Annotated in this window: 55 protein-coding genes (1 of these 55 cut by a window edge); 30 read left to right on the forward strand and 25 right to left on the reverse strand. The window is 67.8% G+C overall.

Going from position 1 to position 57238, the window contains the following annotated elements:
- The 4 genes from A5780_RS42270 to kstR form a co-directional block, all read right to left on the reverse strand.
- The coding region (locus tag A5780_RS42270) for an ATP-binding cassette domain-containing protein (protein WP_231983150.1) at positions 1 to 617 on the reverse strand (617 nt) is incomplete at its 3' end.
- 11 nt (positions 618 to 628) lie between these two features.
- On the reverse strand, positions 629 to 1558 hold the full coding sequence (locus A5780_RS30235) for a metal ABC transporter solute-binding protein, Zn/Mn family (protein WP_082976813.1): 930 nt from the start codon (positions 1556 to 1558) through the stop codon (positions 629 to 631).
- 136 nt (positions 1559 to 1694) lie between these two features.
- Positions 1695 to 4268 (reverse strand): trehalose-phosphatase, encoded by a 2574-nt coding sequence (gene otsB / locus A5780_RS30240; RefSeq protein ID WP_063010092.1) that lies wholly within the window; start codon positions 4266 to 4268, stop codon positions 1695 to 1697.
- A gap of 166 nt (positions 4269 to 4434) precedes the next feature.
- Positions 4435 to 5091 (reverse strand): cholesterol catabolism transcriptional regulator KstR, encoded by a 657-nt coding sequence (gene kstR, locus A5780_RS30245; RefSeq protein WP_030517308.1) that lies wholly within the window; start codon positions 5089 to 5091, stop codon positions 4435 to 4437.
- Positions 5092 to 5241: 150 nt separating this feature from the next.
- On the opposite strand from kstR, the gene A5780_RS30250 reads away from it, so the two are divergent.
- Genes A5780_RS30250 through A5780_RS30275 form a run of 6 tightly spaced genes read left to right on the forward strand, consistent with a single transcriptional unit; the run spans position 5242 to position 12274 of the window.
- The gene (locus A5780_RS30250) at positions 5242 to 7425 is read left to right on the forward strand and encodes an acyl-CoA dehydrogenase (RefSeq protein ID WP_064910629.1); all 2184 of its coding nucleotides are present in this window, start codon (positions 5242 to 5244) and stop codon (positions 7423 to 7425) included.
- 54 nt (positions 7426 to 7479) lie between these two features.
- Complete coding sequence (locus A5780_RS30255; RefSeq protein WP_063010088.1) at positions 7480 to 8559, forward strand: acyl-CoA dehydrogenase family protein; 1080 nt, start codon at positions 7480 to 7482, stop codon at positions 8557 to 8559.
- Positions 8544 to 9713: an acyl-CoA dehydrogenase family protein gene (locus A5780_RS30260; protein ID WP_030517305.1), complete on the forward strand. Its 1170-nt coding sequence runs from the start codon at positions 8544 to 8546 to the stop codon at positions 9711 to 9713. Before A5780_RS30255 ends, A5780_RS30260 begins: the two co-directional genes overlap by 16 nt.
- A 22-nt stretch (positions 9714 to 9735) precedes the next feature.
- Positions 9736 to 10686 carry a bifunctional MaoC family dehydratase N-terminal/OB-fold nucleic acid binding domain-containing protein gene (locus A5780_RS30265; RefSeq protein WP_082976818.1) on the forward strand — a complete coding sequence of 317 codons (951 nt, stop codon included), beginning with the start codon at positions 9736 to 9738 and terminating at the stop codon, positions 10684 to 10686.
- On the forward strand, positions 10683 to 11102 hold the full coding sequence (locus A5780_RS30270) for a MaoC family dehydratase (protein WP_030517303.1): 420 nt from the start codon (positions 10683 to 10685) through the stop codon (positions 11100 to 11102). Before A5780_RS30265 ends, A5780_RS30270 begins: the two co-directional genes overlap by 4 nt.
- Positions 11099 to 12274, forward strand: coding sequence for a lipid-transfer protein (locus A5780_RS30275; protein ID WP_030517302.1), 1176 nt, complete (start codon positions 11099 to 11101; stop codon positions 12272 to 12274). Before A5780_RS30270 ends, A5780_RS30275 begins: the two co-directional genes overlap by 4 nt.
- Positions 12275 to 12401: 127 nt before the next feature.
- Here the strand turns inward: A5780_RS30275 and A5780_RS30280 are convergent, their stop codons facing one another.
- Positions 12402 to 13004, reverse strand: a complete 603-nt coding sequence (locus A5780_RS30280) for a TetR/AcrR family transcriptional regulator (RefSeq protein ID WP_064910633.1) — start codon at positions 13002 to 13004, stop codon at positions 12402 to 12404.
- Between the two features lie 87 nt (positions 13005 to 13091).
- Between A5780_RS30280 and zapE the strand changes: the two genes are divergently transcribed.
- The 6 genes from zapE (at position 13092) to A5780_RS30310 (ending at position 18479) form a co-directional block, all read left to right on the forward strand.
- Positions 13092 to 14198 (forward strand): cell division protein ZapE, encoded by a 1107-nt coding sequence (gene zapE, locus A5780_RS30285; RefSeq protein WP_231983151.1) that lies wholly within the window; start codon positions 13092 to 13094, stop codon positions 14196 to 14198.
- A 113-nt stretch (positions 14199 to 14311) separates the two neighbouring features.
- The gene (locus tag A5780_RS30290) at positions 14312 to 15250 is read left to right on the forward strand and encodes a DUF4129 domain-containing protein (protein ID WP_231509402.1); all 939 of its coding nucleotides are present in this window, start codon (positions 14312 to 14314) and stop codon (positions 15248 to 15250) included.
- Between the two features lie 5 nt (positions 15251 to 15255).
- Positions 15256 to 15750 carry a hypothetical protein gene (locus tag A5780_RS30295; RefSeq protein WP_064910661.1) on the forward strand — a complete coding sequence of 165 codons (495 nt, stop codon included), beginning with the start codon at positions 15256 to 15258 and terminating at the stop codon, positions 15748 to 15750.
- Between the two features lie 49 nt (positions 15751 to 15799).
- Positions 15800 to 16762, forward strand: a complete 963-nt coding sequence (locus A5780_RS30300; RefSeq protein ID WP_030517297.1) for a MoxR family ATPase — start codon at positions 15800 to 15802, stop codon at positions 16760 to 16762.
- Positions 16759 to 18033 carry a DUF58 domain-containing protein gene (locus tag A5780_RS30305; RefSeq protein WP_064910637.1) on the forward strand — a complete coding sequence of 425 codons (1275 nt, stop codon included), beginning with the start codon at positions 16759 to 16761 and terminating at the stop codon, positions 18031 to 18033. Before A5780_RS30300 ends, A5780_RS30305 begins: the two co-directional genes overlap by 4 nt.
- Positions 18030 to 18479, forward strand: coding sequence for a hypothetical protein (locus A5780_RS30310; RefSeq protein ID WP_030517295.1), 450 nt, complete (start codon positions 18030 to 18032; stop codon positions 18477 to 18479). Before A5780_RS30305 ends, A5780_RS30310 begins: the two co-directional genes overlap by 4 nt.
- A gap of 272 nt (positions 18480 to 18751) precedes the next feature.
- Here A5780_RS30310 and A5780_RS30315 read toward each other — a convergent pair whose 3' ends face one another.
- Positions 18752 to 19615: a MaoC family dehydratase gene (locus A5780_RS30315; RefSeq protein ID WP_030517294.1), complete on the reverse strand. Its 864-nt coding sequence runs from the start codon at positions 19613 to 19615 to the stop codon at positions 18752 to 18754.
- A gap of 124 nt (positions 19616 to 19739) precedes the next feature.
- Positions 19740 to 21443, reverse strand: coding sequence for a 3-oxosteroid 1-dehydrogenase (gene kstD, locus A5780_RS30320; protein WP_082856678.1), 1704 nt, complete (start codon positions 21441 to 21443; stop codon positions 19740 to 19742).
- Between the two features lie 152 nt (positions 21444 to 21595).
- On the opposite strand from kstD, the gene A5780_RS30325 reads away from it, so the two are divergent.
- From A5780_RS30325 to A5780_RS30350, 6 genes are all read left to right on the forward strand, one after another.
- Complete coding sequence (locus A5780_RS30325; protein WP_063010072.1) at positions 21596 to 22381, forward strand: 2-keto-4-pentenoate hydratase; 786 nt, start codon at positions 21596 to 21598, stop codon at positions 22379 to 22381.
- A 10-nt stretch (positions 22382 to 22391) separates the two neighbouring features.
- Positions 22392 to 23303: an acetaldehyde dehydrogenase (acetylating) gene (locus A5780_RS30330; protein ID WP_030517291.1), complete on the forward strand. Its 912-nt coding sequence runs from the start codon at positions 22392 to 22394 to the stop codon at positions 23301 to 23303.
- Positions 23304 to 23316: 13 nt separating this feature from the next.
- The gene (dmpG, locus tag A5780_RS30335) at positions 23317 to 24366 is read left to right on the forward strand and encodes a 4-hydroxy-2-oxovalerate aldolase (RefSeq protein ID WP_062994502.1); all 1050 of its coding nucleotides are present in this window, start codon (positions 23317 to 23319) and stop codon (positions 24364 to 24366) included.
- Between the two features lie 176 nt (positions 24367 to 24542).
- Positions 24543 to 25028 carry a hypothetical protein gene (locus tag A5780_RS30340; protein WP_063010070.1) on the forward strand — a complete coding sequence of 162 codons (486 nt, stop codon included), beginning with the start codon at positions 24543 to 24545 and terminating at the stop codon, positions 25026 to 25028.
- Positions 25029 to 25346: 318 nt separating this feature from the next.
- Positions 25347 to 25952, forward strand: a complete 606-nt coding sequence (locus A5780_RS30345) for a TetR/AcrR family transcriptional regulator (RefSeq protein WP_064910663.1) — start codon at positions 25347 to 25349, stop codon at positions 25950 to 25952.
- Positions 25953 to 26071: 119 nt separating this feature from the next.
- Positions 26072 to 26479: a cupin domain-containing protein gene (locus tag A5780_RS30350; protein ID WP_063006833.1), complete on the forward strand. Its 408-nt coding sequence runs from the start codon at positions 26072 to 26074 to the stop codon at positions 26477 to 26479.
- 142 nt (positions 26480 to 26621) lie between these two features.
- On the opposite strand, the gene A5780_RS30355 is transcribed toward A5780_RS30350, so the two are convergent.
- Together A5780_RS30355 and A5780_RS30360 are read right to left on the reverse strand one after the other, a co-directional pair.
- Positions 26622 to 26939: a hypothetical protein gene (locus A5780_RS30355; protein WP_030517286.1), complete on the reverse strand. Its 318-nt coding sequence runs from the start codon at positions 26937 to 26939 to the stop codon at positions 26622 to 26624.
- Positions 26939 to 28162, reverse strand: a complete 1224-nt coding sequence (locus tag A5780_RS30360; protein ID WP_064906844.1) for a Rieske 2Fe-2S domain-containing protein — start codon at positions 28160 to 28162, stop codon at positions 26939 to 26941. Before A5780_RS30360 ends, A5780_RS30355 begins: the two co-directional genes overlap by 1 nt.
- Before the next feature lie 225 nt (positions 28163 to 28387).
- Between A5780_RS30360 and hsaA the strand changes: the two genes are divergently transcribed.
- The 5 genes from hsaA (at position 28388) to A5780_RS30385 (ending at position 33151) form a co-directional block, all read left to right on the forward strand.
- Positions 28388 to 29557 (forward strand): 3-hydroxy-9,10-secoandrosta-1,3,5(10)-triene-9,17-dione monooxygenase oxygenase subunit, encoded by a 1170-nt coding sequence (gene hsaA, locus A5780_RS30365; RefSeq protein WP_030517284.1) that lies wholly within the window; start codon positions 28388 to 28390, stop codon positions 29555 to 29557.
- On the forward strand, positions 29557 to 30438 hold the full coding sequence (gene hsaD, locus A5780_RS30370) for a 4,5:9,10-diseco-3-hydroxy-5,9,17-trioxoandrosta-1(10),2-diene-4-oate hydrolase (RefSeq protein WP_030517283.1): 882 nt from the start codon (positions 29557 to 29559) through the stop codon (positions 30436 to 30438). Before hsaA ends, hsaD begins: the two co-directional genes overlap by 1 nt.
- A gap of 67 nt (positions 30439 to 30505) precedes the next feature.
- A complete protein-coding gene (hsaC, locus tag A5780_RS30375; RefSeq protein ID WP_030517282.1) occupies positions 30506 to 31405 on the forward strand; it encodes an iron-dependent extradiol dioxygenase HsaC in 900 nt (299 codons plus the stop codon).
- A 23-nt stretch (positions 31406 to 31428) separates the two neighbouring features.
- On the forward strand, positions 31429 to 32019 hold the full coding sequence (hsaB, locus tag A5780_RS30380; protein WP_030517281.1) for a 3-hydroxy-9,10-secoandrosta-1,3,5(10)-triene-9,17-dione monooxygenase reductase subunit: 591 nt from the start codon (positions 31429 to 31431) through the stop codon (positions 32017 to 32019).
- 223 nt (positions 32020 to 32242) lie between these two features.
- Positions 32243 to 33151: an AraC family transcriptional regulator gene (locus tag A5780_RS30385; RefSeq protein WP_064910639.1), complete on the forward strand. Its 909-nt coding sequence runs from the start codon at positions 32243 to 32245 to the stop codon at positions 33149 to 33151.
- A gap of 57 nt (positions 33152 to 33208) precedes the next feature.
- On the opposite strand, the gene A5780_RS30390 is transcribed toward A5780_RS30385, so the two are convergent.
- The 11 genes from A5780_RS30390 to A5780_RS30440 all read right to left on the reverse strand — a co-directional run bounded on the left by A5780_RS30390 (position 33209) and on the right by A5780_RS30440 (position 44350).
- On the reverse strand, positions 33209 to 33958 hold the full coding sequence (locus tag A5780_RS30390; RefSeq protein WP_064910641.1) for a DUF427 domain-containing protein: 750 nt from the start codon (positions 33956 to 33958) through the stop codon (positions 33209 to 33211).
- A complete protein-coding gene (locus A5780_RS30395; protein WP_082941044.1) occupies positions 33955 to 34824 on the reverse strand; it encodes a helix-turn-helix transcriptional regulator in 870 nt (289 codons plus the stop codon). Before A5780_RS30395 ends, A5780_RS30390 begins: the two co-directional genes overlap by 4 nt.
- Positions 34821 to 35342: a DUF6879 family protein gene (locus tag A5780_RS30400; protein WP_064910643.1), complete on the reverse strand. Its 522-nt coding sequence runs from the start codon at positions 35340 to 35342 to the stop codon at positions 34821 to 34823. The genes A5780_RS30395 and A5780_RS30400 overlap by 4 nt, the downstream gene beginning before the upstream one ends.
- Entirely contained in the window at positions 35320 to 35655 is a 336-nt protein-coding gene (locus A5780_RS30405; protein WP_064910665.1) for a hypothetical protein, read from the reverse strand. The genes A5780_RS30400 and A5780_RS30405 overlap by 23 nt, the downstream gene beginning before the upstream one ends.
- An 838-nt stretch (positions 35656 to 36493) precedes the next feature.
- Positions 36494 to 37747, reverse strand: coding sequence for an MFS transporter (locus tag A5780_RS30410; RefSeq protein ID WP_064910645.1), 1254 nt, complete (start codon positions 37745 to 37747; stop codon positions 36494 to 36496).
- Positions 37748 to 37755: 8 nt separating this feature from the next.
- Positions 37756 to 38256, reverse strand: coding sequence for a MarR family winged helix-turn-helix transcriptional regulator (locus A5780_RS30415; protein WP_231983152.1), 501 nt, complete (start codon positions 38254 to 38256; stop codon positions 37756 to 37758).
- Positions 38257 to 38553: 297 nt separating this feature from the next.
- On the reverse strand, positions 38554 to 39654 hold the full coding sequence (locus A5780_RS30420) for an acyl-CoA dehydrogenase family protein (RefSeq protein WP_064906840.1): 1101 nt from the start codon (positions 39652 to 39654) through the stop codon (positions 38554 to 38556).
- A 31-nt stretch (positions 39655 to 39685) separates the two neighbouring features.
- A complete protein-coding gene (locus A5780_RS30425) occupies positions 39686 to 40690 on the reverse strand; it encodes an acyl-CoA dehydrogenase family protein (protein ID WP_063010045.1) in 1005 nt (334 codons plus the stop codon).
- Between the two features lie 55 nt (positions 40691 to 40745).
- The gene (locus tag A5780_RS30430; protein ID WP_030518688.1) at positions 40746 to 41903 is read right to left on the reverse strand and encodes an acyl-CoA dehydrogenase family protein; all 1158 of its coding nucleotides are present in this window, start codon (positions 41901 to 41903) and stop codon (positions 40746 to 40748) included.
- Positions 41904 to 42806 carry an enoyl-CoA hydratase gene (locus A5780_RS30435; RefSeq protein WP_255359499.1) on the reverse strand — a complete coding sequence of 301 codons (903 nt, stop codon included), beginning with the start codon at positions 42804 to 42806 and terminating at the stop codon, positions 41904 to 41906.
- Positions 42803 to 44350, reverse strand: coding sequence for a FadD3 family acyl-CoA ligase (locus A5780_RS30440; RefSeq protein ID WP_063010043.1), 1548 nt, complete (start codon positions 44348 to 44350; stop codon positions 42803 to 42805). Before A5780_RS30440 ends, A5780_RS30435 begins: the two co-directional genes overlap by 4 nt.
- A gap of 141 nt (positions 44351 to 44491) precedes the next feature.
- On the opposite strand from A5780_RS30440, the gene A5780_RS30445 reads away from it, so the two are divergent.
- From A5780_RS30445 to A5780_RS30465, 5 genes are all read left to right on the forward strand, one after another.
- Positions 44492 to 45775 (forward strand): acyl-CoA dehydrogenase family protein, encoded by a 1284-nt coding sequence (locus tag A5780_RS30445; RefSeq protein ID WP_082856658.1) that lies wholly within the window; start codon positions 44492 to 44494, stop codon positions 45773 to 45775.
- Positions 45776 to 45850: 75 nt separating this feature from the next.
- The gene (locus A5780_RS30450) at positions 45851 to 46645 is read left to right on the forward strand and encodes an SDR family oxidoreductase (protein WP_064910647.1); all 795 of its coding nucleotides are present in this window, start codon (positions 45851 to 45853) and stop codon (positions 46643 to 46645) included.
- Between the two features lie 211 nt (positions 46646 to 46856).
- Positions 46857 to 47591 carry a hypothetical protein gene (locus A5780_RS30455; protein WP_063010041.1) on the forward strand — a complete coding sequence of 245 codons (735 nt, stop codon included), beginning with the start codon at positions 46857 to 46859 and terminating at the stop codon, positions 47589 to 47591.
- Between the two features lie 45 nt (positions 47592 to 47636).
- Positions 47637 to 48299 (forward strand): TetR/AcrR family transcriptional regulator, encoded by a 663-nt coding sequence (locus tag A5780_RS30460; protein WP_063010039.1) that lies wholly within the window; start codon positions 47637 to 47639, stop codon positions 48297 to 48299.
- Positions 48300 to 48308: 9 nt separating this feature from the next.
- Complete coding sequence (locus tag A5780_RS30465; protein ID WP_051757277.1) at positions 48309 to 49496, forward strand: acetyl-CoA C-acetyltransferase; 1188 nt, start codon at positions 48309 to 48311, stop codon at positions 49494 to 49496.
- 92 nt (positions 49497 to 49588) lie between these two features.
- Here the strand turns inward: A5780_RS30465 and A5780_RS30470 are convergent, their stop codons facing one another.
- Complete coding sequence (locus A5780_RS30470) at positions 49589 to 50905, reverse strand: lipase family protein (protein ID WP_369829561.1); 1317 nt, start codon at positions 50903 to 50905, stop codon at positions 49589 to 49591.
- A 545-nt stretch (positions 50906 to 51450) separates the two neighbouring features.
- Between A5780_RS30470 and A5780_RS30475 the strand changes: the two genes are divergently transcribed.
- Together A5780_RS30475 and A5780_RS30480 are read left to right on the forward strand one after the other, a co-directional pair.
- A complete protein-coding gene (locus A5780_RS30475) occupies positions 51451 to 52356 on the forward strand; it encodes a cyclase family protein (RefSeq protein WP_064910651.1) in 906 nt (301 codons plus the stop codon).
- Between the two features lie 46 nt (positions 52357 to 52402).
- Positions 52403 to 53923 (forward strand): AMP-binding protein, encoded by a 1521-nt coding sequence (locus A5780_RS30480; protein ID WP_064910653.1) that lies wholly within the window; start codon positions 52403 to 52405, stop codon positions 53921 to 53923.
- A 178-nt stretch (positions 53924 to 54101) separates the two neighbouring features.
- On the opposite strand, the gene A5780_RS30485 is transcribed toward A5780_RS30480, so the two are convergent.
- The 4 genes in view from A5780_RS30485 to A5780_RS30500 are tightly spaced (at most 31 nt apart) and all read right to left on the reverse strand, a layout consistent with a single transcriptional unit that may run on beyond the window.
- Positions 54102 to 55487 carry a phosphotransferase family protein gene (locus tag A5780_RS30485; RefSeq protein WP_231983153.1) on the reverse strand — a complete coding sequence of 462 codons (1386 nt, stop codon included), beginning with the start codon at positions 55485 to 55487 and terminating at the stop codon, positions 54102 to 54104.
- Positions 55478 to 56662 (reverse strand): acyl-CoA dehydrogenase family protein, encoded by a 1185-nt coding sequence (locus tag A5780_RS30490; protein WP_174554942.1) that lies wholly within the window; start codon positions 56660 to 56662, stop codon positions 55478 to 55480. Before A5780_RS30490 ends, A5780_RS30485 begins: the two co-directional genes overlap by 10 nt.
- Complete coding sequence (locus A5780_RS30495; protein WP_030518675.1) at positions 56662 to 57051, reverse strand: nuclear transport factor 2 family protein; 390 nt, start codon at positions 57049 to 57051, stop codon at positions 56662 to 56664. The genes A5780_RS30490 and A5780_RS30495 overlap by 1 nt, the downstream gene beginning before the upstream one ends.
- Before the next feature lie 31 nt (positions 57052 to 57082).
- On the reverse strand, positions 57083 to 57238 hold the 3' end of the coding sequence (locus A5780_RS30500; RefSeq protein WP_064901580.1) for a hydroxymethylglutaryl-CoA lyase. It continues 756 nt past the right edge of the window; 156 of the gene's 912 nt are visible here — the last part of the coding sequence; its start codon lies beyond the right edge, outside the window — the gene reads right to left on this strand; it ends in the stop codon at positions 57083 to 57085.

A 57238-nucleotide genomic window follows, 5' to 3' on the forward strand; every position in this document is an offset into this window, starting at 1 on the left:
AGCTCGCGCCGAGTGCGGGGACGGTCGAGGTGAGCGGGGCGCCCGCCCGGCCCCCAGCGATGCCCGTCCACGCCCAGCCCGACCAGATCGATCCCGCGCAGTTGCACACCGGCATCGATCGTCTTCTGTTGTGGCACATAGCCGATACGCGGATTGCCCAGCCGGGCGGGCGCCCCGCTCACCTCGACCGTCCCCGCACTCGGCGCGAGCTGCCCCAGCAGCATCCGCAGCAGCGAGGTCTTACCGGATCCGTTGGGTCCCAGCACCGCGACGAATTCGCCGGGCGCGACGTCGAGATCGAGGCCCTCCCAGAGCGTGCGCGGCCCGAACGCCAGGCTCGCACCCCGCAGCGATACCGCGGGTGCCGCCGTGGCCGCCGCTGATGTGGTCGCGGGAATCGTCGCCGCCTCGCCGGTCTCCTCGCAGAACGCGCACTCCGCGCCGTCGAAACGGGGCGTGCTCGCGACAGAGCCGGGCCGGGCCGCCGTATCCGGGGATTCGTCGGCGGTCGGCCGGGTCCGCTGGTCGCCGTCCCTATCGGTGTGGCCGTCGCCGGAGAGTGCGTCGGCTCCGCTGCCGGCGGATTCCGGCGCTTCGGTTCGGGTGCGTCCCGCCATCACTACCTCCCTCAGCCGAGCGCGGCGGCCAGTGCCGTCGCGTTGTCGGTCTGCCACTTCACGAAATCGGTGTTCGCCGGGAGGGTTTCGGTGACCTCGACGATCGGCACACCCGCGGATTTCGCGGTCGCGGCGACATCCTTCGTGGTCTTGTCCTCGGTCTGGATGTTGTAGACCAGCGCGCGAACCTGCTTGCCGGTCAACAGCTCTCGCACCGCCGCCAGATCCGCCGGCGCGGGATCGGTGCCCTGTTCGATTGCCTCCTCGAAGGCGTGCGGGGTGCGGTCGTCGGTGTCGGCGGCCAGCAGCAGATAGTGCGCGAGCGGTTCGGTCTGCAGTACCGGCGTCTTCGGGTGGGCGGCCGCGGCTTTCGCGGTGATCGCGGAGATGTTCGCCAGCTGGGCGCGGAATCCGGCGGCGCGATCGGTGAAGGCCTGCTTGTGCTCGGGATCGATGCGGCCGAGTTCGTCGGCGATCCGCCCGGCCACGGCGTCGACGGTCTTCATGTCGTACCAGACGTGCTCGTTCTCGTCGTTCGGCGTCGAGCGCAAGTCGAACGCGGCGATGCTGGGTTTGCCGCGCCCCGCGGCCGCCTTCTCGGCGAATTCGTCGTAGTGGCCGCCGTTGTAGAGCACCAGCGCGGCATCGCGGATCGCGGCGGCATCGGTCGGGCTGGTTTCGTAGGAGTGCGGGTCCACGGCCGGGCTGTCGATGATCGACTTCACCTCGACGTCGGGACCCCCGACCGCCGCCGCGACGCTGCCCCAGACATCGGTGGAGGCGACGATTTTCGGCTTCCCCGAATCCGAGGACGATCCCGAGCAGGCGGCCAGCGTGACCGCGGTGGTGATTCCCAGCGTGACGACAGCGATTCGAGCGGCGAAACTTCTGATCACGCGGGGTACTCCTGCACATGAGCTCTTAACGGAAACGATTTCCATTTAAATGTAACGTATGTGGCGGGCCCGGACCCCATCGATCGGACCGGCCGGGATGTGAACCGCACCACGAACAGGGCCCGCGACCGCTCGATCCGAGCGACCGCGGGCCCTGGAACGGGAATCCGGCGACCGGTGGCTACTGCACCATGGCCGCTACCGGCTGGCTCAGCAGCTGGGCGCAGCGCAGCAGACCCAGATGGCTGTAGGCCTGCGGGTGGTTGCCCAGGGAGCGTTCGGCGACCGGGTCGTACTCCTCGCTGAGCAGTCCGGTCGGGCCGGCGACATCCACCAGCTGGGCGAACAGCGCCTCGGCGTCCTCGCGCTTGCCGATCAGCAGGTAGGCCTCCACCAGCCAGGCGGCACACAGGTGGAAGCCGCCCTCACCGCCGGGCAGGCCGTCGTCGTGGTGATAGCGGTATACCGTCGAGCCGCTGCGCAATTCGGCCTCGGTGGCGACGACCGTGGCCGCGAAGCGCGGATCCGACGGTTCGATCAGTCCGCTGAGGCCGATGTGCAGGGTCGCGGCGTCCAGATCGGTGCCGTCGTAGGCGGCCGTGTAGGACTGCACCTGCTCGTTCCAGCCCTTGGCCTTGACCTCGTCGGCGATGGTCTCGCGCAGTTCGACCCACACCGGGTCGATGCCGCGGTCGAACCGCTCGGCCAGCTTCAAAGCCCGGTCGACCGTCAGCCAGCCCATCACCTTCGAATACACGTGGTGACGCGGGTTGCCACGGATCTCCCAGATGCCGTGGTCCGGTTCGCGCCAGCGGCGCTGGACAGCCTGGACCATGGCCTCGACGAGTTCCCAGTCGCGGTCGGGCAGTGCCTTGGCCGGGTCGAGAATGCCCTTGCCCTCCCGAGCCTCGGCCAGGGCCGCGATCAGATCCACGATCGGGCCGAACACATCCAGCTGGACCTGCATATTCGCCGCGTTGCCCACGCGTACCGGCCGCGAGCCCGCGTAACCGGGCAGCTGATCCAGCACGGCCTCCGGGGGCAGCGTCTCGCCGTAGAGCGTGTACAGCGGGTGCAGGCGTTCCGGTCCGGCCAGCGTCTCGAGCACGCGGTGCGTCCAGGCCAGGAAATCCTCGGCCTCCGCCAGCGAGCCCAGGGTGACCAGGGCGTGCGCGGTGAGCGAGGCGTCGCGCAGCCAGCAGTAGCGGTAGTCCCAGTTGCGGACGCCGCCGATGTCCTCGGGCAGCGAGGTGGTGGCCGCGGCCAGAATCGACCCCGACGGGGCGTGTACCAGCCCGCGCAGGGTCAGCGCCGAACGCTTCATCAGATCGGGCTTCAGCGGCGGCAGGTTCAGATCGGCGGCCCAGTCGCGCCAGTACCGCTCGGCCTCGTTGCGCCGATCCGCCTCGCTGACCATCGCTGGGGCGAGATCGGAGGTGCCGCAGCGCATTTCGAGCACGATCGGCCCCTGCGAAGGGTCGACCACCGCGCGGGCGACGTGGTGGATGCCCTCTTCGGAGATCTCCCACTGCACGCCGGGGGAGCGCAGCACGATCGGATCGTTGGTGCCGTGCACGCGCAGGCCGGCCGGTTCGCGGACCAGCGTCACCGGCACCTGCCCGAACTCCGGGCGGGGTGCGAAGGTGACCACCGCGCGCGCGTCACCGGTGATCACGCGGGTCAGATCGGTGCGTTCCAACGCGACGTCGTGCGGCAGGTAGTCGACGATTTTCAAACTGGACCAACGGGTTTCGACGGTCATGGTGCCGTCGACGTAGCGCTGGGACAGCGGCAGGCTCTGACGCTCGGGGGCGATGGTGAAATGTCCGGCAGCCGGGCCGCCCAGCAGATGGGCGAAGACCGCCGCCGAATCCGGCTCGGGATGGCAGAACCAGCTGACGGTCCCGTCGGGGGTGAGCAGCGCCTTGGAGCGCGGCGAGGCCAGCATGGTCAGCCGCTCGATGCGCGGCGCCGACGCACCCGCCAGCCAGGTACGGCGCTCCTCGAGCAGGAACGCCAAAGCCTTGGCGACCTCCTCGGTGCTGGGCACCCGGTACTCCGCGAGGCTCTCGCCGTCGCCCACCTTGATGCCGATGTCCGGACCCGACAGCCGCGCGAAGGCCTTCTCGTCGGTGACGTCGTCACCGAAGAAGACGGCGGCCGAGGCGCCCTCCTGATGGCGGATGATGTCGAGAGCCGCGCCCTTGTCGGTCTGGATGACGGCCAGTTCGATGACCGCCTTGCCCTCGGTGACCTGAATGCCGACCCAGCTCGCCGGACCCTGCCGGGCCTGCTGCAGCGCACGCCGGCCCACCTCGGGAGTGGCGTTGCGCACATGCAGCGCGATACTGGCCGGCTTGGCCTCGACGGTGACGCCGGGATTGTCGTCGGCGATGGCGGCCAGGGCGTGGCGCACCTCGGTCAGCAACTGCTTGGCGTCGTTGTCGATGGCGTGCACGAATCCGACATCGAATTCGGAGCCGTGGCTTCCGATCAACTGCACCTCGACGGGAAGCCGGGAAAGCGCCGCGAGATCTCGCAGCGCGCGGCCGGAGATGACGGCCGCGGTAGTGGTCGTCAGGCCGGCGAGCGCACGCAATGCGCTGACCGATTCCCGATGGGGATAGGCCTTTGCCGGATCGGAGACTATGGGCGCGATTGTCCCGTCGTAGTCCGAAGCGACCAATAGCCGCGGCACGCGGGCTACGGCCGACAAGGCACGGCGAAGTTCGTGTGGCAGATCCTGTGCGCTCACGCATCCAACCTAGTGATCGGAGGAGATTTTTCAGGGCGCGAGAAACTTTACTGGGTCAGGTTTGCCCGCGTGTTGGCGCAGTGATACGTGCTGTTTACACGAGCTCGCCAGGCAGGTTTCGAACGCCGGACCTACATTGTCCGGCAATCCGCTCCCTGCCGCGCGCTCAGGACTTTTCGCCCAGCAAGAGGTCGACGGTCAGGTCGAGGCGCTCGGCCACATCGGTCGCCGAGGCGCGCCGGGTGAGCCACGCCACCAGATTCGACAGCCACACGTCGCTGATGACGCGGGCGATGGCCAGATCGCGCTCGGTGGGCTCGCCCTCGTTCACGGCCCGCGCGAAGAAGCGGTCCATCACCTTGCCGACCCGGTCGACCTCGGCGGCCGCGGAGGCGTCGGCGAACATGAACGCTCGCGTCATGGCCTCGGTGAGCAGGGGATCGCGCTGCATGGCGCGGGTGACCTGGGTCAGCATCACGTGCATGCGTTCCTGCGGGGTCTGCCCGGCCAGCGGCTTGCGTTTGCTGTCGAACTGCTCGAATTCCCGGGCCAGTGCCGAGACCAGCAGATGCACCTTCGAGGGGAAGTACCGATACAGCGTGCCGACCGCGACGTCGGCGCGTTCGGCGACCGCGCGCATCTGCACCGCGTCGTAACCGCCCTTGGAGGCGAGCGCGAGGGTGGCGTCGAGGATCCGCTTGCGCCGTTCGCGCTGGGCCGCCGAGCTCAGCTCGTCCTCGCTGAGGGTGCTGACCGTCGCGCGATTGCGGGCTCCGTTCTGCGCACCCGAGTCGGCTGCCTGCTCTCGGGAGGGACTGGCCATTCGTGAAAGTCCTTTCCTGCACGCACGTCGGTTCCGGTGGCCGACGAGCGTAGTTCAGCGGCGGCGACGGACGCCCCTTGACTTACGCCCGACCGTCACATTAGAACATGTTCTAGGTGTGGGAGTCACGCCGGAAAGGCGGTATGGAGTGTGACCATCGCCACCACTGACGAGCATAAAGCCGTCCAGGAGTCGATGCGCGGATGGGCCGCAGCGGTGCACCCGATTGCAACAATGCGCAGTGGCGCGCCGGGGTACTGGCGTGAATTCTGGCCGGGCCTGGTGGGCCTCGGCATCTTCCGCGTCGCGGTCCCCGAGGAGGCCGGCGGCGCGGGCGGCTGCGTGAGCGATCTGGCCGTGCTGATCGAGCAGGCGGCGCATGATCTCGTGGGCGGACCGGTGACGGCTACCGCGCTGGCCGGCCTCGTTGCCGGCGACACCCTCGACGAGGATACGCCCTGCGGTATCGCCCTGGGCGAGCCTGTTGTGCTGTCGCACAACGCAACCGACGCGCTGGAAGTGACCGGCACCTGGGAGACCGTGCTCGGCGCCGACGAGCAGACCGCGCTGTTGCTGCCGGTACGCTCCGGCGACCGCGAGCTGTGGTGCCTGCTGCCGGCGGGCACGCCGGGCGTGACGGTCGAGGCGCTCGAGCCCCTGGACCCCAGCACTCCGCTGGCCCGTGTGGTCTGCGCAGGCGTCGCGGTGCCGGCCGGGCACATCTTCGAACCGCCCTACGCGGTGGGCGATCTCGTGGCCGCGCTGATCGCGGCCGAGGCCGCGGGAATCGCGGGCTGGTGCCTGGAGACGGCGGTCGACTACGCCAAGGTCCGGGAGCAGTTCGGCCGCAAGATCGGCGAATTCCAGGCGATCAAGCACATCTGCGCCTGGATGCTGTGCCGCACCGAACAGACCCGCGCCGTGGCGGCGGACGCGGCGGCAGCGGCCGATCCGGCGACCGCCGCGGGAGCTACCGATGCGGGGGGTGGCGAACTGCGACTGGCCGCCGCCGTCGCGATGGCGATCGCGCTGGACGCCGCCGTGGAGAACGCCAAGGACTGCATCCAGGTGCTGGGCGGTATCGGCTTCACCTGGGAGCACGACGCGCACCTGTACCTGCGGCGCGCGACCGCGCTGCGGGCGTTGCTGGGCGGTTCGGCACACTGGCGGGCCGAGGTGGCGAAGCTGACGCATGCCGGAGTGCGGCGCAACGTCTCTGTCGACCTCGGTGACGCCGAAGGCGGATCGGCATGGGAGGCAGCGGGTCTGGACACGGCCGAGGGGACCGTGCTGGCCGCCGACCTGGCCCGTATCGCCGCGCTGCCCGCCGGAGAGCAGCGCAGCGCACTGGCCGAGGCGGGACTCTTGGCCTGCCACTGGCCGGCTCCCTACGGTCGCGACGCCGACCCGATTCAGCGCAGTCTCATCGAGGATCAGATCCGTAAGGCCGGAATCGAGCTGCCGGATCTGGCGATCGCCAACTGGGCGATTCCGACCCTGCTGCAGTGGGGTACGCCCGAGCAGATCGAGCGCTACGCGCTGCCCACGCTGACCGGTGAGGTCATCTGGTGCCAGCTGTTCTCGGAGCCGGGCGCCGGCTCCGATCTCGCGGCGCTGCGCACCGTCGCCGAGCGGGTCGAGGGCGGCTGGAAGCTGCGCGGCCAGAAGGTGTGGACCTCGCTCGCCGACCGTGCCACGTGGGGAATCTGTCTGGCGCGCACCGATTCCGCCGCGCCGAAGCACAAGGGCATCAGCTACTTCCTGGTCGACATGAAGAGTGCGGGGCTCGAGATCCGGCCGCTGGTGGAGATCACCGGGGAGGCGCGCTTCAACGAGGTCTTCCTCGACGACGTGTTCGTCCCCGACGACTGCCTGGTGGGAGAGCTCGGCAACGGCTGGCGGATCGCCCGGTCCACGCTCTCGGCGGAGCGAGTGGCCATGGGCGGCAAGGGAATCGGCGACGAGCTCGAGGCCCTGATCGCCGCAGCTCCCACCGCGGGCCCGGGTGCCGAGGTGGTCGCCGATCGCCTGGGCGCGCTGGTCGCCGATTCGGTGGCCGGCACGTTGCTGGAGGCGCGTGCGGCCGCGAAATTGCTGTCCGGCGGTGACCCCGCGGCGGAGAGCAGCGTCCGCAAACTGGTCGGCGTCCGGCACCGGCAGGCAGTGGCCGAATTCGCGGTCGAACTGTCCGGCACGGCCGGTGCGCTGGATACCGACGTGGTGAAGGAATTCCTGCTCACTCGTTGTCTGTCGATCGCCGGCGGCACCGAACAGATCCTGCTGACCGTCGCCGGTGAGCGGATTCTCGGGCTGCCGCGCGAATCGAAGGGCTGATACCGCAGGGCAGTGGCCACCAGAGCAGCCCACATCCGACAGGGAGCAAAAGAATTGGACTTCACCAGAGACGAGAGTCAGGACGCGGTCGCCGAAGTCGTCGTGAGCCTGCTCGAACACGACAGCGCGCGTGATCTCGCGTTGTGGCCCGCGCTGGTCGACAGCGGGCTGCTGGCGCTGCCGCTGCCGGAACAGCACGGCGGCGACGGGATGGGACTGCTCGAGGTCTCGACCCTGCTGACCGAACTCGCGACCGACGCGGTGGCGGTGCCGGCGCTGTCGACCCTCGGGTTCGGCGTACTGCCGCTGGTCGGCCATGTCGGAGACGACTTGGCGGCCAAGGTCTTTCCCGCCGTCGCCAAGGGCGCGATCCTGACCGCGGCACTGCACGAACCGGGCGCCCCGTTCGTCGCCGAACCGCAGACGAAGGCGGTGGCCGACGGCGATTCGGTGCGGATCACCGGCCGCAAGATCGCGGTGCCGTACGCGGAACAGGCACAGTGGATTCTGGTGCCGACCGATCGCGGTATCGCGGTCGTCGACGGTGACGCGAACGGCATCACCCGTACCGAGAGCCCGAGTTCCACGGGCGCGCCGGAATTCTCGGTGGCCTTCGACGACACGGTGATTCCGGCGGCGCAACTGCTTGATATCCCACTGGAGGACCTGCACCGCATCGCCCTGGCCACCCTCGGGGCGGTCGCCGACGGTTTGCTCAAAGGCGTGCTGGCGCTGACCTCGGAACACCTGCGGACCCGGCAGCAGTTCGGCCGCCCGCTGGCCGAATTCCAGGCTGTTGCACAGGAAATCGCCGACGTCTACGTGGTCTCGCGCGCCTTGCAGGTGGCCGCGACATCCGCGAACTGGTCGCTGGCGCAAACCTTCGGCGGCGAGAACTACAGTGGTGACAAGCACCTGGAACGTGTCGATGACGACCTCGATGTGCTGGCGTTCTGCGTGGCCTCCGAGCTGCCGGCGGCCATGCAGCGGTGCCATCACCTGCACGGCGGCATCGGCGTCGATGTGACTCACCCGCTGCACCGCTACTACTCACAAGCCAAGGACATCGCCCGCTGGCTCGGCGGTGCGTCGTTCCGGCTGGACCGGTTGGGAGCCAGATGTACATCGATCTGACCGCTGAACAGCACAAGCTGCGCGACGAATTACGCGCCTACTTCGCCGATCTCGTCACTCCCGAGGAGGAGGCCGAGATGGCGGTGAACCGCCACGGCGACGCCTACCGCGCGGTGGTCAAGCGAATGGGCCGCGACGGGTGGCTGGGCGTGGGCTGGCCGAAGGAGTACGGCGGCCAGGGCTTCGGCCCGCTGGAACAGCAGATCTTCTACAACGAGGCGGTCCGCGCCGATGTGCCGGTGCCGCTGGTGACGCTGCTGACCGTCGGCCCGGCGCTGCAGTCGTTCGGTACCGACGAGCAGAAGCGCAAGTTCCTGCCCGGAATCCTCACCGGCGACATCCATTTCGCCATCGGATATTCCGAGCCGGACGCCGGCACCGACCTGGCCGCGCTGCGGACCTCGGCGGTGCGCGACGCCAACGGCGACTGGATCGTCAACGGGCAGAAGGTGTTCACCACCGGAGCGCACGAGGCGGATTTCATCTGGCTCGCGGTGCGCACGGGTTCGGTCGAGTCCCGGCACAAGGGCATCTCGATCCTGATCATGGACACCACCGATCCCGGCTACTCGTGGACGCCGATCATCACCGCCGACGGCGCGCATCACACCAACGCCACCTACTTCGACAACGTCCGCGTGCCGGCGGAAATGCTGGTCGGGGAGGAGAACGGCGGCTGGAAGCTCATCACCACCCAGCTCAATCACGAGCGGGTGAGCCTGGGACCGTCCGGCAAGATCGAGCAGCTCTACGAGCGCGTGCGTGACTGGTCGCGGCGCCAGGGTGTCCTGGAGGAGCCCGAGGTGCGGCGCGCGCTGGGCCGCCTGCACGCCATGGTGCGGGTCAACGAACTGCTGAACTGGCAGGTCGCCTCGAATATGGAGCGCCCCGATTCCGATCAGCGGGATGTGATCGCCGACGCCTCGGCGACCAAGGTGTACTCCACGGAGGCGCTGCAGGAGGCGGGCCGGCTGGCGGAGGAGATCGTGGGGCGCTTCGGCGATCCGGCCGATCCGGCCACCGCGGAACTGCTGACCTGGCTGGACAAACGCACCAAGCAGAACCTGGTCGTGACCTTCGGTGGCGGCGTCAACGAGGTCATGCGCGAATTGATCGCGCAGATGGGCCTGCGCCTGCCCCGCGTACCGAGATAGGAGTTTTCGCGTGTCGGAAACCATGACAGCGGAAGAGATCCGCGCCGCCGGCGAGAAGATCCAGCAGCTGGGCGAGTCCGCTCCGCGCCTCGGCCGCGACCCGGTGAACCAGCCGATGATCAACAACTGGGTCGAGGCGCTGGGCGACGCCAACCCGATCTACGTCGACGACGAGGCCGCCCGCGCCGCCGGACATCCCGGCATCGTCGCACCGCCGGCCATGGCCCAGGTGTGGACCATGCCCGGTCTGCACGGCTCACGGCCCGCCGACGACCCGATGAACGCGGTCAACGATCTGCTCGACGCCGCCGGTTACACGTCGGTGGTGGCGACCAACTGTGAGCAGACCTACCACCGCTACCTGCGCCCCGGCGAGCGTCCGGTGGCGCGGACCAGACTGCGAGAACTGGTGGGGCCCAAGCGGACCGGCCTCGGCGAGGGCTGGTTCGCGACCTATCTGCTGACCTGGTACGTCGACGACGAACCCGTCACCGAGATGTTGTTCCGGATGTTGAAGTTCGCACCCGGCACGGCCGAGTCCGCCGCCACCGAACCCGGCGAGGTGTCGGCGGAGGATCTGGCGAAGCGGGTCCGGCCCACCGTGTCCAAGGACACCGAATTCTTCTGGGCCGGAACCGAACTCGGTGAGCTGCGGATCCAGCAGCGCCCGGACGGATCGTTGCAGCATCCGCCGGTTCCGGCGCTGTGGAAGGACCACAACGAACAGTCCGACTACGTGGTGGCCTCCGGTCGCGGCACCGTCTTCAGTTTCGTGGTGCACCACGCGCCGAAGGTGCCCGGCCGTCAGGTGCCGTACGTCGTCGCTCTGGTCGAAGTCGAGGAGGGCGTGCGCATGCTCGGTGAGCTGCGCGGCATCGACCCCGCCGAGGTCGAGGTGGGCCTGCCCGTCGAAGTGGGCTTCCAGCAGCTCGACGACGACAACACCGTGCCCTACTGGAAGGCCGTGCGATGACATCCACGATTCAGCCGACCGCCGTGCAGGTCGGAACCACTCTGCCCGAGTTGGTGATTCACGCCGACCCGACGTTCGTGGTCTCCACCGCCCTGGCCACCCGCGACTTCCAGGACGTGCACCACGACCGCGACAAGGCCGTGGAGCGCGGGTCCAAGGACATCTTCGTCAACATCCTCACCGACACCGGTCTGGTGCAGCGTTTCGTCACCGATTGGGCGGGGCCGGGGGCGGTGGTGAAATCCATCGCCCTGCGCCTGGGTGTGCCGCTGTACGCGGGCGACACCCTGACGCTCAATGGAACCGTGGCGGCCGTGGACGGCGCGGACATCACCATCGACGTGGTCGGCAAGGACAGCCTCGGCGACCACATCACGGCGAAAGCCGTTATCTCCCTGCAGGAGGCACGCCAGTGACGGGTCTGAGCCGCCGCGCCGCCATCGTCGGCATCGGCGCCACCGATTTCTCCAAGGACTCCGGCCGCAGCGAGCTGCGCCTGGCGGCCGAGGCCGTCACCGCCGCGCTCGCCGACGCCGGCCTGACGCCCGCCGATGTGGACGGCCTGACGACCTTCACCATGGATACCAACACCCAGGCCGCGGTCGCGCGGGCCACCGGTATCCCGAGCCTGAAGTTCTTCAGCAACATCCCGTTCGGCGGCGGCGCGGCGGCGGCGACCGTGCAGCAGGCCGCCATGGCGGTCGCCACCGGAGTCGCGGATGTCGTGGTGGCCTACCGCGCGTTCAACGAGCGGTCCGGAAATCGCTTCGGGCAGTTCGCCACTCATCTGGCGACCGGCAATCCCAGCTCGTCGGGTGTGGACAACGCATTCTCCTACACCCACGGCCTGGGCACTCCGGCCGCGCAGGTCGCCATGGTGGCCCGGCGCTATATGCACGTATACGGCGCGAGCAGTGCGGATTTCGGCCGGGTGGCGGTCGCCGACCGCAAGCACGCGGCGGTGAATCCGGCGGCCCATTTCTACGGCAAGCCGATCACGCTCGACGACCACCAGGCCTCGCGCTGGATCGCCGAACCGTTGCATCTGCTGGATTGCTGCCAGGAGACCGACGGCGGGGTCGCCATCGTGGTCACCAGTGCCGAGCGCGCCCGGGACCTGCCGAACAAGCCCGCGCTGATCGCCGGTGCGGCCCAGGGGTCGGGTGCGGACCAGTACGTGATGACCAGCTACTACCGCGACGCCCTGACCGGCCTGCCGGAAATGGGCCTCGTAGGCGACCAGCTGTGGGCGCAGAGCGAACTGCGGCCGGAGGATATGCAGGCGGCCATTCTCTACGACCACTTCACTCCGTTCGTCCTGATGCAGCTCGAGGAGCTGGGCTTCTGCGGTCGCGGCGAGGCCAAGGATTTCGTGGCCGACGGGGCGATCGAAATCGGCGGCCGGCTGCCGCTCAACACCCACGGCGGCCAGCTGGGCGAGGCCTACATCCACGGGATGAACGGCATCGCCGAGGGAGTGCGCCAGATCCGCGGCAGCTCGGTGAACCAGGTCGAGGGCCTGGAGAACATCGTCGTCACCGCCGGCACCGGTGTGCCGACCTCCGGACTGGTACTGACCGCGGCCTGATCCGGGCGCCCGTGGGGCATGAACTTCCCGTGCAAACCTCGGCGAAAAGGTGGGAAATCCGCCGAAAGCGCCGAGGTTTGCACGAAAAGTTCAACCCCGATGCGGATCGACCGATGGCTCATCGCGGTTATCCGGACCCCACGCGCAAGTGGGCCCGCAGTGGGCGGGCCAGCTGTTCGACACTTCGCGCTGTCCCGGCCGCCAAACCTGTTCGCGCACCGGCGAATCGGTCGAAGACCAAGCCCTCGATGACGGCGATGTAATCGGACGCGGCCGTGTCGGGATCGGTGGCGCCCAGCGCGCGGAACAGCTCACGGGCGTGCCGATGGGAGAACAAGCTCGCGACCAGGCGGGGATGCAGGTCGGGGTCGCCGAGCAGGTCGGTGATCAGCATGTGGCGGGCGATCAGATGGTTACGGCGTTGCGCCAGTAGGTTGTCCAGCCACGCGGCGACCGCGGCGGCGATGTCGTCCGGGTCCGAGGCCGGTAGGTCGGCGGCGCGGAAATCGGTGCGCGATCGTTCGGTGATCGCGTCGACGATCGCCTCGATCAGTGCTCGCTTGGTGCGGAAGTAGTACGAGGTAGACCCGGGTGGCAAGCCGGCCTCGGTATCGAGCGCCCGATGAGTCAGCGCCCGCAGCCCCTGGCGGGCGATCAGGTCGATCGCCGTGCCGACGATGAGTCCGCGCCGGTCCGCCGCACCCACCTCACCCGCTGGACGTGTGGACATCGTCACCTTCTCTCGTTTCGCACCGGATCATCCTCTACAAGTGTAGAGGTGCTCTACGGGTGTAGAGCCCTCAGGAGGGTGGAGACCGTGGACGGATTGGTTCTCGATGACGATCAGCGCACAGCCGCGGCGGCACTGGCCACGGTGGCCCGGCGATGGGGCCGGCGCCGGTGGTCGTTCCCGCGGCCTGTCCCGCACGGGGTCTATCTGCACGGTCGTCCCGGCCGCGGCAAGACGATGCTCATGGACGAGTTCTTCGATCGGGTGGATTCGACACGTAAGTGCCGCTTCCACTTTCACCAGTTCTTCGCGCGGCTTCATATGGCGATCGCCGAATCCGGCGCGCTGCCGGCCGCGCTGGACGCAGTACTCGGCGACACCGAACTGATCTGTTTCGACGAATTCCACGTGCACGACGTCGGCGACGCCATGCTGATCACCCGGCTGCTCGAGGCCCTGTTCGCGCGCCGCATCGTGCTGGTGGCGACCTCGAACTATCCGCCCGAGGAGCTGCTGCCCAATCCGCTGACGCACGCGAAATTCGAACCTGCCATCGCCCTGCTGCGTGCGCATCTGGCCGTGCTCGCGGTCGACGGGCCGCAGGACTACCGTGCCCGCGGGGACCATCCCCGGACCGGATTCGCGAGCGGGCGCTATGTGCGCGGGCGCCGGCCCGGCGCCGACCGGCCGGCCGAGGTGCCGATCGCGCACCTCCGGCTCCGAGCACGAACTGCGGAGGCGGACCTGCTGGTGGTCGACTTCGACCAGATCTGCGCGAAGCCCTTGTCGGCCATCGACTTCCTGACCCTCACCCACACCTACCGGCGCTGGGTCCTGTGCGCGGTGCCGCCGCTGCGGCGGGTTCCGGTCGACGCGGTGACGCGGTTCGTCAACCTCGTCGACGTGCTCTACGACGCCGATCTGGCACTCACCCTCTACGCCGAGGTTCCGCTGCCGGAGTTGATCCGCGACGTCGCCGCCGCCCCGGATCTGGACCGCACCGCGAGCCGGCTGGGCCGGTTGCCCGGCGCTCGCCCGGCGAGCGTCGTCGAGTCGGCCGAGTCGCGGAGCGCGGTGACCGAGCACCCGTCGGCGTCCACCGAAGTGAAGTGCGTTCGTTTGGACGGACGTGCCGTCGAGGAGCCCGAATGCTGTGCGTGGTCACAGTTTCTTCGGCTGTCAACTGGCGGCTAGGGGCATAGACCGGATCGGTCACCGTCCGGTGTCACGATTTCCCTCCTCACGGACCGTTCGGCATGTAACGATGTGCCTGTTTGTGCAGTTCGGATGTTTTCTGGGAGAGGCCCGTGGCCGGGGTGAGAACGGCGATACCACGCGCGATCGGGCTGATCGCACTGATGGCGTGCGTCGTCTTGGCGCTGCGCGGATACCTGCCGGGTACCGGCGGTCCGCATGCACCGTCCCCGCCCTCGGCGGTGACGGTGGCACTCATGCCGGTGCTGTCGCTGGTGTCGGTGGTGATCCTGTTGGCCGGGGTGCTGACCAGCCAGCACCACCTGCCGCTGGCGATGGCCGAGGTCGACCGTGACCGTAAGCGGCAGCCGTTCCGGTTGAGCCGGTTCGGGATCGTGGTCCTCATCGGCACCGCGGTCGCGGCCGTGCTGACCGCGATCGTCTGGGCGGTGTATCTGCTCGCCGGTGGGCGCGAGGAAGCCGCCGCGCCGCGATCGAATCCGCCCGCCACCGCACAGCAGCCCGAAACCACCGCGCCGCCGACCACCCAGCCGTTCTCCGGCAGCCCGGAGCTGAGCGGCCACGCCCTGCTGTTCGTCGGCGCATGCGCCGCGGTGCTGGTGGCGGTCGCGATCCTCGGTCTCGGCGTGGTGGCCTTCGGCGCCCGGGATCGCCGGGGCGCGCCGGCGCTGCTGCCCCCACCCGTGGCCGCCGATGCGCCGGTCTCGCTGGCGCAGGTCGCCGAGATGGGCCTGGCCGCGATGATGGCCTCGGGCAAGGACGCGCGCGCCGCGATCATCGCCTGTTACGTCGCGATGGAAAGCGGTCTGGCGCAGGCTCGCGAGGTGGCGCCACTGATCTCCGATACCCCCTCGGAGGTGCTGGCTCGGGCCTTCGATCGCGGTGTCCTGCACGACGCCTCGGCCCGCGAACTCGTGACGCTGTTCGAGGAGGCCCGGTTCAGCCCGCATTCGATCCTGGAATGGCAGCGCATGCGCGCTGAACAACTGCTGCGCATCGTGCTGGCGGATCTGCAGGGGGCGCGGCTGTGACCCGGATGACGATCGTGGTCGGCGCGGTGCTGATGATCGCGCTGATCGAGCTGGTCGGCCTGAGCAACCAGCGCGAGATGTTGCCGATTCTGGTCGGGGTGCCGGTACTCGGGGCTCTGGCACTACTGCTGTGGTCGCTGGTCGCGCGTTCTCGGGCCCAGGCCGGCGCCGACCTCGACGACCACGACTTCGAGAACGGCCCGGCCGAAATGCTGAGCCGCTGGCACGCGCGGGCACAGATGCTCGCGACCCGTGCCGACGGCACCCGGGCCGATTGGGATCGCTATCTGCGCCCGCTGCTGGCCAAGGAGTTCGAACTGTCCAGCGGGCATCGGATCGCGAAGAACCGCAAGGCCACCGAGGCCGCCGGACGGCTGCAGTTCGGTCCGGAGCTGTGGCGCTGGGTGGATCCGGCCAATTCGTCGCCGCGCGATCAGACCTCGCGCGCGCCGGGCCGGGCCGCACTGGACGAGATTCTACGTCGCTTGCAGAGCATGTGAGCCGCTTGCAGAACATGTGAAATGGGTTGGAACTAGTGCGAGATCGGATATGACGACACCTTTGGATGTGACCATCAAACGCACCGATGCGGTGCTGCGGGAGATCGCCCGCGTCGTGGTCGGCAAGCGCGATGAGCTGCAGCTGATCATGGTCGCGGTGCTGTCGGGCGGCCACGTCCTGATCGAGGACCTACCGGGCTTGGGTAAGACGCTCATCGCCCGATCGTTCGCCACCGCATTGGGGTTGGACTTCACGCGCGTGCAGTTCACCCCGGATCTACTGCCCGCGGACCTGATCGGTTCGACCATCTACGACATGGCCTCGGGGCGGTTCAATTTCCGCCGCGGGCCCGTGTTCACCAACATGCTGCTCGCCGACGAGATCAACCGCACACCGCCCAAGACGCAGGCCGCACTGCTGGAGGCGATGGCCGAGGGGCAGGTGAGTATCGACGGCGAAACCTTCCCGCTGCCACAGCCGTTCATCGTGCTGGCCACCGACAACCCGATCGAGTACGAGGGCACCTATCCGCTGCCCGAGGCCCAGTTGGACCGATTCGCCATGCAGTTACGGCTGGGATATCTGTCGGAGAAGGACGAGACCCAGATGATCCGCCGCCGGCTCGAACGCGGCGCGGTCACCCCGCAGGTGGGTCAGGTGGTGGACGCGCAAGGTCTGGTGGAGATGCGCCAGGCGGTCGAATTCGTCACCGTCCACCCGGATGTGGTGACGTATGTGGTCGCCCTGGCCGCCGCCACCCGCGGTCATCCGCAGGTCGAGGTCGGTGCGAGCCCCCGCGCCGAACTGGATCTGGTGCAGATGGCGCGCGCCCGGGCGCTGCTGCTGGGACGCGACTACGTGATCCCGGAGGATGTGAAGGCGCTGGCGGTTCCGGCCATGGCGCACCGGATCACGCTGCGCCCGGAGATGTGGGTGCGCCGGATCCGCGGCGAGGACGTCATCTCCGAATTGCTCCGCCGTCTGCCCGTACCGCGCGCGACGGTGACATGAGACATCGCGATACCACCTCGGCGAGCGAGGTCGATCTGCGCTGGCGGCCCGCGCCGCTGGTGTACATGCTGGCGGTCGCCGCCGCGGTCGCGCTGGTGCCGGCGATCATGCTGGAGCGCTGGCAGCTGGCGGTCTTCGCGGCGCCGATGCTGGGTGTGCTGGCGACCGCGCCGATTCAGTTGTCGCGCACCAGGATTCAGGTCGACGGCGGGGGAGTGCTGCGTTGCTTCGAATCCGAGGAGGTCGAACTCGCGGTCGCCGCCTTCGTCGAACAGGGACATGCGCTGCTGCGCTGTCGCCCCGAGGAGGCGAACGGACTCGAGGTGCGCGTGGAGGAGTCGTCCGATTCCGGACCGGCTCCGGCGGGCCTGCGGTTGGCACTGTCCACGCAGCGCTGGGGCCGCTATCCGGTGACCGTGCGGCTGACGGCATTGAGTCCGGCCGGTCTGGCCCAGGCCGCGGCGAGTGTCGCGGCCGGCGAGGTCTACGTATATCCGATCGCGGACCCACAGCGAATGCGCCTGCCGCGCACCGAACTTCCGGAACGGATCGGTACCCATCTGACCCGCCGGCACGGTCCGGGCGTGGAATACGCCGATATTCGCGCCTACGCTCCCGGTGACGAATTGCGCATCGTCAACTGGCCGGTGAGTGCGCGTCGCGGCCGGTTGTACGTCACCCAACGGCTCACCAATCGCGCCGCGGATGTCGTTGTGCTGGTGGATACGTCGTTGCAGGCGCCGGGTCCGGCCTCGGATTCGATGGAGCTGACGGTGCGCGGCGCCGCACAGGTCGCGCAGACCGCGCTGCAGGCGGGCGACCGTACCGCCGTGGTGTGCCTGGGCCGCGCGCCGCGCTGGCTGCGGCCCGATATCGGACGCCGCCAGTTCTATCGCATCATCGACACGGTGCTCGGCGTGGGCGACGAGCACATTCCCAATGTCGGCACCCTGGCCCCGCATACGGCGGTACCGATCGGCGCGGTCGTGGTCGCGTTCTCGACCCTGCTCGACACCGAATTCGCGCTGGCCCTGATCGACCTGCGCAAACGCGGACATGCCGTGGTGGTGGTCGACGTGTTGCGCGGCACGCCGTTCAAGGACGGGCTGGATCCGACGCTGGCCCGGATGTGGCAGCTGGAACGCACCGCGATGTACCGCGACATGGGCACGGTCGGTGTGGATATCGTGCCCTGGCCCGAGGGGGCACGCCTCGACCAGGCGATGCGCCTGCTGCCCGAACATCGGCGAATGGTGCGGGTGAAGCGATGACGAGATTTCTGGCCGTGCTGTCGGGGCTGCTGCTGACCACCGCGGTGGGCATCGTGCTGCCGTGGGCCGCGATTCCGGTGTTCGTGACGGTGGTCGCGGGCTGGTGGTTCCGGTCGGTCGCGGTGGTGGCGGTGCTGATCGCGCTCGGTGCGCTGGCGTGGGCCGATACCGGGGCACTGGCCGCCGCCGGGACGGGTCTGGTCGCCACCACCTATCTGCTCAACACCGCCACGCTGCACGCCCCGGCGGGTGTGGTTCCCACCACACTGCCCTCGGTGATCGGCGCGCTCGGATTCGCCGCCGCGGCGGTGCTCGCAACGCTGATTCCGGGACGGCTGGCCTGGCTGCCGCTGGCCGCGCCCGTGCTGGTCATCGTTTTGTACGCCGCGATCGTGCAGGGCTTGACAGTGCGCGGGGACGCTCCGGATTCGGCGGAACCGACGTAGTCGAACGAGCGTGATATACCCCACAACCAGGGTGTTTGCCCTACTACGCGATGTCGTGGTTTCCTACTACACCTTGTAGTCTGATGGCATGTGGATTATCCCGATCATCGCTGTCATCTGTTCCGTCGCGATCGCCGGCCTGTTCGCCACCGGCTTCCCGGACTGACGCCGACAGGCACCACCCGGAACATCAGCGAACCGGGATGAGACGAAACCGCCCGACCGGCACTGCCGGTCGGGCGGTTTCTCGTTCGGCGGCCGGGCACCCGGGATCAGGCCGAGAAACTCAACCGCACATCACTCAGCACCGGGGCGTCCTCGCGTTCGACCACGGTGGCGCCGATGACGAGTTCGTCACCCTCGCGCCAGATCCGCGACCGGATCGTCTCGCCCGGATAGAGCACTCCCGCGAACCGCGCCCGGAAGCCGGTCACCCGGCTCGCGTCCGAGTCCAGCACGGTGTCGGTCGCGGTCTTGCACACCAGACCGTAGGTGCACAGGCCGTGCAGGATCGGATTGGGAAAGCCTGCGGCGCGGGCGAATTCGGGATCCGAATGCAGCGGGTTGCGGTCACCGCACATGCGGTACAGCAGCGCCTGCTGCGGCAGTGTCGGGGTGAGGACCTCGAAATCCGGGGTCCGATCGGGCAGTTCGGCCTTGGTGCTCGGGCCGCGCTCACCACCGAAACCGCCCTCGCCCTTGGCGAAGATCGAGGAACGCGCCGTCCACAGCGGCTGCCCGTCGGATCCGGTGATCACCGTCTCGTGTGCGATCACCGCCGCCGATCCCTTGTCCCACACCTCGGTGATCCGCCCGGTGCTGCTCGCCTTGCCCTCGGCCGGAATCGGCCGGTGCACAACGATTTCCTGGCTGCCGTGCACGACCTTGGCCAGATCGATCTCCACGCCGGGATAGCTCACCTTCGGCGGTTCGGTGACCCGCATCGTCGGTGCGACGGTCGCGAAGGTCGGCAGCACCTGCGGCTCCCGATCGTCGAGATATCGCAGTTCACCCGGATCGGTCCAGCGGGTACCGGCGCTCAGGCCCAGGTGGTACAGCTGCACATCCGACGGCGTCCAGGAGAACTCCTGGGCCGGAAGTTCCGCTCCCAGAGCGGTTTTCAAGTCAATCGGCATGATCTTTCCTTACTCCGCCACGTCGCGATCGCACCCGCGGCGACCGAGGGCGTCCCCGGTGCGCCCGGCTCCATTCGTCTCGGCCGGGCCGGGCGCACGGTAGGGGATGTCCCACTGAACGGTTCTACTTGCTCGCCGCGCCGGTGGGGGCCTTCTCCTCGCGCGCCTTCTCGACGATATCCATGACCGCCAGATAACCGAAGGTCAGCGCGGGTCCGATGGTCGCGCCGGGACCGGCGTAGGTGTGGCCCATGACCGGGGTCGAGGAGTTGCCGGCGGCGTAGAGGCCCTCGATCACGCTGCCGTCCGCCCGCAGCACGCGCGCCGCGGTGTCGGTGACCAGGCCGCCCTTGGTGCCCAGGTCGCCGGGCACGATCTTGGCGGCGTAGAACGGGCCCTGCACGAGGGCCGCCAGGCACGGGTTCGGCTTCACCGTCGGATCGCCGTAGTAGCGGTCGTAGTGGCTCTTGCCGCGCCCGAAGTCCTCGTCCACGCCCTTTTCCGCGAAGGCGTTGAAGCGGGCGACGGTGGCGGCGAGATTGTCCGCCGGCACGCCGAGACGCTGGGCCAGCTCCTCGAGGGTGTCGGCCTTGACGATGTTGTCGTTTTCCATCCAGCGGGACGGAAAGCGCTGGCCCGGCTGCAGCCCGGCGAAGATGTAGCGGTTGCGGTAGCGCTGGTCGAATACCAGCCAGGCCGGGATGTTCTCGCCCGGACCGTCACCCTGACCCCATTTGCCGCCGTACATGGTGTGCACGGCCTCGACGTAAGGAGCGGACTCATTACCGAATCGCTTACCGTCGGCGTTCACCATGATCGCGCCGGGCAGATTGCGCTCGGCCAGCGCGAACCACGGCTTGCCGCCCTTGAAGATGGTCGGCCCCCACCAGGCGTCCTCCATGAATCCGATGTCGCCGCCGACCTCCATACCGGCCCGGATGCCGTCACCGGTATTGGCCGCGGCGCCCGTGGTCCACTCGGTGGTGATGGGCTTGCGCTGGTACTGCTCGCGCATCTCGGCGTTGTGCTCGAAACCACCGGTGCCCAGCACCACGCCGTAGCGGGCCTTGAAGATCGTCGGCTCGCCGTCGACGGTCGCCTCGACACCCACGACCCGGTCGCCGTCGGTGATCAGCTTGGTCAGCGGGGTGTCGAGCAGCACCGGGACATTCGCGTCCATCAGGCCCTTGCGCATCGCGGCGATGATCGCCTGGCCCATGCCGACGATGTGCTTGCCGGTGAATTTCGCCAGGTAGGTGCGGGCGCCGACGCGCATGGCCCGCATCATGCCCTTCGGGTGGCGGCGGATCAGGTTCAGTCGGACGAAGTCGGTCTGCATGACCACGACGTTCAGCGGGGCCTTCGCATACGGCGGTTCCAGCTTGGCCGCCTCGGCGCCGAGCACCTTCAGGTCGAACGGCTTCGGCTCGCAGGAGCGGCCGGAGCCCAGGCCACCCGGGGCCTCGGGGTGGTAGTCGGAGTAGCCGGGGACCCAGGTCATCCGGAGCGGGCTGTGATCGAGAACGAAGTCGAAGGCCTCCGCGCCGCGATCGATGTAGGTGTCGATCTTCTCCTTCGGCACCACGTCACCGATGATGCTGTGCAGGTAGCGGCGGGCCTCCTCCCGGTCATCGGGCCGGCCGGACGCCTGGAGCGCCTTGTTGCCGGGGATCCACACACCGCCACCGCTACGCGCGGTCGAACCGCCGTAGTGTGCGGCCTTCTCGATGAGCACCGCACGCAGGCCGTGGTGCGCGGCGGCGAGGGCGGCGGTCATCCCGGCGGCGCCGCTGCCGACCACCACCACGTCGTATTCCCGATCAGTCATGTAGAACACGTTATAGAATCAGATCAGGTTCGGTCTATATTGGTCTGGCAGATGGGACTGCTGACACGAGAAAATGCAGGAAAACTCGTTTCAGTTTGTATCCCGCTCACCGGCTGGTCACCAGACCGAGCGCCCCAATGGAAGGAACAAGCGTGCTGTCCGACGCGGTACGGAATGAACTGGCCGCGGAGCTCGCGGTCGCCGAACGAGACCGGGTGCCGATCGATCCGCTGGTCACGCGGTATGCGGCGATCGATGTGGTCGACGCCTACGAGATTCAGCTCATCAACATCCGGCAGCGGCTGGCCGACGGCGCGAAGGTGGTCGGCCACAAGGTCGGGCTCTCCTCGAAGGCCATGCAGGAGATGATGGGCGTCGACGAACCCGACTACGGCCATCTGCTCGCCGATATGCAGGTGTTCGAGGATGTTCCGGTCGACACGTCGAAGTACCTGTTCCCGCGCGTCGAGGTCGAGGTCGGCTTCGTGCTGGGCGCGGATCTGCCCGGCGAGGAGTGCACCGAGGCCGACGTGCTGGCCGCGACGGTGGCCTACGCCCCCGCGATCGAGCTGATCGACACCCGCATCAAGAACTGGAATATCGCGTTGTGCGACACCATCGCCGACAACGCCTCCTCGGCCGGCTGGGTGCTCGGTCCGGAGCGGGTGGCCCCGGATACCTTGGACATCAAGGCGATCGACGCGACGCTGACCCGCAACGGCGAGGTCGTCGCGCAGGGCCGCAGCGACGCGGTGCTCGACGATCCGACCATCGCGGTGGCGTGGCTGGCCCGCAAGGTCGCCTCGTTCGGGGTGCGGTTGAAGGCCGGTGACATCGTGCTGCCGGGTTCCTGCACCCGCGCCATCGACGCCCGCCCGGGTGACGACTTCCATGCCGAGTTCGCTGGACTCGGTTCCGTCCGTTTGACATTCAGCTGAGGGAGATCAAGTGACTGACAACGGGAAGGTGACAGCCGCGATCGTCGGCTCCGGCAACATCAGCACCGATCTGCTGTACAAGCTGCTGCGGTCGGAGCGGATCGAGCCGCGCTGGATGATCGGTATCGATCCGGACAGTGAGGGGCTGAAGCGCGCCCGCGGGCTGGGTCTGGAGACCTCGCACGAGGGCGCCGACTGGCTGCTCGCGCTGCCGGAGAAGCCGGACATGCTCTTCGAGGCCACCTCGGCCTACGTACATCGCGAATACGCGCCGAAATACGAGGCGGCCGGTATCCGCGCGGTGGATCTGACCCCCGCCGCGGTCGGCCCGGCGGTCGTGCCGCCGGTGAATCTGGGCGCGAATATCGACACCCCGAACGTCAACATGATCACCTGCGGTGGGCAGGCGACGATTCCGATCGTCGCGGCCGTCTCGCGCGTGGTCGAGGTGCCCTATGCCGAGATCGTCGCCTCGGTGTCCTCGGTCTCGGCGGGTCCGGGTACTCGCGCCAATATCGACGAGTTCACCAAGACCACCAGCAAGGGTGTGGAGACCATCGGTGGTGCGAAGCGCGGTAAGGCGATCATCATCCTCAACCCGGCCGAGCCGCCGATGATCATGCGCGACACCATCTTCGCCGCCATTCCCGAGGATGCCGACACCGATGCGATCAGCGAATCCATCCACAAGATGGTCGCCGACATCCAGGAGTACGTGCCCGGCTACCGCCTGCTCAACGAACCGCAGTTCGACGAGCCGAGCGTGATTTCCGGTGGGATGGCGAAGGTTTCGGTCTTCGTGGAGGTCGAGGGCGCGGGCGACTTCCTGCCGCCCTACGCCGGCAACCTCGACATCATGACCGCCGCCGCCACCCGGGTGGGCGAGGTCATGGCCGAACAGATCCTCACGGCTCGGGTCTAGGAGGGACCAGATCATGAACTACGTATTGCAGCCGTTCTCCCAGGAACTCGACGTCCGCGTCACCGACACCTCGCTGCGCGACGGTTCCCATCACAAGCGTCACCAGTTCACCGCCACCGAGGTGCGCGATATCGTCGCGGCCGTCGACGCCGCGGGCGTGCCGGTGATCGAGGTGACCCACGGTGACGGCCTGGGTGGTTCCTCGTTCAACTACGGGTTCTCCAAAACCCCTGAGCAGGAATTGATCACGATCGCGGCGCAGACCGCGAAGCAGGCCAAGATCGCGGTTCTCATGCTGCCCGGCGTGGGCGTCAAGGAGGACATCAAGATCTCCCAGGACAACGGCGCGTCCATCGTCCGCATCGCCACCCACTGCACCGAGGCCGACGTCTCGATCCAGCACTTCGGCTACGCCCGCGACCTCGGCATGGAAACCGTCGGCTTCCTGATGATGTCGCATTCGCAGCCGCCGGAGGTGCTCGCGAAGCAGGCGCGCATCATGGCCGACGCGGGATGTCAGTGCGTCTACGTCGTGGACTCCGCCGGTGCGCTGGTGCTGGACCAGGTGTCCGACCGCATCGCCGCGGTCGCCGCCGAACTCGGTGACGACGCCCAGGTCGGCTTCCACGGCCACGAGAACCTCGACCTCGCCGTCGCCAACTCGATCTACGCGGTGAAGGCCGGCGCCAAGCAGATCGACGGCAGCGCGCGGCGTTTCGGCGCCGGTGCGGGCAACACCCCGGTCGAGGCGTTCGTCGGCGTCGCCGACAAGATCGGCATCAAGACCGGTATCGACTTCTTCGCGATCGCCGACGCCGCCGAGGATGTCGTGCGCCCGGCGATGCCGCAGGAATGCCTGCTGGACCGCCAGGCCCTGATGATGGGCTACGCCGGGGTGTACTCGAGCTTCCTCAAGCACGCCGAGCGTCAAGCCGAGCGTTACGGCGTCTCGGCGGCCGAAATGCTGGTGCGCGCCGGTAAGCGCAAGCTGGTCGGCGGCCAGGAGGACCAGTTGATCGACATCGCGCTGGAATTGCAGCGGGAACAGACCGCCTCCGCCTGAGCATATCGAGATCGACGGGCCGCGAACGTGAGTCGTTCGCGGCCCGTTCTCGTGTTCCGCCGTTAACGCGCGTGCGGTCCGAACCGATCCGAATTATGGGTCTGGGACGCGCTGTACCATTGCGCGGCAAGCAATTCTGTTCTCGGGTAATCGTTCGGACAAATAGAGGAGTTGCTGTGAACATGCGGGCGTTGATCGGTGGATCCGTTGCCGCCGTCGCGATTTCGATGGCCGGTGGGGCGGTGGCCGGTGCGCAGCCGTTCGTCGCCGCGAACGGGCCCACCGTGCAGAATCCGGCGGATTACCTGGTGGGCGACACGGTGTATTTCAGTGCCGGATACGCCAATTGCTCGATGCACCCGAACGGTGATGTGGGCTGTGATATCAGCCCCGGAATCGCCTACCTGTTCGGAATTCCCATCAACAACGTCGCCATCGATCTGCCGTTCCTCCCGGCGCATCCGACCTTCGGTCTGACCGGCCCGCTCGGACGCGCCGGCAGCCGCTCCATCGACTCGGGGCCCGCGTCCGACGGCTACGACTACGGCGGCGTCATCAACTACGGCGGCGCCACCTGCAGTGCCGGTGGACGCGGTGCCGTGCAGTGCAGCTCGAAGGGACACACCTTCAACTTCGGCTGGTCGGGCACCAACCTCAGCTGACGGCAGCACGGAACCGGCTCAGCGGGCCGCGAACGCTCCGACGTTCGCGGCTCGCGGTCGTTCGTGCGGCCGGGCGGATCGACCGGGTCGTTTCGATCGGCAACCGGGAACAGACAGGTTGATACACTCGTGTATCCACGTGTCCATGGAGAGGAAGCGTTCGTGACGTCGGTCGGTGCGCGGAATTCGTCCGAGGCCGGGCGCGGCCGGACATCGCAACGCCGCCGCGACGCATCGGCCGAATCGGGAACGCCGGGAGGGGCCGCTTCCGGCGGTGATGTCGCCGGTCCGAGGGGCGTAGCGACGCGCGAACCGCGAATGACCAAGCGGCGGGCCGAAACTCGGCAGCGGTTACTCGACGCCGCCTTCGACGCTTTCGCCGAAGAGGGGTTCGGTCGCTGCACGGTCGAGCAGATCTGTGAGCGCGCCGGGTTCACCCGGGGTGCGTTCTACTCCAACTTCAGCTCGCTGGAAGAGCTGTTCCTCGCGATGTGGGAGCTGCGCTCGGCCGAGATGCTGCGCGAGCTGACGGGAGTGCTCGAGTCGGAGACCGGCGCCGACGTCCAGGACCTGCGCGCCGGTGTGGAGCAGGTGCTGCGGGCGGTTCCGCTGGACGACAAGTGGTTTCGCATCACCGCCGAATTCACCGCCCACGCCCTGCGCAATCCGCCGCTGCGGCGGGTGATGGTCGCGCGGGAGAACGCCATCGTGGCGGCCCTGCTGCCGGTCCTGGAGGCGCTGCTGAACCGCGCCGGACGCACCGTCACCGACCGCGAGGGCCTCGGCCGCGCGGTGGTCGCGGTGCACGACGGAACCTCGCAGCAGTGCCTGCTCGAACCGGACGACCCCGCCGTCCGAGAACAGCGCACCACTCTGTTCACTCACGTCGCGATGGCCTACAGCGTGGGGCGCGACGCGCGATGACCCACCGCCGGAACGTCTGCGCCGATCCGCGGCAGCGAGCCGGCGCCATGCCGCCGAGTTCGCGGCGTCGGCCGTAGCCGCGCACAATCCGGGGGACGACAACTGTGCAGGAGGCGACGATGTCCGAACGACCCGCGCTGGCCGAGGCGCTGGATCTGCAACCGCATCCCGAAGGCGGCTGGTTCCGCGAAACCTACCGCAGCCCGGTCGAATTCGAGCCGGACGGCTACGACGGGCCGCGTGCGTCCGCCACCGCCATCCACTTTCTGCTGTTGCCGCACGAACGTTCCGCGCCGCATACGGTGCGCTCGGACGAGATCTGGCTGTGGCAGCGCGGTGGTCCGCTGCTGCTGAACATCGGCGGCGACGAAGTGATTCTCGGCCCCGACGTCGAACGGGGACAACTCCTGCAGGCCGTGGTGCCCGCCGGTGTCAGCCAGGCCGCACGTCCGGCCGGCGACGAATATGTGCTGGTGAGCTGCGTGGTCGCGCCCGGATTCGATTTCGCGGACTTCCGGCTGGACTGATCGCCGGGTGAACAAATCGTGCAAACCTCGGTGATTCGGCGCGATTTCCGCCTTTCGCGCGGAGGTTTGCACGAAGAATAGTTCAGGCCCGCCCACCGAATCCCTGTCGAATACGGTGGGCGGGCCTGAGCAACACGCCTGCCTACTCGTCGATCGCCAGGATGCCCTCATCGATCGCATACTGGATCGACTTCTCCAGGTCCGGGCACGGATCCGGCCGCCCCGGCCCGGCCAGCTTCGCGAAGACCGGGCAGTGTTCGGCCGGGCTGACCGTCCACTGCACCGAGCGCTGGTGCGAGGAGGACTTGCGGACCAGGACTTCCACTCCGCATGCCCGGCAGGCCACCGGCGTCAGGCCGTCTTCGAGATAGCGCTGCTTGTCGACGACCGTCTGGGCACGCACCTGTTCCCGGCGTTCCGGGCGGTCCGCGAAATCGGGTGCTTTCGCCCAGGAGACCATCAGGCACCCGCCTCCTGCTTGACGGCAGGGTCCGTCTTGCCGGCCGCCTCTTCTTCTTCCTTCTTGCGCCGCAGATTCTCGGCGACCTCGGCCTCCCAGTGCTCGTTGGCCTTGGTGGTGTCGACCTCGAATTCGAAGCGCTGCACCATCTTCGGGTCGATATCGGCGACGTCGACGTAGAACTGGTCGTACCAGCGGCGCAGCTGGTAGACCGGGCCGTCCTCCTCGCAGAGCAGCGGGTTGTCGATCTTGGACTTGTGCTTCCAGATCTCCACGTCCTGCAGGAAGCCGTCGCCGAAGAAGTCGGTCATGGACTTGGCCAGCTTCTCCGCCGTCTCGTCGTCGATGCCCTTGGGCTTCTCGACCGACAGGCCGTACTGCAGCACGAACGAATCCTGCGTGACCGGGTAGTGGCAGTTGATCAGCTGGACCTTGATCTGGTAGCCGCCGTAGATATTGGTCAGCGGATTGATCATGTAGGACGGCCCGAAGTAGGACGCCTCCGACTTCAGCAGCGTCTCCCCGCCGTACTTGGCGGCCATGCCGATGTCCGGACGGCCCTTGGTCTCGAGGAACTGCGTGGCCACGTGGCCTTCGAAGACGTTCTTGAAGTACGTCGGGAAGGCGAAGTGGATGTAGAAGAAGTGGGCCATGTCCACCACGTTGTCCACGATCTCGCGGCAGTTGGCGCCCTCGATCAGCATCGTGTTCCAGGTGAACGGGGTCCAATCGCTGTTGCGCTCCTCCACCGGGTTGCCGTCGGCATCGGTGTAGGGCCCCTCGATGTAGGGGATCGTGACGTCGTCCGGCGGCGGGTTGCCCTCGTGGTCGTGCCAGACGTACAGCTGGCCGTTGCGCTCGAGGGTGGTCCAGGCGCGGGTACGGGCCAGCGGCGGCACGCGGCGCGCATAGGGGATCGAGGTGCAGCGGCCGTTGCCGCCCCAGCGCCAGTCGTGGAACGGGCACGCGATGGAGTCGCCCTTGATCTCGCCCATGCTGAGATCGCCGCCCAGGTGGCGGCAGTAGGCGTCGAGCACCTTCAGCTCGTCGTTGCTGTCGGCCCACACCACGAGTTTGGTGCCGAAAGCCTGCACGGCATGCGGCTTACCGTCGCGAAACGTCTCGGCCAGGCCCAGGCAATGCCAGCCCCGCGCGTACCGCGTCGGTGTCGAGCCGACGTCGATCTCGCGGACCTTCCCGCTCCGCTGTGCGGTTTCTGCCATCGTCATCCCTCCTCTGGAAGTACTAGAACACGTTACAAAATTGAGCGGCCCAGCGCCAGCTATTCCGTTGACTACCAGGCAAAGGTGTTCGTTGTGGGACAATGAACACCCGTTCTCGACATAAATAAGAACGTGTTCTAGTCTCAAGACAAGTATCGGTTCCGCAGAACGGAATGCGACCGATACACCCGTTCCGATTTCGACCAGGCAGGAGCAGCCCCCGAGATGACGCAAGAAGTAACCGAGCGGGTCGAAGCACTGTTGCCGAAGCTGCGCGAACAAGCGCAGGAGGCAGAAGATCTGCGCCGCATCCCAGACGAGACCATGAAGGCGCTGCAAGAGACCGGTTTCTTCAAGCTGCTGCAGCCGCGCCAGTGGGGCGGATACGCCGCCGACCCGGTCGTGTTCTACGACACCGTGCGCAAGATCGCCAGCGCCTGCGGTTCCACCGGCTGGGTGGCCGGCATCATCGGCGTGCACAACTGGCATCTGGCGCTGTTCGACCAGCAGGCACAGGAAGAGGTCTGGGGCGAGGACACCCAGGTCCGCATTTCCTCCTCCTACGCCCCGATGGGCGCCGGCGTGGTGACCGAGAGCGGCGACGGCTACATCGTCAACGGCTCCTGGGCCTGGTCGTCGGGTAGCGATCATGCCACCTGGACCTTCGTCGGCGGTCCGGTGATCAAGGACGGCAAGCCGGTGGACTTCGGCAGCTTCCTGGTTCCGCGCACCGACTACCGCATCGACGACGTGTGGAACGTGGTGGGCCTCAAGGGCACCGGTTCCAACACGCTGGTGCTGGAGAACGTCTTCGTGCCGCGGCACCGGTTCCTCAGCTACAAGAGCATGAACGACCTGACCGCGCCGGGTCTGCAGCAGAACACCGATCCGGTCTACAAGATGCCGTGGGGCACCATCCATCCCACCACCATCTCCACGCCGATCGTCGGCATGGCCTACGGCGCGCTGGACGCGCACGTGGAGCACCAGGGCAAGCGCCTGCGCGCGGCCTACGCCGGTGAGAAGGCCAAGGACGACCCGTTCGCCAAGGTGCGCATCGCCGAGGCCGCCAGCGATATCGACGCCGCGTGGCGCCAGCTGTCGGGCAACGTCGCCGACGAGTACAAGCTCCTGGTCGCCGGCGAGGAGATTCCGTTCGACCTGCGCGTGGCTGCGCGCCGCGATCAGGTCCGTGCGACCGGCCGGGCCATCGCCTCGATCGACAAGCTGTTCGAGAGCTCGGGTGCGACCGCGCTCGCGAACGGCACTCCGCTGCAGCGGTTCTGGCGTGACGCGCACGCCGGTCGCGTGCACGCCGCCAACGATCCCGAGCGCGCCTACATGATGTACGGCACCCACGCGTTCGGGCTGCCGGTCACCGACGGGATGGTGTGATGACCGCCGTTTCGGAGCTGACCTACGAGTCCACCTCGAAGTTCGCCCAGGTCCGCCCGGATCTGAAGCTGCACTACCACGAGGCCGGTGAGGGTAACGGCCCCACCATCGTGCTGTTGCACGGCGGCGGTCCGGGTGCCTCGTCGTGGTCGAACTTCGCGCGCAACATCCCGGTGCTGGCGCAGCACTTCCACGTGCTGGCCGTGGACCAGCCGGGCTTCGGGCAGTCGGACAAGCCGACCGATCACCCGCAGTACTTCGTGCACAGCGCCTCGGCGCTGAAGGATCTGCTCGACACCCTGGGCATCACCGACCGCGTTCACCTGCTGGGCAATTCGCTGGGCGGCGGCGCGGCGGTGCGCTTCGCCCTCGACTATCCGGACCGGGCCGGCAAGCTGGTGCTGATGGGTCCGGGCGGACTGAGCACCAACCTGTTCGCCCCGGACCCCACCGAGGGTGTCAAGGCGCTGGGCAAGTTCAACGTCGAGCCCACCCGCGACAATCTGGAGAAGTTCCTGCGGATCATGGTCTTCGACCAGTCGCTGATCACGCCGGAACTGCTCGACGAGCGCTTCGCCTCGGCCAACACGCCCGAAGCGCTGGCCGCGACCCGCGCGATGGGAAAGTCGTTCGCCAGTGCGGATTTCGAGAAGGGCATGCTGTGGCGGGAGGCCTACAAGCTGCGCCAGCCGGTGCTGCTCATCTGGGGTCGTGAGGATCGGGTGAATCCGCTCGACGGCGCGCTCGTGGCGCTGAAGACCATCCCGCGCGCGCAGCTGCACGTGTTCGGCGGTTGCGGGCACTGGGCGCAGCTGGAAAAGTTCGACGAATTCAACCGGCTGGCAACCGATTTCCTCTTCGGTGTGAAGGAGGCCCGATGACCTACCATGGCGCAGCCGGTCATCGGGCCGACCGGGTGCGGGTGTCCCGCAAAGCAAAGGAGACCCGATGAGTATTCGTGCGCTCGGTTATATGCGCATCGAGGCGACCGACGTGGCCGCCTGGCGCGAGTACGGGCTCAAGGTGCTCGGCATGATGGAGGCCGACGGGCCCAACCCCGACGCCCTCTACCTGCGGATGGACGATTTCCCCGCCCGCCTGGTGATCGTGCCGGGCGAGAAGGACCGCCTGCAGGTCTCCGGCTGGGAGGTCACCGACGCCCCTGGGCTGCAACGACTTCGGGAGACGCTGACCAAGGCCGACGTCGCCTTCGAAGAGGGCACCAAGGACGAGCTCGCGGAGCGGCGCGTCGAGGGCATGATCCGCTTCCAGGATCCCTCCGGCAATACGCTCGAGGCGTTCTACGGCGCCCAGTACCTGGCCCGGCGCTTCGTCAGCCCTTACGGCCACAAGTTCGTCACCGCCGAACAGGGTCTGGGCCATGTGGTGCTGACCTGCAACGACGATGCCGAAGCGCAGGCGTTCTATCAGGATGTGCTCGGTTTCCGGCTGCGCGATTCGATGCGGCTGCCGCCGCAGGTCGTCGGCCGGCCCGCCGACGGCGACCCGGCGTGGCTGCGCTTCTACGGCTGCAATCCCCGCCATCACGCGCTGGCGTTCCTGCCGCTGCCGAATCCGACCGGCATCGTGCACCTCATGGTCGAGGTGGAGAATTCCGACGACGTCGGGCTCTGCCTGGATCGCGCGCTGCGCAAGAAGGTCAAGATGTCGGCCACCCTCGGCCGGCACATCAACGACAAGATGTTGTCGTTCTACATGAAGACCCCCGGCGGATTCGACATCGAATTCGGCTGTGAGGGTTTGGAAGTCGACGACCACTCCTGGATCGCGCGGGAATCCACCGCGGTGAGCCTGTGGGGTCACGACTTCACGGTGGGATTCAAGTAGCGAGCGCGGAGAGGGTGACAACCATGACCGCCACGGGCGAATACCCGGAGATCGACGGCCGGCAGTTCCGGAATGTGCTGGGGCAGTTCTGCACCGGTATCACGGTGATCACCACCTTCACCGAGGCCGAGGACGCCGAGCGGGCGCCGATCGGTTTCGCCTGTCAGTCCTTCGCCGCCCTCTCCCTCGACCCGCCGCTGGTGCTGTTCTGCCCCACCAAGGGGTCGCGGTCCTGGGCCGCGATCGAGCAGTCGGGGCGGTTCTGCGTGAACGTCCTGGCCGAGGAACAACAACAGGTGTGTGCCCGCTTCGGTTCCCGCGAACCCGACAAGTTCGCCGGAATCGGCTGGAGCACTTCGGAGCTGGGACTTCCGGTCCTGGACGACGCGCTGGCCACGATCCAGTGCACGGTGGACAGCGTCGTCGACGGCGGCGATCACTACATCGTGATCGGCCGGGTACAGGCCCTGTCGGAGTCCACGGACTCCGGCAGGCCGCTGCTCTTCTACCGCGGCCAGTACACCGCCATCGAACCCGAGAAGACCACCCCGGCCCCCTGGCGAGCCGACCTCGAACACTTCCTCACCACCACCACCCTGGACACCTGGTTGTAGGTCCGGGCGATCGTCGAGGGCGGGCACCTTTCCGGGTGGCCGCCCTCCGCTGTTTCGCGTGGCCGGCCGGGATCCGGAAGACGTCGGGCGGGTCGTAGTGGGCCCGCGCGTCGGCGTCGCACGGTGACAGCCGGGCGCCGCCATGCCGGTGCGTTGACCGTGGCCGGATCGGTCAGCATGCTGGTGATCGTCGCGGTGTGAGATCGGCCGAGTGGGGCAGTGTGTGGATATCTTGAGCGAGACGGTGGCGGCGGTGCGAACCGGAATGCCCGCCTCCGGGCTGTTCGTGCGGCATGCACCGTGGGGGAGGCGGTATCCGCTGGTTCCGGGCGCCGGATTCCATATCGTGCTGCAGGGTGAATGCTGGTTGGTGGCACCGGATTCGGGGCCGGTGGTGATGGGGCCGGGCGATGTGCTGTTCATGCCACGCGGTGCGGCGCATGTGATAGCGGACAGTCCGCACAGTGCGGTCACCGAGGTGGCCAGGCCGGGGGAGCCACGGGAACTTCCCGGACCGGGGGCGCGCACGACGCTGCTGTGCGGTGCGTACGAGGTCAGCCGCAGCCGCAGCCACCCGCTGCTGGACCAACTGCCCGACTTCCTGCATCTACCCGCCGATCCGGGCCGCTCCCCGGCGCTGCGTGCCGCGGTGGATCTGCTCGTCGGCGAGCTCACCGAACCGCGGCCGGGCACCGACGCCGCCGTACCCGCGCTGCTGGATACGCTGCTGCTGTTCGTCCTGCGCTCCTGGTACGAACAGGCCGAAACCTCCGGCTGGGCGGGCGCTTTTGCCGATCCGGCGGTGTCGGCCGCGTTGCGCGCCATCCACGCCGAACCCGCGCGGGCCTGGACCGTGCCGGGGCTGAGCGCGGTGGCGGGAGTCTCCCGCGCCACCCTGGCCCGCCGCTTCGCGGCGACCGTCGGCGAAGCGCCGCTGGCGTATCTGACCCGCTGGCGCATGCTCACCGCCGCGCGCCTGCTGCGCGAGACCGACCTGCCGATCGCGGCGGTCGCGCACCGGGTCGGCTACGGCTCCGAATTCGCCTTCGCCAAGGCGTTCAAGCGCGAGTACACCCTCGCTCCCGGGCGTTATCGCCGCGCCGAGGAGTTGCCGCCCGTCCTCGCGGTGTGAGGAGATCGGAGGCGTCCGGAAAGCCCTGTGCCGGCGGGCCGGAGGTAGCGCCGTGATTCAGCTGAACGGGGTCGAGTGTTCCTGCCGGACCCCGTCCACGTACAGTTCGACCTTCTCGTTGTAGAAGCAGACCAGCCCCGCGACCTTCTGGCTCTCCGGCAGGGGAGTGCGGTAGTACCAGACCAGATCGGGATAGTCGGTCTCGCCGATGCGAATGTTGTAGTACTCGGCGGTGCCCTTGTAGGGACAGCTCGTCGTGGTGGCCGAGGGCGTGAGCAGATCCATCCGCACATCGGTCAGCGGCAGGTAGTAGCGGGGGACGAGCCCGGTCTCGTAGAGGATGTGCGGCGAATCCGATTCCGCCACCACCTCGCCGCCGAGTTCCACCCGCACGGTGCGTGAACTGGCGAGGATGTCGACGCGCGTATAGGGATTGCGCGGATGGACGTAGATCGGCTCGTCCTCCTCGAACCACTGATCCATCTGTTCCCACTCCAAGCGGATGTGCTCGCGCAGCTCCGGGATCGGCGACTCCGGATAGCGAAGGGCCGCAGCGGGTCTGGTGGTATCGCCGATCACCACGTCGTAGATGTCGCCCTCGCCGCGACTGGTGGAATGCTTGGTCGATCCGGTCGCGACCAGTTCGGCGCGAACGTCCTCGACCGGCACGTAGTAGGTGGGGTAGTAGGGGCTCTCCCAGACCAGCAGTGGACGGATGGTGTCCGCGACGACGTGCCCGTCCACATAGGCCCGGATTCGCCGGTGACCCGCCTCGGTCCGTACCCGCCCCCGATTCGTCTCGGTCATTGCACCACGGTACGCGCGGAAGGTGACGCGGTGTGCGTCCGAGATTCGATCGCGCGGCGGATGATCTCTCGGGCTTTGTCTCCTGTCACGGATTCTTCGGCGAGTTCAGCGAACAATCGACCGTAGACAGCGATCTCTCGCGGCTGAGTAATCGTCAACTCGGCTGTGACAGCTTCCACGAGTGTCAGTCGTTCGTCGAAGATGACGAAATTGGTCGTTTGCATCGGTACTTCGGCTTGTGCCGGAACGATGCCGAGGAGGACTCGGGGGAGCCCGATGACGGCTAGAAGCCGGTCGAGTTGTCCGAGCACTACCGCGTCCGTGCCGACAGTGGTGTGTAGGGCTTGCTCGGCCACCAGAATGTGAAACCGGTGATCGCCGCGGTACAGCATTTGCTGGCGCTCGAGCCGTTTCGACACGCCCTCGTCCAGGTCATCAGGCACCTGGTAGAAGTCGATGTACCGGCGCAAGACGGCCGCCGCATATTCGGCGGTTTGCAGGATGCCGGGGATGATGTTCGGCTGAAAGATCCGCATCAGTTTCGACTCTTCGGCGAGCTTCACCGCTTCCTGCTGGCGACGTTTCGTACCAGTGCCGAGAACCTTCCGCCATTCGAGATATGCGGCTTGGACGTTTCGCAACGTGGCTATGAGGTCCGGCAGCTGGTCCTCGTTACCGGTGTGGGCGCAGTAGGCGTGTAAATGTGCTTCTGTCGGGCTTCTGTCGCCGGTCTCGATCTTCGACACCACCGATTCGTGCCAGCCGGCCAGGGCGGCCAGCTGGCGGCCGGACATGCCGGCGTCGCGACGAAGCCCTCGGAGGATCGCCCCGAGGGCTCGCCGTTGTTCATGGATTGCGTTCGTCACTGCTTGGCGTACTCCGCATACGGGATTGCCAGCTCCCACAGACGTTCGCGTACTCGAAGGCAGTACTCGACGATTTCGGGATCGGTGGTGACCGCCAGGCCGCCGGCGGGCGCTCCGGCCGAATCAGTCAGGTTGTAGACCACGCGTTGTGCATCCATCAACCACCAGTCGTCCGGCGGCACTTGTCCAGCGATGTGGCGGGGTACGTATCGGATGTCTTCACCGGCATCGATATTCGACCCGGTGACCGACAGCAACCACCGCTGGTAGTCCGAATGCGGCTCGGTAACCACGCGTACCCGGGACACTGTCACACCTCGAGCGGTTGTTTCTCGCATGAGGTCTTGCCAGGGCGTGTGGCTGTACGGTGCCGGCTCGCCGGCGAGGAATGCCCGTACCCGGGATTCTTCGTCGGGTACGTGGTATTCGTCCCGAACTTCGAGATGGAAGGCGCTCCGCGTGAGCTCACGAAACAGGTTCGGCCACAGGTCCGGCTCAGTGTTGGGGCGCAGCAGCATTGCCGTAGTACCTCCGTACTTGTTTCGGAACCTCGATCGCCGTCTCATTCTCTGCCAAGGTGAGCATGCTGAACACGTCCGGTTCGGTGATCGCGCGGCCGGACACCGCGAACGTACCGCGGCCGGTGTCGGTCATCGTTGAGCCGATGAACGTATCCGGCTCCGCAAATGCCGGCAGTAAATGCGGGATCTCAACGGTTCCAACAGTTGGCGTCTCCCATCCCTGCACGATGTAGGTGCCTCGATCGGTTGCGTAGAGGCTGGGGCAGCCGCCTGAGTCGGATCCGCCTTTGCCCAGGAACTTCAGGTTCAACGTCCTATCTCCCGTCCAGAGGTGTGGCACTTCTTGGCTCTTCCTCGCAGTATGTTCTCGTAAATCGACGGCTTTCGTCGCAGGTAAGGCACTTTTGCCAAGTAATGCCAAGTTGGTAGACCGACTGATGCGCCCGCTCCTACCGTTCTGACCGAGCCCCGGCACCGGGCCGAAACGACTTCCCCGGTGCCGGGTGCCATACCACGGCGCACGAGGGGATGGAGACGACATGGAAGCAAGGCCCAGGCGCGCAAGGCTTTACGTGTTTCCCGGTGGCGTGCTGGAGATAGCCGATTATGGGGACGGCGATTCGGGTGGTGTTTACCTGGAGTTCAGAAGTTCGCCTCTGCCGCAGCGTGTTTCATCCGCATCCGATGTACCCCCGCCTCTTCGCCCGATCGATTCTGCCGATGCGGAGACGTGCGGACGAGTTCTCCGGTCGCTGCGTCGGTGGCAGGCATAGTCGCGTGCTCACCGTCGCGTGGATTGTCGTCGTCGGGTTGCCGGTGGGGGTCGTCGCCTGGGCGGTCCGGCCCTACCGGGACGGGTGTTCGGTCGGGAAAGATCGACGCGGCACCGGCCCATAGCGGTATGCCCGAACTTTTCGTGCAAACCTCGGCGGAATTGCGAGAAAACTGCCGAGAACGGGCAGGTTTGCACGATCTGTTCACCGCTACCGGCCGCACGAGCGAGAACGGGTGAAGAGGGAAAGGCTGGAATCCCCTGCGGGTTTCGCGAGGGGATTCCGGCGCACCGCCGTTGCGGTCAGAGAAGGGGTACCGCAGCGGAGGGTGTCGTCGGGGCCGAGGGGGTGGATCGTCCCCGACGACGAGTTCGGTCAGTCGTCGCCGACGGTGATGGCTTCGGCTTCGGCCGGGCTGTGTTCGGCCGGGTCGTGCTCGTCCATGTGGGACAGGGCCGACCGGCCGCCGAGCAGCACCAGGACGCCGACCGCGGTACACGCGGCGCCGACCCAGAACGGCAGGGCCATCTGATGTTCGCCGAGCTTGCCGGCCAGATACGGGGCGGCGGCGCCACCGACGAACCGGACGAAGCTGTAGGCGGCCGAGGCGGTGGAGCGTTCCACCGGGGCGGAGATCATCACGGCCTCGGTGATCAGGGTGTTGTTCACGCCGAGGAACAGGCCCGCCGATACGGTGCCCACGATCAGCACCGGCTTGTGATCGGCCCAGATCGCCATCGCGGCCAGATCCGCGGCGAACAGCGCCAGCGCGGTCGCGATCATCGGCACGGTGCCGAATATGCGCTGCAGTCGCGGCGCGAAGACCACCGAAGCCAGCGCCAGCAGCAGACCCCAGCCGAAGAAGATGAACCCGATCGAATAGGTGCCCATGTTCAGCGGGAACGGGGTGTAGGCGAGCAGGGTGAAGAACCCGTAGTTGTAGAGCAGTGCGGTGATGCTGACCAGCAGCAATCCGCGGTGCCGTAAGGCCTTGAAGGGGGCCGTGATCGAGGTGTGGTGGGCCGGTTTCGGCATCTCCGGCAGCAGGGCGACGATCGCGACGAACGCCACCGCCATCAGGACGGCGACACCGAAGAACGGTGCGCGCCAGCTGAATCCGCCCAGGAATCCGCCGACCAGCGGTCCGGCGGCGATACCGATGCCCAGTGCCGCCTCGTACAGGATGATGGCCCGGGCGACTCCGCCGCTGGCCGCGCCCACGATGGTGGCCAATGCGGTCGCGATGAACAGCGCGTTACCCAGACCCCATCCGGCGCGGAAGCCGACGATCTGCCCGACCGTTCCCGACGATCCGGCCAGCGCGGCGAAGACCACGATGATGGCCAGGCCGGCGAGCAGCGTCTTCTTGGCGCCGAAGCGGCTAGACACCACGCCGGTGATCAGCATCGCGACACCGGTGACCAGCATGTAGCTGGTGAACAGCAGGGTGACCTGCGACGGCGATGCGTGCAGCTGTTCGCCGATCGGTTTCAGAATCGGATCCACCAGGCCGATACCCATGAAGGCGATGACCGAGGCGAAAGCTACTGCCCATACCGATTTGGGCTGCTTGGTCGTCGGAGTGGTCGTCGCTTCGGTCGCGGTCGGCGATGAGAGAGTGGTGCTCATCAACGCTCCTACTTCGAGACTGTATGCGGTGCAGCCGATTTCAGGGCTTCGAGGAGATCGGTCAGTTCACTTTCGAGGTGGCTGAGCCGGTCGATGCCGAAGTCGGGCAACCGGGCCGCGAGGGCGGTGCCGAACGCGCGACGGGACACGGACAACTGTTCGTGCCCCGCCGGCGTCAGCTCGACGACCACGGCTCTGGAGTCGTCGGGGTCTTTGGTGCGTGCGGCGAGTCCGGCGGCTGTCAGCCGGCCGATCAGCGCCGTTGCCGAGGGCTGGGAGCAACCGTCGATCTCCGCGAATTCGCTGATTCGCAGCGGACCGTGCTCTTCGAGCGTGGACAGCGCCCGCACCATCGCACGCGGGAGCGCTCGGGTTCCCAGCGTGCCGGCCAGTCGAGTGAGCCGCGCGGCGGTGACGGCGATGTCGACCATGAGCACCTCGGCCGGATCCGGGGCGGAGACCGAGCTCCGGGCCGAATCGGGGAGAGTGGACGACTCGTTCGACTGCACGAAAATTATGTTACATAAGCTAACTATGTATGTACATAGCCTAACTATCTATTTTCCGGTGACCTCGCGCACAGCTAGTTTCGGCAGGTCAGCGCCGCTCTTGCGGCCGCAGCCGCAACGGTTGCCGCTTCGCTGTCGGTGGCGGCGGTGGCGGCAGGCGGCTGTACCAGCAGGGTTGAACGGGGCGGAACGGCAGAGCCGGACGGCCGGGTCGCGAACACGACTCGACCCCGCGACCGTGGGGCGCGGGGTCGGAGTACGCGAGCGCGGCCGCGTGAATTGTCGGGCGATGCCGGATCAGGCGGGTCGAGCCAGCGGCCGCCCCGGCATCCCGAACAGTTCGGCATCGCCGTGCGCCCGCTTGAAATACAGATGCGCGTCGTGCTCCCAGGTGATGGCGATACCGCCGTGCATCTGCACGGTCTCCGACACCACCGAACGGAACGCGTGCGAGCAGTGGATGCGCGCCGACTCGAGGTCGAGCGTCGTCTCCGCGGTCACCGGTCGATCGAGATCCGCGATCGCGGCGTACGCGGCCGAGCGGGCCGATTCCACCAGCACGTACATATCGGCCATGCGGTGCTTGAGCGCCTGGAAACTGCCGATCGGGCGGCCGAACTGGACGCGCGACTTGCTGTACTCCACGGTCGTGTCGAGGCACTGATCGGCCGCGCCGACCTGTTCGGCGGCCAGGGCGGTCCAGGCCACCGCCCGCAGGCGAGCCGTGATCGCGTCCGCATCCCCGCCCAGCCGGGTGGCCTCCGCGCCGTCGAAGGCGACGGTGCTCAGGCGCCGCGTCGGATCCATGGTCCGGACGACGGTGCGGGTGACTCCCGGTGCGGTGGCGTCGATTTCGTAGAGTCCGTCGGCTGTCACCACCAGCAGGGTGTCGGCGTTGGCGCCGTCGAGGACGTAGTGCGCGGTCCCGGTCAATGTGCCGCCGTCGGCCCGCACCGCGTATCCCGCGGGTCCGCGAGCCGCACCGGTGCTCGCGACTGCGCTTGTTGCCCAGCCTTTTTCGTCCGCCCAGCACACCGCTAGCGTCCGGCTGCCCTCGGCGACCCCGGGCAGCAATCGCTGCGCCGCGGCGGCATCGCCCGTCGCCAGCACGGCCTGGACGCCGAGAACCGCCGATCCGAGCATCGGCGGGTTGTGCAGCGTGCGCCCCAGTTCCTCGATCACCACCAGTGCCGTATCGATCCCGGCGCCGACGCCGCCGTACTCCTCCGGAATCGCCAGCGCGGCCACACCCACCTGCTCGCACAGCAGTTGCCACAGCCGCTCGTCGTAACCGAGTTCGCTGTCGATCGCCTGCCGCAGGACGGCCCGGTCGCCGTGCCGGGTGAGGACGGCGCGTACGGTCGCGGCCAGTTCCTGCAGTTCCGCGGTATCGGTCATCGCCGTACTCCCGTCTCGTCGTCTCGGTGGTTCACGCGCCGGCCGCCACCGGCGTACGCAGCGCCGCGGCGATCCGGGCGCGATGGAAATCGGCGGTGCCCCACGCGGATCGCAGAGCGGTCACCTTGGTCAGCCACAGCGACAGATCGCATTCGGCCGTGTAACCGATGGCGCCGTGCACCTGCAGGGCGATCCGCGCCGTCCGGTACGCGGCCTCCGCGCAGGCGAACTTGGCCGCCGAGACATCGCGGGCGCGGTCGGCGGTGCCGAAGCTCAGCGCCGCGCGGTACAGCAGCGGTTCGGCCATGTCGAGGCCGATCTTCGCATCGGCCAGATGGTGTTTGATGGCCTGGTAGCGCCCGATCGGCTGCCCGAACTGATGCCGCTGGATCACATAGGCGACGCTGGTGGCCAGCATCGCGTTACCCGCGCCCAGCAGCTGGGCCGCCGCCGCCAGCGCACCGGCGTCGAACGCCGTCTCCGCCGCGGCGAGCACCGAATCACCCTGTGCCACCACCTCGTCCGGGCTCACCGTATACAGCCGCCGCGCCGCGTCCACCGATTCGATCCGGTCGCCTCGGCGAGCCGTGCACAGCTTGTCACCGTCCACGACCAGCACCACATCGGCGGAATCGGCGTCGAGGGCCGGTGTCTGCGGCGAGAGCGCGATGGTGCCGAGCGACTCACCCTCGGCGAAGCCGGGCAGCCAGCGCCGCGCCGGGCCGGAATCGTCGAGCGCCTGCAACAGCGCCGGAATCACCGCGGCGGTCTCGATCACCGGGCCCGGCACCGCGGCCCGGCCGAATTCCCGGCACGCCACCACCAGGTCGATGGTCTCGGCGCCCATCCCGTCGTATTCCTCGGCCACGGCCAGGCCCAGAGCGCCGGCGCCGGCCAGTTGCCGGATCAGTGCCCGGCCGCCACGGGCGCCGCCGCCGTTCCAGTTGCGGATGACGGCGGGCGTACCCGCGGCATCGCACATCTTGCGCAGGCTGTCGGCGAAGTCGCGTTGTTCGGGGGACAGTGCAAATCTCATCGATGGGTCCATTCGGGGGTGCGGCGCGGGGAGGCGGGGTGGCACATGGCGGATCTCAACGCGGTAGCCCGAGCAGGCGCTCGGCGACGATATTGCGCTGAATCTCGTTGGTACCGGCATAGATCGGGCCAGCCAGCGAGAACAGGTAGCCGTCGGTCCAGGCGCTGCTCTGCTCGGCCGAGGCGCCGAGCAGATCCAGGGCGGTCTCGTGCATCGCGATATCGAGTTCGGACCAGAAGACCTTGTTGATCGACGATTCCGCGCCGAGTTTGCCGCCCTCCGACAGCCGGGTCACGGTGCCGAGGGTGTTGAGCCGGTAGGCCTCCGCGCCGATCCACGCGTCGACCACGCGGTTGCGGGCCGCGGTGTCGGCCGGATCGGCGGTCTCGCGCCACAGCTCGATCAAGCGCGCGGCCGTGGCGTTGAACCGGCCCGGGCTGCGCAGCGACAGGCCGCGTTCGTTGCTGGAGGTGCTCATCGCCACCCGCCAGCCCGCGCCCGGTTCGCCGATCACATCGCGATCGGGGACGAAGACGTTGTCCAGGAAGATCTCCGCGAAACCGGGCTCGCCGTCGAGCTGCGGGATGGGCCGCACGGTCACACCGTCCGCGGACAGCGGGAACATCACATAGGTGAGGCCTGAATGCCGCGAAGCGGCCAAACCCTTACTGCGCCGCTCCTCCTCTGTTTCGCTGCGGAACAGGCCGAAGGCCCAGTCCGCGAACGAGGCTCGCGAACTCCAGGTCTTCTGCCCGTTGAGCACCCAGCCGCCCTCGACCCGCTTCGCGCTGGAGCGAATGCCCGCGAGGTCGCTACCGGCCTCCGGCTCCGACCATGCCTGCGCCCAGATGTCGTCGGCGCGAGCCATTCTCGGCAGGATGCGCTCGAGCTGTTCCGGCGTGCCGTGTTCGAACAGGGTGGGGGCCAGCAGGAAGATGCCGTTCTGGCTCACCCGCCCGGGCGCGCCCGCGGCGTAGTACTCCTCCTCGAACAGCACCCACTCGAGCAGCGAGGCGTCGCGCCCGCCGTATTCGCGCTGCCACGACACCACCGAGAGCCGGGCATCGGCGAGGGTGTGCTCCCAGGCTCGATGCGCCTCGAAACCCTCCCGGGTGTCCATCGACGGCAGCGGTTCGGCGGGGACGTTCGCGCGCAGGAATTCGCGCACTTCGAGCTGAAATTGCGCTGCGGCCGAATCGAGTTCGAGATCCATCTACTTGCCGCTCCGTTCTGCGGTCGTGGCGGTCGTTGCGGTCGCCTTCATCGACTTGGCGGTCATACCGGCCAGCGAGTCGGTGCCGACCTCGGCGTTGTGGGCGTGGGCGAAGTGGTGCAGGCCGAAGACCGAATCCATGCCGGCGCGCAACCCCATCAGGTCCTCGCACTGGTTGACGGCCTTCTTGGTCAGCGCCAAGCCGAATTGCGGCATGGTGGCGATCTTCTCGGCCAGCTCGAGAGTGTGCGATTCCAATTCGGCGCGAGGCACGACCCGGTTGACCATGCCCCACTCGTAGGCCTGCTCGGCGCTGAACCGATCACCGGTGAACAGCACCTCCTTGGCCCGCCGCGGGCCCAGCACCCAGGGGTGCGCGAAGTATTCGACGCCCGGAATGCCCATCCGGACAACGGGATCGGAGAAGAAGGCGTCGTCGGCGGCGACGATCATGTCGCACACCCAGGCCAGCATCATCGCGCCCGCGATGCAGGCGCCCTGCACCATCGCGATGGTGGGTTTGGGAATCTCCCGCCAGCGCCGGCACATGCCGAGGTAGACCTCGAGCTCCCGGGCGAAGCGCTGATCGCCGCCGGGCCGGTCGACGTGGTCCCACCACAGCGCGGCCTTGTTGTCGTATTCGATGTGGTGGTCGCGTCCGGGCGTGCCGATGTCGTGCCCGGCGCTGAAGTGTTTTCCGCTGCCCGCCAGGATGATCACCTTGACCTCGGCGTCCTCGACCGCCCGCGTGAAGGCGGCGTCGAGCGCGTAGGTCATCACCGAATTCTGGGCGTTGCGGTAGTCGGGCCGGTTCATCGTGACCAGGGCGATCGGACCACGGCGCTCGTAGGTGACGACCTCGCCCTCGTCCGGAATCGGCGCGGGGGTTGCGTCTGTGGTCACGAGATCTCCTCACGTAGTTGCCGCTTGAGCACCTTGCCGGCGGCGCTGTAGGGCAGCCGGTCCCGGAACTCCACGAATCGCGGCACCTTGAAATTGGCCAGGGTCTTCTTCGCGTAGGCGACGACGTCGTCTTCGGACAGTTCGGCGCCCGCCCGGCGCACGATGTAGGCCTTGCCGACCTCGCCCATCCGCTCGTCCGGCACCCCGATCACGGCGGATTCGGCGACGCCGTCGAGCCGGGCCAGAGTCTGTTCGATCTCGGCCGGGTAGACGTTGAAGCCGCCGGAGATGTACATGTCCTTGAGCCGGTCGGTGATCTTGAGATAGCCGCGCTCGTCGAGGATTCCGACGTCGCCGGTGTGCAACCAGCCGTCGGCGTCGATGGTCTTGGCCGTGGCCTCGGGATCGTCGAGATAGCCGACCATCACGTTCGGCCCGCGCAGCAACACCTCGCCGTGATCGCCGATGCGCACCTCGAATCCGGCCATGGCCGCACCGGAGGTATTGGCGATGGTCTCCGGATCGTCGTCGGGCAGGCACATGGTGCCGAAGCCGGAGGATTCGGAGAGGCCGTACGCGGTGACGACCACCTCGAATTCCAGTTCGCTGCGCATTCTCTCGACCAGCACCACGGGTACGGTCGCCGCGCCGGTGACCGCCACCCGCAGGCTGCTCAGATCGAAATCGGCGCGGGCGGGATGTTCCAGGATGGTCTGGTAGATCGTCGGCGGACCGGTCAATACCGTGATGGCCTGCTCCTGCACCATCCGCATCGTCTGCGGCACGTCGAAGGTCGCCTGCGGGACGATCGTGGCGCCGGTGACCAGGCAGGCGAGGATGGCCGCCTTGTAGCCGAAGTTGTGGAAGAACGGCGGGATCACCAGATAGCGATCGGAGCTGTTCAGCGTCGACCGCTCCACCCAGGCCCGCACCACATCGAGCGCCTGGCGCTGGGCGACGAGCGTGCCCTTGCTGCGGCCGGTGGTGCCCGAGGTGAACAGGATGTCGGCGATGTCTTCGGGCTCGACCGATTCCGCGCGCGCGATCACCTTCTCCACCGGCGTCTGCGCGGCGAGTTCGGCCAGTTGCGACCAGGCGACGGCATCGTCGTAGGCCGATTCGCCCTCCGCCGGAATGACGATGATCGTGCCGACCGCCAATTCCGGTGCGGCCGCGCGCAATTCCGCGAGGCGCTGCCGGCCCAGGAACGGATCGGCGATGAACAGCGCCTTCGCGTCGACCCGGGCGATCACATCGGCGGCCTCGTCGGCGACGTAGCGGGTGTTGAGCGGAACCAGTGCGGCGCCGGTGTAGTGCGTGGCCAGTGCGGCCACCACCCAGTGCCAGGTGTTGGGCGCCCAGATCGCGATCCGATCGCCGCGCTGGATTCCGCGCGCGATCAGCGCCCCCGCCGTCTGCCGCACGGCATCGAGTAGTTGCACCCAGCTCAGGTGCACCTCGCCGTCGCTGACCGCCGCCGCATCGCCGTGGATGCGCGCGGCTTCGTGCAGGGCGAGAGGGGTGGTCTGCACAGGGGGTGTCACGTCGTCCTCGTCTTCTACACGCTGGTCGACGGGCCGAGCGGCCGGCTTGTCCGGCGTGGTGACGGCTCGGTCCGTCGGTCGATTCGCGCTGCAGAGCTCACCGCTCTACAAAGCAAGTGCTTGGTAGGTTACTCTACCGGAGTGAGTGCGATCCAGACCCCCGATTCCGCCGCCGGCGCGGATGCCTCCGGCACGGCGGCCCCCGGTACGGAAAACGCAGCCGACCAGGAATTCCGCGCCGAAGTGCGGGAATGGCTGGCCGAAAACCTGAACGGGCAGTTCCGCGAGCTGCGCGGGCTCGGCGGGCCCGGAAGTGAGCACGAAGCCTTCGACGAGCGGCTGGAGTGGGACCGCCACCTCGCCGCGGCGGGGTTGACCTGCCTGGGCTGGCCGGTCGAGTACGGCGGCCGGGCGGCGACGCTGCGCCAGCAGGTGATCTTCCACGAGGAGTACGCGAGCGCGAATGCCCCGGCGCGCGTCTCGCACCTGGGGGAGGAGCTGCTCGGCCCGACCCTGCTCGCCTTCGGCACCGAGGAGCAGAAACAGCGTTTCCTGCCCGGTATCCGCTCGGTCACCGAACTATGGTGTCAGGGATATTCCGAGCCCGGGGCCGGTTCGGACCTGGCGAACGTGTCGACCAGCGCCCGGCTCGACGGTGACGAATGGTCGATCAACGGCCAGAAGATCTGGACCTCGCTGGCGCATCTGTCGGACTGGTGTTTCGTCATCGCCCGCACCGAATCCGGCTCGACCCGCCACCACGGCCTGTCCTATCTGCTGGTGCCGATGAAGCAGCCCGGTATCGAGGTGCGCCCGATCATCCAGCTCACCGGAACCGCCGAATTCAACGAGGTGTTCTTCGACAACGCCCGCACCGCCGCCGATCTGGTGGTGGGCAAACCCGGTGAGGGCTGGCGAGTCGCCATGGGCACGTTGACCTTCGAGCGCGGCATCTCCACCGTCGGCCAGCAGATCCGGTTCGCGCGCGAACTGTCGAATCTGGAGGCGGTGGCGAAAGCCAATGGCGCGCTGGCGGATCCGGCTCTGGCCGAACGCATCGACCAGGCGTGGGTGGGTTTGCGCGTGCTGCGCGCACACGCGCTGCGGACCCTGGAATCGGCGCATCAGAACGTCGACGCCCGCACCGCCGCCGGCCAGGCCTCGGTCTCGAAGCTGTTGTGGGCCAATTGGCATCGCGGCCTCGGCGAACTGGCCATGGACGTGCTCGGCGCCGAAGGCCTGATCGCCCGGCCTCCGGTCGGCGGCACCGGCTCCGCCCTCGATCCGCACCCTGCGGACGATCTGAACCAATGGCAGCGCCTCTATCTGTTCACCCGCGCCGACACGATCTACGGCGGCTCGAACGAAGTGCAGCGCAACATCATCTCCGAACGCGTGCTCGGCCTGCCCCGCGAAGCCCGCTGACCACCCCGCCCGGCCGAACGCTCGGCCGGAAACCATCGGCCGAAGCCGCTGTTCGGCCGTAAGGAAGGACCTACAGTGCCTGATCTCTCGGTTCCGCCCCAGCCGATCTCCGGTCACGGACTGCTCGCCGGCCGGGTCGCGGTGATCACCGCCGCCGCCGGCACGGGCATCGGATCGGCCACCGCGCGCCGCATGCTCGACGAGGGCGCCGACGTCGTGGTCTCCGACTGGCACGAACGCCGGCTGAAGCAGACCGAGGAGGAGCTGGCCGCGGAATTCCCGCAGCGCAAGGTCGCCTCGGTGGTCTGCGACGTGACCAGTACCGAACAGGTCGACGAACTGATCCGCGCCGCGGCGCAGCGCCTGGGCCGCATCGACATCATGGTCAACAACGCCGGCCTGGGCGGTGAGACGCCGGTCGTCGACATGACCGACGAACAGTGGGATCGCGTCCTGGACATCACGCTGAACGGCACCTTCCGCTGCACCCGCGCCGCGCTGAACTACTTCCGCACCGCGGGCCACGGCGGCGTGATCGTCAACAACGCCAGCGTGCTCGGCTGGCGGGCCCAGCACGGCCAGGCCCACTACGCGGCCGCCAAGGCCGGTGTCATGGCATTGACCCGCTGCAGCGCCGTGGAGGCCGCGGAACTGGGCGTGCGGATCAACGCGGTCGCGCCGAGCATCGCCCGCCACCCCTTCCTGGACAAGGTGAGCTCCACCGAACTGCTCGATCGCCTGGCCGCGGGCGAGGCCTTCGGCCGGGCCGCCGAGCCGTGGGAGGTCGCCGCCGCCATCGCGATGCTCGCCAGCGACTACACCTCCTACATGACAGGCGAAGTCGTCTCGGTAAGCAGCCAACGCGCTTGAGAAGAAACCTCTGCGAGAGGCACGCCCCGACGGCCCTGAGGTAACGCACCAGGGTGCACAGCTGCGAGAGGTACACCCTGGTGGTTCTCGGCCCAGGGGGCCGAGAACCCCGCCGCAGCGAAGCGGAGGCGAAAAAACACTGGCGCCGACTGCCCTTACCTGTGGGATCCTGAGAACGTCCGGTTCCGACAGTTCGAAGGGACCACGACCCATGGGTCTGGACGGTCGACAGGAAGACAACGACGTACTGGAACTCGAGTTGATTCGCGAGGTGGTGCTCGCGCGGCGGCGGCAGGACAGCGTCGTGCTCGCCGCTCTCACCCTCGGTGCGGAATTGCTCGATCACCCCGATGCGCACGCGACGGCGACCCGCGCTGCGCAGATTCTGCACGAACACGAGGTCGACGAGGCCGAGGTGGCACGCGATCCGCGTGCCGCCCTGCGTGCGGATATGGCCCGCGATCGGCGGCGAGTGCGGCGCATCGGCGCCGGCTGCGGCCCGGGGGAGGCCGATCCCGGTGGGGAACGCCGCCGGCAGCAGACCGCCTTGCTGTGCGAGGTGCGCGCCGATCTACTGGAGGTGGTCCGGCGCTGCCGGCGGTTCCGATTCGATCGCCTCGCCTTCGCCGACGGCATCGATCGAGGACTGGCCGCGGCCACCGGCAAATTGGAGGGCGCCGCCGATCGCGACACCTATCTGGCGTGGCGGCGCGGCATCGTGCTCAAACTCAGTGAGATCCCGGATCCGGCCGGCCCCCCGCGGGCGATGGCGACCGTGGACGCGGGACCCGGCCGGGGGCCGCTGACGGTGGAATGGGACAGCTGCGAGCGTCGGCTCGCGCTGGTGGCACGGATGAAACGGGCCGGTATCCCGCCGATGGAGATCTGCGATCGGCTCCTCGTCGATCTGTCGATGTCCTCGCCGCTGCGCTATTCCATTCGGTGAGCCACCACCGTAGACCAAGCAAATGCTTGGTTGTATTATGGCCGAGTGACCGCATCCGAGGCCTCCAAATCCGCACGCCGCAACGAGTTGCTCGGCCTGGCCGCCGGCCTGTTCGCCGAGCGCGGCCTGCGTGCGACCACGGTCCGCGATATCGCCGATGCGGCGGGGATTCTATCCGGCAGTCTCTACCACCACTTCGACTCGAAAGAGGCGATGGTGGACGAGATTCTGCGCGGCTTCCTCGACGATCTGTTCGGCCGCTACCGCGAGATCGTCGCCTCCAACCTGTCGCCGCGAGCCACGCTCGAGGCGCTGGTCATCGCCTCCTGTGAATCGTTCGACCGCTGGCATTCGGCCGTCGCGATCTATCAGGCCGAGGCCAAAAGGCTCAGTGACACACCGCGTTTCGAGTACATCGCGGAATACAACCGGGAATTCCGGGAGCTGTGGCGCAATGTGCTCACCGAGGGCGTGCGCGACGGCAGCTTCCGCCCCGAACTCGATGTCGAGCTCGCCTTCCGCTTCCTGCGCGACACCGTCTGGGTGGCGGTGCGCTGGTATCAGCCCGGCGGCCGCATCACCGCGGACACCCTCGCCAAGCAGTATCTGACCATCGTGCTCGATGGGCTCACCAACCCCGAGAACCGTTCCGGCGCAGTTCATTCCGGAGCATCTCAGTCCGGCGCCGAATCCGGCACATCCGAATAGGAGCGTTACATGTCCACACCGTCCGATCGCCGCCGGTACGCGCCGGTACGCGAGGCCTACGTCATCGATGCCGTGCGGACGCCGATCGGTAAGCGCGGCGGTGCGCTGGCCGGTGTGCATCCCGCCGACCTCGGCGCGGCGGCACTGCAGGGGTTGCTGGGCCGCAACGCCATCGATCCCGGCAACGTCGACGATGTGATCTTCGGCTGTGTCGACGCCATCGGCCCGCAGGCCGGCAACATCGCCCGGACAGCCTGGCTGGCGGCCGGATATCCGGAGGAGGTCCCCGGTACCACGGTGGACCGTCAGTGCGGATCCAGCCAGCAGGCGATCAATTTCGGCGCGCAGGCCATCATGAGCGGCACCGCCGAGGTGATCGTCGCCGGGGGCGTGCAGAACATGAGCGCGATCCCGATCTCGGCCGCCATGCTGGCCGGTAAGGAATACGGTTTCGACTCACCGTTCGTCGGCGCCAAGGGCTGGGACCACCGCTACGGCACCGGTGAGGTCTCGCAGTTCAACGGCGCGCAGCTGATCGCCGAGAAGTGGGATATCAGCCGGGAAGATATGGAGCGCTGGGCACTTCGCAGCCACGAACGCGCCCGCAAGGCCATCGCCGAGGGTTCCTTCGATCGCGAGATCGTGCCGGTCGGCGATTTCTGGATCGACGAGGGCCCGCGCGAGACCAGCCTGGAGAAGATGGCCGGACTCAAGCCGCTCAGCGAGGGCAGCCGCCTGACCGCCGCGGTCGCCAGCCAGATCTCCGACGGCGCCAGCGCCACCCTGCTGGCCTCCGACTGGGCCGTCGCCGAATACGGCTTGAAGCCGCGCGCCCGCATCCACCACGTCAGCGCCCGCGGCGCCGACCCGATCTACATGCTCACCGCGCCGATCCCGGCGACCAAGTGGGCGCTGGAGCAGACCGGGCTGACCATCGACGACATCGATGTCGTCGAGATCAACGAGGCATTCGCCTCCGTGGTGCTGGCCTGGCTGAAGGAGACCGGCGCGAACCCCGACAAGGTGAACGTGCACGGCGGCGCGATCGCGCTCGGACATCCGCTCGGCGCCACCGGCGCGAAGCTGTTCGCCACCCTGCTCAACGAGCTCGAGCGGGTGAACGGCCGCTACGGCCTGCTCACCATCTGCGAGGGCGGCGGCACGGCCAACGTCACCATCATCGAGCGAATCTCCTGAGCCGCTTCGCCTTTCGTCAGGCGAATCCGATCCGGTGAACACGGAAGAGGCCCCGCACGCCGCGGGGCCTCTTCTCATATAGTCCGGTGGGCTCAGATCACCGGGTCCAGCGAATTGCCCGGCGCGATGGCGCCGCAGTTCGCCGGCGCCGGCCGGCCCGCGAACCGGTCGTCGAGCCAGAGCAGGGCCTCCGGCAGCCACGCGATGGTCGACGGAGTGTGGCTGAGCAGGTCGTACTGCCGATACAGGATCGCGGAGTTCCCGGTGTCGCAGTACTGCCGGGCCAGGCTGCGCACGTCGCCCGCGACCATCACGCCGTCACCGGGGCCGGACACCGGCTTACCGTTGTCGGTCCCTTCCAGCACGCCGTTGGCGCCCTGCCCGATGAGCATCGGAATCGTCGGCGTCGGCGCCAGACCGAGGTCGACCTTGCGCACCGCCGCGACGAACGGCGCCACGCTGTTGGGATCGGCGTACTCCGGCTTCACCATCTGGGCCCAGGTCAGGCCCGGGTATTGGAACAGCACATTGGCGATGGACGCGTACTGCATCTTGTTCAGGATCTCGGCGCCGTACGCACTCATATAAGGCGAGAAGTCGATGTCGTAGGAGCGGCCGATGCCGATCACCGCCATGGCCGCCACCCCGGCCCAGCCGAAACTGCCGTCGATATAGCGCAGGTTGCGTGCCGGATTGACCAGGACGCCACCTTCGGCCGCCCCGACCAGCTGCCGGTCGACATCCGGGGCGTAGACCGGCGCCAGGGCCGCGGCCCAGTTGGTGGCGATCGCGCCGCCCGAATATCCGAACAGCGCGACGCGGGTCTGCTCGTTCAGGCCGACCTGCGCCGAGTGGGTCGCCGCCCGGATCGAGTCCAGGGTGTTCATTCCGTACTCGGGGCCCGCGGCGAAATCGGCCGCCTGGCCCTCGGTGTCGGCGACGATGATCGTGTAGCCCTGCGCCAGCAGCGGCGCGATCAGCTCACCCTCCACATTGTTCACCGCGCCGCCGAAGGACACATTGCCCGCGACCGATCGCGACGGCCCGTCCTCGGGATTGAGCGAGTCGTAGAAGGACTGGTAGGCAACGGCTTTCGCAGGATCGACGCCGGTCGGCGGCAGGAGTACGGAGGTGACGTTCACGGCCGGACGCTGCCGGGCATCGGTCGTGCGGTACTGCAGCTGCACGGCCGTGACGGGCGTCGGGATGCCCGCGAAGTGGTACGGCATCGTCCGCGTCTGCAACACGGTTCCCGGTGCGATCGAGGACAGCGGCGCCGCGCCCGTGTACTCGTAGAACGAATCGGATGCCGCGTGCGCATTCGGTGCGAGACCGGTCGCTGAGCCGACGAGCAATGACATGGCCGCGACGGCGGTCGCGATCTGAAGGACTGCGCGTCCTCGTTTCACCAGAGTCCCCTTCTACCCGAACCGGACACCTTCGTCCGGTTACTCGTTGGTAGTGTGAACCCAATCACCCTCGCACGTCAATATGGCGGAAATCAACCGCTCGGTTTCGGAAATCGGCCACTTTCGATGGGTCTGCGCGTGCCGCTGCATCTACGGCTCAGCTGTAGATGAGCGGCTTTCCGGACGAAAAGCGCTGCGCAGCAACAAATTATGTTCGACATGGCCGATTCTTCCGCGCCGCTGCGAGGCTGTCCCGCGAACGCTATGAAGTGAAACCGCACAGTATCGGATAGTCGTCGCCAGGTGAGCGGAAGAAGTGTGTGAATAGCCTTGCGCTATCGCATCTCAGCCGAGTTCGTACGCCCCGCTTCGTCCGGGCCGTTCCATCTCGCCTGGTCCGGAACTGCCTCCCGGCCTCGAGCGGGGCGAACCTGACATCCGGCTATTGACACCGAAAGTGCCGTCGGACACACTTGCGGCACAAAGTTGACATGACTGTCACGTCACAAACTGTTCAGGAGGCAACGGTGCCCGAAGTTCCCGATATGCGCGCTCTGGGCCGGAAGGTCAGCAATTGGGGTCGGTGGGGGACCGACGACGAGCGCGGAACCACGAATCTGATCACGCCGGAGCGGGTGGTGGCCGCGGCGGCGCTGATTCGCACCGGTGAGACCTTCAAACTCGGCATTCCGCTCGACGGTGACGGCCCACAGCCCGGCGGCGCGCGCATCAATCCGATCCGGTTGATGTCGGAAAACGGCCAGGAACAGGTGCTTCCCGGCGGTTTCAAATGGGCCGACGACTTCGTCTTCATGCCGTTGCAGGCCGGTTCCCAATACGACTCGCTGGCGCATGTGCACTACGACGACGAGCTGTACAACGGACACCCCGGCTCCGGAGTGACGGTCAAGGGCGCCGATAAATGCGGTATCCACACCCAGTCCGGGGGCATCGCCGGGCGCGGCGTGCTGCTGGACGTGGCTCGCCATCGCGGCGTGGACTGGCTCGAAGCCGGAACCGCGATCGGTCCCGACGAACTCGACGCCGTCGCGGCCGCCCAGGGCGTGGATGTGGGCGCCGGCGACATCCTGTTGATCCGCACGGGCTGGCGCAGGAAATTCCTCACCGACGGTGATCCGCAGGGCTTCATGGCCGGTGAGCCGGGCCTGAGCCTGGCGTGTGCGACCTGGCTGCGCGACAAGGACGTGGCCGTCGTCGGCTCCGACAACTGGGCGGTCGAGGTGATGCCCGGCGAACATCCGGGAACCGCGTTCGAACTGCATATGGTGCTCATCCGCGATATGGGCCTGACCCTTGCGGAAATGCTCGACTTCGAGGATCTGGCGCAGGCATGCGCGGGCGACGGACGCTGGGACTTCTTCTACGCCGGCCCACCCCTGCAATTCACTCGCGGGGTCGGCTCGCCGATCAACCCGCTCGCGATCCGGTGAGAAGGGTGCCTGCCATGAGTGTCGAATCGGCGAGGAGTTCGGACAGATGCTGATCGGTGACATCGTCGAATACGGCGCGCGTAAACACCCTGACCGGATCGCGGTGCGCTTCGAACAGGAGGCGATCGATTACCGGCGGTTGCGCGACGGTTGCCGCCGCCTCGCGAACGCGCTGCTCGGCGTGGCGGAGCCGCGTGACCGGGTGGCGATTCTGTCGGCGAACTGCCCGCAGTATCTGGAGTGCTACTACGGCGTTCCGATGGCGGGAATGGCGTTGACGATCCTCAACTTCCGGTTGCACGAGGACCAGATCGCCGGCCTGATCGAGCATTCCGGCGCCCGGGTGCTGATCGTCGCGGAGGAGTTCGCCGATCTCGTGGACCGCATCCGCGACCGGATCCCGTCGGTCACCACTGTGGTGTCGATCGGCGCCGCACCGGGCACCATCGGATGGGACGAGTTCGCCGGTACGGCCTCGGCCGCCGCGCCCGCCTACCGTCCCGATCCCGACGATGTGGCGTGGCTGGTCTACACCAGCGGGACGACCGGGGCGCCGAAGGGCGTCATGGTCTCGCATCGCAATCTCCTTGCGGGCGTGACCTCTTCGGCGCTGCAGTGGACCGTCGCGGAGGAGACGGTTTTCCTGTTCTGCTTCCCGCTGTGCCATGTCGGCGGCTATGTGGTGCTGGTCAACCATCTGATCGGCGCCACTGTGGGCATCCTGCGCGCCTACGACAACGCGACCTTCCTGCGGGTGGTCGACGAATGGCAGGTGACCCAGACCGGGCTGGCGCCGACGATGATCAATTTCCTGCTGCAGGATCCGGCGTTGGAGCGGCATTCGCCGAAGACGCTGCAGGCGATCGGATACGGGTCCTCCGCCATCCCGTCCGCGGTGCTGCGCGCGGGCCTGGAGCGGTTCGGATGCGATTTCTATCAGGGCATGGGGATGACCGAACTCGCCGGGAACGTCTTGCATCTGGACGAGGAGGCGCACCGGCGGGCGGCGCGCGGGGAAACCCATCTGCTCGCCTCGGCGGGTAAACCCATGCGGTTGGCGGATATTCGCATCGTCGACGAGGATTTCGCCGATGTCGCGCGGGGCGAGATCGGCGAGATGGTGGTGCGCGCGGACCAGGTGACCATCGGCTACTGGAACGATCCGCGCGCGACCGCGGAGTCGTTCACCGACGGCTGGTTCCGCACCGGCGATATGGTCCGCCAGGACGAGGAGGGCTTCGTCTACATCGTCGACCGGAAGAAGGATCTGATCATCAGCGGCGGTGAGAACGTCGCCTCGCTGACGGTCGAACAGGCGCTGTACCGGAATCCGCAGGTCGCCGAGGCCGCCGCCATCGGCGTCCGCGATGACACCTGGGGCGAGGTGGTGTGCGCGGTGGTCGTGCTGCGCGACAACGCGACCGCCACGGCCGCCGACATCATCGCCGGCTGCCGTGAACACCTGGGCGGATTCCAGGTTCCGCGGCGGGTGGAGTTCCTGGACGCACTTCCGAAGAACGTCACCGGCAAGATCCTCAAACGCGATCTGCGCGACCAGTTCTCCTGAACCACTCCGCGACCCGGCGGTCCGGTGGTGACGATGCCAGTCGCCACCGGACCGCCGTTTCGTTTCGCCGATGCCCCTGGCCGATCGCGATGAACGAGCGTGGACCGCCTACAGTTCCGAACCGCCGGCCCGCCGTCAAGCCGAGCGGTCGGCGCTCGCCGATGCCGCCGTTGTGCGATTACCCGAGGTGGCGTGGATTCGCGACCTGCAATCGCGCGAGAACCGCGGCCGAGATCGCCGCGCGCACGGCGTCGTCGGTGTACGACACCGCGCCGGAGCGCAGCCGCGCGGCCAGCTCCGCTTCGGACTCGCAGCCCAGCCCCGCCAGCCGGCTGTGCACTTCGGCGGTGGCGGCGGGGCCTGCGGCCAGCTCGCGTGCGGCGATACCGAGCAGGTTGGCACACACCCGCAGCAGATAGCGCGAGCGCGACTGCTCGGGCGGGAGCGCGGGCCCGACCTCTGCGGACAGCGTGTCGGCGACCAGCTCGAGTATTTCGGTCGGATGCGGCCGATCGTGCACGGTAGCAGGCATGTCCGAGGGCGAGGGAACCGAAACGCTCTCGTCGAGCAGGCCCAGGACGGCGAGCAGATCGTATTCCGATTCGCAGACCCGGCGCCCGATCGCGGCGAGCTCGAGTGAGCGTTCGTCTCCGCCGAGATGCCGCTGCGCCTGAAAGCGGCTGAGTACCAGCCACTTCAGAGTGCCGAAGACTTCCCACCAGTGCAGCTCCGCCGCGGTGGGCCGGTAGCCCGCGGACCGTTCGTAACCGTCCAGAAGTTGCTCTCGGCTCCCCAGTCCACCCACCGGAGCCGCGGCGCCGAAGCGCCAGGCCCGCACACACAACCAGCCCAGATCCTCGATCGGATTGCCGAGATGGGCCAGCTCCCAGTCCAGTACCGCGCGCACGCCGTCCGGCTCGATCAGGAAGTTGCCCAGCCGGAAGTCGCCGTGCACCAGTGTCTTCGGGCGATCCGCGGGCCGGTGCTCACGCAGCCAGCACAGTCCGGCCTCGACCGCCGGCCGCGGATCGTCCAGGTCGCGATAGATCTGTTCGATGCCGGCGAGCGGATCGTGATCGTCGAGGATGTCCAGGGTGTCCAGTGGGGTCCGGTGAATCAGCCCGAGGACGTGGCCGAGATCGCCGGCGAGGCGCTCCCGCACCGCGGCGAAGGCCGGATCCCGTTGCAGTTTGCGGGGAATCGACTCCCCGGCGACCCGCTCCATCAGCAGATAGGGGGCGTCGATGCCGGGCGCGGTAGCACCGTCCGCGAGGACGGCGGGCACGGGCACCCCGGCCGCACCGGCTGCTCGCAGACAGACCGCTTCCGCGTGCATGCGCGCGGGATCGCCGTGGCCGGGTGGGTCCCGCCGCAGCACGGCCCGCACCGCGGTGCCGGTCCCGTCGCGGGCCTCGATCGCATATACCTGCCGGCTCGCGCCACCGGTGAACTGCCGCAACACGACATCGGTGAGTTCGGTTTCGAGAGTGGCGGCCAGTACCGAGCGAACGCCGTCGGCGAGCGTAATCGACTCGGCAGCAGCCGATTCCGCGCTCACAGCCACGGCGCCGCCTCGGGGGAGCGCAGCAACCGGCGCGCGGTCGACATGCGATGCACCTCGTCGGGGCCGTCGTAGACGCGGGCGTAGCGGGCCTGCCGGTACATCCGTTCCAACGGGGTGTCGGCGGTCAGCCCGAGGGCCCCGTGTACCTGGATGGCGCGATCGATCACGTTGTGCAGCATCCGCGCACCCCAGAACTTGATCAAGCCGACCCGCACCCGATAGTCCTCACCTGCATCCATGGCGCGGGCGGCGTCGAGCGTCATCAGCCGGGCCGCGTGGATCTCGGCGGCCGATTCGGCGATGTACCGGTGGATTTCGCCCTTCTCGGCGAGCAACGATCCGTGTACGTATCGGGTGTTCGCCCGCTCGCACATCAATTCGTAGGCGCGTTGCGCCTGCCCGAGCCAGCGCATGCAGTGGAAGATCCGCCCCGGTCCGAGCCGGTCCTGCGCGACGATGAAACCCTTACCTCGCTCGCCGAGCAGATTGGCCACCGGGACCCGCACATCGGTGAGCCGGACCTCGTAGTGATCGCTCGGATCGTGGCCCATGGTGGGGATGGAGCGGACGATCTCGAAGCCGGGGGTGTCGGTCGGCACGATGATCGCGCTGATCCGCGAGTGCCGGGGAACCGATTCGGGCTCGGTGCGGGCGAAGACCGTGCAGTAGGCCGCCTGGGCGGCGCCGGTGGTGAACCATTTGTGCCCGTTGATGATCCAGGTGTCGCCGTCGAGTTCGGCCTCGGTGGCGATCAGGGTGGGATCGGATCCCGCGACCTCGGGTTCGGTGAGGCCCACCGACGGCAGGATGTCGCCGGCGACCATGGGCGGAATCCAGCGGGCGCGCTGTTCCTCGGTGCCGTGCCGGTACAGCATGAGCGTGTCCTGCATGGATACCGAACCGACGGCCAGCATGCCGAATTCGGACCGGCCGATGATCTCGTTCAAATAGACGAAGTCGAGGAACGGCACCCCGCCGCCACCGAGTTCGGCCGGATGGCCCAGCGCCCACAACCCGAGTTCCTTCGCCCGCTCCTTCAGGCGGGCGAGGGTGGCGTGTGCGGTGTCGTCCTCGCGGGCCAGCACCGGCTCCGCGGGCACGACCTCGGTATCGATGAATGTGCGCATCCGCGCGGACAATTCGGCGATCTCGCCGTCGGGGCGGTTGACCGACATCACCGGTAACCTCCGTTCGTCGCCGAGACCTCGCGCAGCGGCTGCGTCGCCGCCGAGTCGACATATTCGTCGATCCTGGTGATGCGCCCGTCTTCGACGCGGACGAACAGGCTCGCGGGTACCTCCAGATCGCCGTGGCCGGGTAGATGGCCACGCACGACGTGCTGCTGCGCGAAGCCGTCGGTCAGCACATGGCGCCGAATATCCTCGTACCGTAGGTTTTCCACCGTGCGCGAGAGCCAGCGCAGCACCCGCAGATTCTCGGTGACGGTCTCCTCGGCGTTCTTGTCGTTGTGCCAGATCCGGGCGTCGGGCGCGTACAGCGCGGTCAGGGCCGCGGTATCGCCCGCGCTGACCGCGGCGAAGAAGCGGTCGGCCAGTTCATCCATGCGAAGGACCTCCGGGTCGTTCTCGTGCGGCTCACTGTGATGCCGCATTGCTGGGCCGCAGGCGGCCGCCCGCGGTGAGCAGATTGCTGTCGACGGGTTTGCCGAGCAGGCGCGAGATCAGCCGGGCGGCGTCGAGCGCCCGGTCGATGTCGATGCCGGTCTCGATGCCGCCGTCGTCGAACGAATA

This window comes from Nocardia sp. 852002-20019_SCH5090214, assembly GCF_001665865.1.
GTDB lineage: Bacteria > Actinomycetota > Actinomycetes > Mycobacteriales > Mycobacteriaceae > Nocardia > Nocardia nova.

Excerpts from the sequence above, each read along its gene's own strand:
- A5780_RS30455 (WP_063010041.1), top strand. The coding sequence starts at position 46,857 with ATGGGTCTGGACGGTCGACAGGAAGACAACGACGTACTGGAACTCGAG.
- A5780_RS30475 (WP_064910651.1), top strand. The coding sequence starts at position 51,451 with ATGCGCGCTCTGGGCCGGAAGGTCAGCAATTGGGGTCGGTGGGGGACC.
- A5780_RS30430 (WP_030518688.1), bottom strand. The coding sequence starts at position 41,903 with ATGGATCTCGAACTCGATTCGGCCGCAGCGCAATTTCAGCTCGAAGTG.
- A5780_RS30495 (WP_030518675.1), bottom strand. The coding sequence starts at position 57,051 with ATGGATGAACTGGCCGACCGCTTCTTCGCCGCGGTCAGCGCGGGCGAT.
- A5780_RS30490 (WP_174554942.1), bottom strand. The coding sequence starts at position 56,662 with ATGTCGGTCAACCGCCCCGACGGCGAGATCGCCGAATTGTCCGCGCGG.
- A5780_RS30315 (WP_030517294.1), bottom strand. The coding sequence starts at position 19,615 with ATGCCGATTGACTTGAAAACCGCTCTGGGAGCGGAACTTCCGGCCCAG.
- A5780_RS30410 (WP_064910645.1), bottom strand. The coding sequence starts at position 37,747 with ATGAGCACCACTCTCTCATCGCCGACCGCGACCGAAGCGACGACCACT.
- dmpG (WP_062994502.1), top strand. The coding sequence starts at position 23,317 with ATGAACTACGTATTGCAGCCGTTCTCCCAGGAACTCGACGTCCGCGTC.
- A5780_RS30260 (WP_030517305.1), top strand. The coding sequence starts at position 8,544 with ATGTACATCGATCTGACCGCTGAACAGCACAAGCTGCGCGACGAATTA.
- kstR (WP_030517308.1), bottom strand. The coding sequence starts at position 5,091 with ATGGCCAGTCCCTCCCGAGAGCAGGCAGCCGACTCGGGTGCGCAGAAC.
- A5780_RS30350 (WP_063006833.1), top strand. The coding sequence starts at position 26,072 with ATGTCCGAACGACCCGCGCTGGCCGAGGCGCTGGATCTGCAACCGCAT.
- A5780_RS30265 (WP_082976818.1), top strand. The coding sequence starts at position 9,736 with ATGACAGCGGAAGAGATCCGCGCCGCCGGCGAGAAGATCCAGCAGCTG.
- A5780_RS30310 (WP_030517295.1), top strand. The coding sequence starts at position 18,030 with ATGACGAGATTTCTGGCCGTGCTGTCGGGGCTGCTGCTGACCACCGCG.
- A5780_RS30400 (WP_064910643.1), bottom strand. The coding sequence starts at position 35,342 with ATGCTGCTGCGCCCCAACACTGAGCCGGACCTGTGGCCGAACCTGTTT.
- hsaB (WP_030517281.1), top strand. The coding sequence starts at position 31,429 with ATGACCGCCACGGGCGAATACCCGGAGATCGACGGCCGGCAGTTCCGG.
- A5780_RS30390 (WP_064910641.1), bottom strand. The coding sequence starts at position 33,958 with ATGACCGAGACGAATCGGGGGCGGGTACGGACCGAGGCGGGTCACCGG.
- A5780_RS30420 (WP_064906840.1), bottom strand. The coding sequence starts at position 39,654 with ATGACCGATACCGCGGAACTGCAGGAACTGGCCGCGACCGTACGCGCC.
- A5780_RS30465 (WP_051757277.1), top strand. The coding sequence starts at position 48,309 with ATGTCCACACCGTCCGATCGCCGCCGGTACGCGCCGGTACGCGAGGCC.
- A5780_RS30270 (WP_030517303.1), top strand. The coding sequence starts at position 10,683 with ATGACATCCACGATTCAGCCGACCGCCGTGCAGGTCGGAACCACTCTG.
- A5780_RS30425 (WP_063010045.1), bottom strand. The coding sequence starts at position 40,690 with ATGAGATTTGCACTGTCCCCCGAACAACGCGACTTCGCCGACAGCCTG.
- A5780_RS30300 (WP_030517297.1), top strand. The coding sequence starts at position 15,800 with ATGACGACACCTTTGGATGTGACCATCAAACGCACCGATGCGGTGCTG.
- A5780_RS30295 (WP_064910661.1), top strand. The coding sequence starts at position 15,256 with ATGACGATCGTGGTCGGCGCGGTGCTGATGATCGCGCTGATCGAGCTG.
- kstD (WP_082856678.1), bottom strand. The coding sequence starts at position 21,443 with ATGACTGATCGGGAATACGACGTGGTGGTGGTCGGCAGCGGCGCCGCC.
- A5780_RS30355 (WP_030517286.1), bottom strand. The coding sequence starts at position 26,939 with ATGGTCTCCTGGGCGAAAGCACCCGATTTCGCGGACCGCCCGGAACGC.
- A5780_RS30480 (WP_064910653.1), top strand. The coding sequence starts at position 52,403 with ATGCTGATCGGTGACATCGTCGAATACGGCGCGCGTAAACACCCTGAC.
- hsaC (WP_030517282.1), top strand. The coding sequence starts at position 30,506 with ATGAGTATTCGTGCGCTCGGTTATATGCGCATCGAGGCGACCGACGTG.
- hsaD (WP_030517283.1), top strand. The coding sequence starts at position 29,557 with ATGACCGCCGTTTCGGAGCTGACCTACGAGTCCACCTCGAAGTTCGCC.
- A5780_RS30345 (WP_064910663.1), top strand. The coding sequence starts at position 25,347 with ATGACCAAGCGGCGGGCCGAAACTCGGCAGCGGTTACTCGACGCCGCC.
- A5780_RS30235 (WP_082976813.1), bottom strand. The coding sequence starts at position 1,558 with ATGGAAATCGTTTCCGTTAAGAGCTCATGTGCAGGAGTACCCCGCGTG.
- A5780_RS30305 (WP_064910637.1), top strand. The coding sequence starts at position 16,759 with ATGAGACATCGCGATACCACCTCGGCGAGCGAGGTCGATCTGCGCTGG.
- A5780_RS30360 (WP_064906844.1), bottom strand. The coding sequence starts at position 28,162 with ATGGCAGAAACCGCACAGCGGAGCGGGAAGGTCCGCGAGATCGACGTC.
- A5780_RS30280 (WP_064910633.1), bottom strand. The coding sequence starts at position 13,004 with ATGTCCACACGTCCAGCGGGTGAGGTGGGTGCGGCGGACCGGCGCGGA.
- hsaA (WP_030517284.1), top strand. The coding sequence starts at position 28,388 with ATGACGCAAGAAGTAACCGAGCGGGTCGAAGCACTGTTGCCGAAGCTG.